The sequence below is a fragment of the Pusillimonas sp. MFBS29 genome (assembly GCF_020687695.1).
Lineage (GTDB): Bacteria > Pseudomonadota > Gammaproteobacteria > Burkholderiales > Burkholderiaceae_B > Pusillimonas_C.
In genome coordinates, this window is sequence record NZ_JAJEWL010000005.1 from 1 (window position 1) to 57671 (window position 57671).

Genomic DNA, 57671 nt, shown 5'->3' on the forward strand with positions numbered 1-57671 from the left:
ATTCAAATGTGCCCGCTCAAAGCAGTCCCGCTTGAATCGCCGTCACATTCGGGTAAACCCTGATGTGTTGGCTGCGAAAGAACAGAACTATAGCATAGCTTTTTTAACCCGTGCAACTGAAAAACCAGGCAAAACCCACTTTTAGCCAGGTTTTTTACGTCAACGAAAAGCAAGCTATTGAAATATAAATGAAATATATTTTTAGGGGCGAGAGAAATATTTTACGCAACGGCTGGATAAAGACGAAATACTGGTGAAAATGGTGATTGGCAAACTCAAATTTCAGGCGGTGGCGGCCTGAATCTTGGCTAGCGGCGTCCTTTTTCAGCATTTTGCTCACTGGATACCCGGCTATTGCGCCCCGCTTACACGCATCATCGCCTGACTCTATATATAGAAGACGTACAGCACAGGGCCAATTGACTCTACACTTGTAGTATTGCCAATCACAAGCCACTTGCCCTTCCATGACTGAAGACATACTAATTAACGTCACCCCTTTTGAAACACGCGTCGCACTGGTGGAGCAAGGTGCAGTCCAGGAAATACATATAGAGCGCAGCATTCAGCGCGGCCATGTTGGCAATCTTTATTTAGGCAAGGTGGTACGGGTATTGCCAGGCATGCAAAGCGCCTTCGTCGACATAGGCCTGGAACGTGCTGCATTCATACATGTAGGTGATCTCCGGCAAAACCGTAAGGAACGCAGCAACGGCTCGGCCATCACACCTATAGAGAAGCTTCTGTTCGAAGGCCAGTCCCTGATGGTCCAGGTCATCAAGGACCCCTTGGGCACGAAAGGCGCCCGCCTGTCCACCCAGGTCAGCATAGCCGGGCGCATGCTGGTTTACCTGCCTCACGAACCGCACGTGGGCATTTCACAAAAAATCGAATCAGAAGAAGACCGCATAGCGCTGCGCGAACGCGTTATCCGGCTTAGCGTCCCCGACGAAAAAGGCGGCTTTATCGTACGCACCCAGGCCGAAGGGGCAACTGACGAGGAATTGGTGGCCGACCAGTCTTACCTGCGCACCTTATGGAACAGCATACAAGAGAAGGCCAGAAGTCAGCCCACGCCCTCGCTTCTATATAACGACCTGACGCTGGCGCAACGCGTGCTGCGCGATATGGTGGGGCCTCATACCGGCACCATTACCGTCGACTCTCGCAGCACAACCCAGAGCTTGCTGGAATGGGCTGCAGCCTACACACCATCGGTGCTGGAAAGGATACGGCACTACAGCGGCGAACGCCCATTGTTTGACACCGCTAATGTCGACGAGGAAATCGCCCGCGCCCTGTCTCGCCGAGTAGACCTCAAGTCAGGTGGGTATCTGATTATCGATCAGACCGAGGCGCTGACCACCGTAGATGTAAATACCGGGGGTTTTGTTGGCGGCCGCAATTTCGACGACACAATATTCAAGACCAATCTGGAAGCGGCTGTAGCATTGGCCCGCCAGCTGCGGCTGCGCAACCTGGGCGGCATCATCGTTCTTGATTTCATCGACATGGATGACGCCGAGCATCGCAACTCAGTCCTGGACGAGTTGAACAAGGCACTGGGCAAGGACCGCACCCGCATGACGGTAAGCGGCTTCAGTCAGTTAGGTCTGGTCGAAATGACGCGCAAGCGCACTCGCGACTCTCTGGCGCATCAGTTGTGCGAACCCTGCCCTACCTGCCAGTCACGCGGTAATGTCCGTACACCCCGCACGCTGTGCTACGAAATTTTGCGTGAAATACTCCGGGAGTCCCGCCAGTTCAACCCCAAGGAATTCAGGATCCTGGCCTCGCAAGATGTGGTGGATCTGTTCCTGGAAGAAGAAAGCGCCCATCTTGCCATGCTCGGTGACTTCATCGGCAAACCCATTTCGCTTGAAGTCGAAGGCCAGTATTCGCAAGAACAATATGACATCGTCCTTATATAAGCAAACAGGCACGATATTGTGCCTGTTTGCTTTCTTTCCGTAGATTATTTCTCGGCCTTGCCCTCGTCATCTTGAGCCGCCGCTCCCTGGCCGGTGCAATCCTGCGGATGAGTAATGGCATTGAACATCTTTTCGATCCGCTCATCGACCGCACTGTCGGCATAGAAACTGTATGTTGTGGCACGAGTACGCCAGTCACGATCGGCGGCCCTGTCTATGACGGTTCCCAAGTCGCTGCCCCGGTAATGCACCAGCTCTGTGTAGATGATCTGTTTGTAATCACTGCCTTCCAGCGGCCTGTCGGTCAGCCTCGCAAAGGCAGTCTTACCGGGCTCCATGGCAAACACAGGTGCAGAGCCACAAGCCGCCTGGTGCTTGAACAAAGCCATCTGTATCTCGGGAAAGGTCATGTGAAGCACACGCTGGTCACGAAAATGAGCCTTGCTGCGCAAATCCATCACCCTGGACGTCCCGTTATTCGTCGCACAGCCTGCCAACACCAGCAGTACCAATAGCACCACGCCCTTTTTCATGATTTCGATCCTTTATTCAACTTAGTCCTGGAATTGCATACGATACAGTGAGGCATAGCGGCCATCCTTCTCGAGCAGTTCCTCATGCCCCCCTTGCTCGACAATCTGACCAGCCTCGAGCACGACGATAAGGTCGGCTTTCTGGACAGTAGACAAACGGTGCGCAATAACAAGGGTGGTACGCCCGACCATCAGACGCTCAAGGGATGCCTGAACCTGCCGCTCTGATTCGTTATCGAGAGCAGATGTCGCCTCGTCGAGAATAAGAATGGGCGCATTCTTGATCAGTGCACGCGCAATGGCAAGCCGCTGCCGCTGCCCGCCCGAGAGCTGGCTGGCATTCTCGCCCACCGGCGTATCCATGCCTTGTGGCAGACTGTTGACGAAGTCAAGGAGGTTGGCCGCCTGCAGCGCCGCATTGATTTCCTCGCGGCTGGCATCGTGCAAAGAACCATATCCTACGTTATCGGCGATGGAGCCCTCGAACAGGACGACATCCTGGCTGACCAGCGACAGCTGCGAGCGCAGACCTCGCAGGCTGATGTCCTTGATATTTTGCCCATCGATAAGAATCTCACCGCTGTCGGGCTGCACAAAACGCGGCAGCATATTGACCAGCGTGGTTTTCCCGCTGCCCGAATGTCCCACCAGCGCAATGGTTGACCCAGGCACCGCCACGAAGGAGACATCAGACAAGGTATCGCGATGAGCGCCAGGGAAACGATGATGGATGTTCCTGAACTCGACGCGGCCCTGCACCGGCATCGCGAGGGCTTTTGTACCGGTGTCGTGCTCCGGCGCCTGGTCGATCAGCGTAAATACACTTTCGGCGGAGATCAGCATGCGCTGCATGGCGCTGGCGATCTTGGTCAGACGCTTCATGGGATCGAAGATTTGACCCAATGCAGCCATGAACGCTGCAAAGCTGCCTACCGTGAGCCCCTGATTATTGGCCTGATACAGGGCGACGGCAATCACGGCAGCGATCGAAATGGCAATGGAAAACTGTGAAAGCGGCGACATGGCGGCATCGGCACTGGCGGCGCGCATGGCGTAACGACGCAAACGGGTGTTTACATATTCAAAGCGGGTTGCTTCACGCTTCTGGCCATCGAACAGCTTGATGACCCGTTGCCCGTCGATACCCTCGCGCACCACACGCGTAAGTTCGGCGTTCATGCCTATGGTCTCGCGATTGATGCGACGCAAGCGCTTCACGAAGATGCGGATAATAAGGCTGGAAACGGGCAGCATGACCAGCACAATCAGTGTCAGCTGCCATGACATATACAGAAGCACGCAAAGCAGTGCCACAACCACCAGCGTTTCGCGCACAAGAACCGTGACCACTTCCGTCGCCAGCTCCGTCACGGTGCCGGCATCGATGGTGAAGCGGTTCAGCAACCGACCGGTATCGCCACGCTTGAAATCTTCATCGGGCAGCCCGAGCAGGCGTTCGAACATATCCTTGCGCAAGCCCAGCAGCATGTTGTTGGCCACCCAGGCCAGCAAATAATTGCTGGTAAAACTGCAGATTCCGCGCAGCAGCATCAGCCCGATCACAGCCAGCGGAATGGACCAGATATACGAAGGCTTGGCACCTGAAAACCCCTCGTCGAGCAAGGGCTTCATGATCAGCGCGAGTGTGGGCTGTGTGGCTGCGGCCAAACTGACCAGCAAGACAGCCACGATCACAACCTTCCAGTACTTGCCTACGCGACTGTATATCCGGCCCCATAATTCTTTCCGGACGGGATCGGACTGTGACGGTGTGGCGGTGTCGGCTGACTTCAACAATAGACTCGCTTATATACTATCGGATGGAGTATTTTAACGTTCAACCCCAAAATCCTGATTAAGAACCAGGCTCATCATACCGCCCCGCGCCAAACACCCATACTCATGTCGACTATTTCAGCCATTTACCTGCGCCTTCCCAACTGGATCGGTGATGTTTGCATGAGTCTGCCCAGCCTGCACGCGCTGCTCGATACCGGGCTGACGGTCGTCGTTTGTGCACGGCCGTGGGCCAGGGATCTTCTGGCGGCCTACCAATTGGGCGGCTTCATAGAGATGAAGGGCCGGTGGCGCGAAGACCGGGCCGCTGTTCACGCCTTTCGCAAAAAGGCGCAGCACGCCCACCCCCGTGGCCTGCTGCTGCCAGATTCGCTGTCCAGTGCCATGGTGTTCAAGTTTGGCGGCGTACCCAGCGCGGGCTACCGCGATGACGGACGCAGCCTGATCTTGCGCTGGCCCGTCAACAAGCCTGGTAACACCCTGCATGCGGTTCAGTCATGGCATTACATTACTACGCAGGCATTGAAACGCTGGAACCTGCCTGTCAGTGCCTTGCCAACACCTCGCCAGCTGGGGCTGCAACTGGCCGGGCGGCACGAGGCCGAAGCACGGCAGGCACTGGCCGATGCAGGATTGCACGCCAACAACTACATACTGATCGCCCCCACCGCAACCGGCCTGCACAAAGGCAAGATCAAGGTCTGGCCGCACTACGACACCCTCACGCGCCATCTGCAGGAAAGTGGCCACACCGTTGTGATGTGCCCCCCTCCGGCTGAAGTGGACGAAGCGCGCAAAAACGCCCCTTCCGCACTTCTGATTCCTCCACTAAAGCTGGGTGCATTTGCTACACTAACCCGGCTTTCGAAACTGGTAATTTGCAATGACTCAGGGGTCTCCCACCTTGCCGCCGCAGTTGGCGCCCGTCAGTTGACCTTGTTCGGCGTCACCCAGCCCGAAAGGACCGGGCCTTGGTCTGACCAGGCTCGCTGTCTGGGCTCGGCGCAACAATGGCCCTCTGAGCACGACACCCAGGAATTTGTCGACGTCCTGCTGCAGTCAATCAACACAGCAGAACTGGATGACGGCTTCCGCAGTCGTGACAGCAAGCCCTAACCACGCAGCAGGTACACAGCAAACGGATGACACTATCAAGCTTTCTGACCAACCTGGTTATTCCCCTGAACTTATGCATAGCCCTATTGGTGGCTGCCGTCGTCCTGTTCATGGTTCGTCTGCGCAAATTGGCTTTTGTTGTTGCCGTTACGGGGCTGAGCTGGGTCCTGTTCTGGTCTTTGCCGGCATCGTCGCTATGGGCAGGCGGCCGTCTGGAGCAACTTTATCCCTACGTCGCGGCAAGTCAGGTACCAACGGCTGACGCCATAGTGGTTCTGGGTGGTCATACAGCAAACGGACGCCAGAACTGGTTTGAACCCTACGACAGCGACACAGCCACAACCCGGATCAACAGAGCGGCAGCGCTTTACAAGGCCGGTCGCGCACCAGTGGTCATCGTTTCGGGTGCGGCGCTGGAAGGTGATGTCAGCGAGGCCCAGGTAATGGCCAGGGCCCTGAAACAGCGCGATATTCCTGAAAATGCCATCATCATGGAAAGCCGCAGCCTCACAACCTACGAGAACGCGAGCTATACGACGCAGATTTTGAAGCAGCACAATATCAAGGACGTTCTGGTGGTTACATCGGCGTTGCACATGCCGCGTGCCATGGCTGTATTCGAAAAACTCGGCGTCTCGGCGCAAGCTGCGCCGCTTACACCGCAAATTGTCGTACCCGACGATCCCCGTTTTTCCTTCTGGCAGCCAGACAGCCGTGCCCTGACGGCCAGTCGCTCGATCGTCAAAGAATACGTCGGCCTGCTGGTGTACTGGCTTCGGGGCTGGGTTTGAATCATGCATTGCCGTTCGGGCTGCGCAGCCTGTTGCATTGCGCCTTCCATTTCCAGCCCTATCCCGGGCATGCCTGATGGCAAACCTGCCGGCGTTCGATGTGTACAACTGGACGAACACGACAAGTGTCTGATTTTTGGCCAACCGACCCGGCCGTCGGTATGCGTATCACTGCGCCCTGAGCCCGACATGTGTGGCCAGAACCGCGAACAGGCTTTGCTTTGGTTAAAAAATATGGAAGAGCAGACAGCACCGGCCCGCACCTGGCCGGCGGGGAACAATCTGTACTGAACACGGTCTTTATTCCGTTCGGTCTTCACAGCAAGGAAACTTCATATGTCCATCCAGCAATTACTGCAGCAAGTGCTTCAATCCGGTCAGAGTCTGATCCAGGATGCAGGCTCACAAGCGAACCAGTCAGCCCCCGGCCTGTCGTCGAAGCTCGGCGGCTTTGGTGGCGGTGCGCTGGCGGGTGGCGCACTGGGCTTGCTGCTGGGCAACAAGAAATTTCGCAAAATGGGCGGCAAGTTTGTAACTTATGGTGGTGCTGCGGCCCTCGGCGCACTGGCCCTGAAAACCTATCAGGACTGGCAGCAACAAAAACCCGTAGCCGCCACTGCCCCTACGCCGCTGGCCGCTCCGGCCCTGCCCGCCGGCACGCTGGAAGACCACAGCCGTATCATTCTGGCCGCCATGATCGCCGCTGCCAAGGCAGATGGCCATATTGGCAATGAAGAGCGTGCACTGCTGGACAGCGAGGTAGCCAGATTGTCCACCAACGCAAGTGACCGGGCCTGGTTCGAGGCAGAGCTGGCCAAACCCGCCGATCCGGGTGTGGCTGCCTCGTTGGCCAGCACACCCGAACAGGCTGCTGAAGTTTATCTGGCCAGCCTGCTGGTCATCGATGAACAAAGCTATATGGAGCGGGCTTATCTGGATGAGCTGGCCCGTCGGCTACCGCTGCCGGACGGTCTGAAAGAGCATCTCGAAGCCCAAGCGCACACCCTGGCCTGATATCAGTCGGATGCCGCCTGCAATGCCTGACGCCTGGAAAGCGCGGCGTGCAATCAAGGGCCGCCTCGCTCTTCCAACACCTTGGTGTACAGGTCGAGATAAGTGTTTGCCATTTCACGCCATGAGTGGCGATCGACCACCTGGTTCGCGCCCTGTATCAGTTGTTCACGCCATGCTGCGTCTTCGCTGATTTGCCTTATGTATTGCGCAAGCTGGCTGTCGTTCTCGGGGTGATCCAGCATCATGACGTCCCGCCCGTCCTGGACATACTGCGCAAAACCACACCAGGGCGCCGGGCTCAGTATCACGGGTATGCCGAATGACATGGCCTCGAGGGGTGCCATACCGAAGCTGTCGTTCAGGGTGGGATGCACATAAATGTCGGCCATCTGGTAATAAGGCGCGACATCCGAAGTCTCTTCTATCAGGCGTATGCGTTCGGCCAGGCCTGCATACTCGGGCGCGGAATGCACAAAACTGCGCGTTGCCGCATTGCTGCCCACCACCACCAGCTTGTAGCGTTCAGGCAAGCTGGCCATGGCCCGTACAACTGTCGGCAATCCCTTGCGCAAAGGGTTGCGCGCCACCAGCAAACAAACACAGTCCTGCGCATCGAAGCCCAGACTGGTACGCATGCGCAAGGCCTCGTCGGCAGCAAGCGGGGCCGGCCGGGTCACGCCAGGCGGAATAACTGGAAAATCGTGCGTGCCATAGGCCTGCGCCAGTTGCTCGGCAATCAGGCCGGACACCGCCACTGTACGGCGGGCAGGACGGGGGGCAACCCGACGCGCCTCGAGGGCCAGGTAGGTCTGTACGCGCAGGCTGACATAAGACAGCAGGCGTTTCATGACCGGCAATGGCCTGACCCGCCAGTTGTATCGAACCGGGGTGACGTGCACGACTTCAATGTCGCCACACCATCCGTTGGTATGCGAGTGCACAATGTCATAGCCCTTGCGCGTAAGACGGCGCACACGCAAGGCAAATATCAGCACACGCAGCCAGCTGGGCAGGAATGACCAGGAACGCAAGGCCACAAACGGCAGTTTTACGTTGCAGGCCGGATCGTAATCCCGGGCAAAAACGGTAATGTCGTGAGCGCCGGCCAGCTCGCGCATGAGCTCGACACCATAGGCTTCCGCACCACCATAGCGGTTTCCGAACCGGTCTACGACAAATGCGATCTTCAGTCGGGTGTCGGGCATGGGCTCACACTTATGCTTTGCGACGGCGGTCTTCAAGACGTGTCATGCATTTCTGCAGGAAACGGAGAATATTCGTAGAACGCGCAACGGTAGCGCGTGGCAGTCCGAACAGATCATCGTCGATACGCGCCAGACCACGCTCGGTCGTCGTGGCATTGGTATAGCCGGCGGCACGCACCATGTCACGTATCTGGGGAGACTCACCACCATAGGGATAACAAAAGGCCGTTACTTCAACTTGAGCAAGTTCCTCGAGTTCAAGCCTGGACTGCTTGATCTGGAACGCGGCAATATCGGGCGATAGTTTTGGCAGGAAAGGATGATCGAGCGTATGAGAGCCCACTTCCATTCCCGCAGCCGCCCACTCACGCATTTCCTCGAGAGACATCAGGTCTGACGAGGCTATGCCTTTCTCGCGGTCCCATATATTGGTGCCGTCGAGCTGGTGCGCAACAAAATAATTAGTGGCCGTGAAGCCCAGTCCTGCCAGCACCGGCAAGGCGTTGTCATGCACATTGCGATAGCCGTCGTCGAAAGTGATGCCCACTACCTTGCCCTGCCGCTCACCCCGCACATACGGCAGCAGGTCGCGCATGGAGAGTCCGGTATAGCCAAGACGGCGCAGCCAGGTCATCTGGCGCCGGAAGTCGCGCGGATGCACCGTGAGCCCGCGATAGGGAGCTCCTTTGGGTGCCGGCTGGCCGATCTGGTGGTACATGAGTATGGGTATCATGTAGCTGATTATATCGGTGCAGCCGAATTACGTACCAGCCGATGCGCCTGCTGGTACACCGCCTGGGTATCCTCAAAGAATGCAGCCTCGGAAAATACTTGCTGTATGCGGTTGCGTGCGGTGTGTCCCACATCCTGCAACCGCTGCGGATGCGCCAGCATCTGGTGCAGGACACCCACAATTGCATCGATATTGCCGGGCGGCACCACCCAGCCATCCTGACCATCCCGTACGTTTTCAGGCAGCCCTCCAACATTGCTTACCAGCACCGGCAAGCCCATGGACATGGCCTCACAGCACGCGTAAGACGCCGCCTCCTGGTAGGACAACACGAAACCTGCATCACTGGCGCCCAGCACCGTGCGCACGTCGGAAATCAGGCCGGGAAAAACCACCTGATCCAGCATGCCAAACGACGCAACCTTGGCAAGCATGGTGTCGGACGGTGGAGCACCGGCCACCACAATTCTTACCCGGGCACGCAAGCGGGCATCAAGGTGGGATGCAGCCTTGACGAGATCCAGCCACCCCTTGGCGTAGTCTGTGCCTCCGGTGCTGCCCAGCACCAGCACATCGTCGGCAAGCGGGCCGAAAAGCTGCTGCCTGAATGCGTTTCTCTGGTCGGGCCCGACAGGCTGGAAGTAATGATCATCTATGCCCAGTCTGACTACACGGACAGACTGATGCCGATAATCCGAGCGATCCAGCAGCGCGGCGACATAGTCACATACCGCAATGCACGCGTGCGTACCGAATCGGGCGCGCAGCCTGTGCCCGAAACTGGAGACGGGATTGGTATTGTGTTTGGTCCAGACAATAGCAGGGCGCGATTGCATGCCCAGGGTAGCCAGCATGACATGCCGGTGGTCGGCACCGCCGTTTACATGGATGATGTCGAAACGCTCCTGGCGCAGGAATTTACGCAGTTTGCGAACTTCGGCCAGCAAGGGAAAAGGGCGAGAGGTATACAAACCCGGCAAAGTGCGTACACCGGTTTGTGCTGCCGCTGCATGCAAACGCCCGGTGGGAGGCACAAGCACGGTGACATCGTGCCGGGACCTAAGGCCTTTCAACAGGCTGAGCACATAAGTAACGTGCCCACCACCGTTGCCGTGATGAATATCGGTAATCAGTATTTTCATTGTCGCGAGCCGGCGAAACCCGCCTGCGACTTGCGCCTGGATCAGTCGCCTTGTTGGTTATGCTTATTAAGCAAGTGTAATTTACTGTATCGGAAAAAGCTACCTATAGAAGCCATTACCGCAAGCAAAAACCCCGCCTTGCCGTCCAGAAAGCCACGCCGTATGCCATAGATGCGGATGAAGGTCCAGACCGCGTGTCCGATCACGCCCGGCAAGCTTGTTTTCTTGCCACGGGCATGCAGCATGGCAGCGGCAACCGATGAGTAATGATTCAGCTTGACGATATGCGATTCCAGATCGGCGTAGGGATAATGCAGGAAGTGGGCTCTCAAGGTGTGAACCGGAGCAGAAGTTTGCACACTTTCATGCACAGCAACGTCTTTGAATCGGGCTGTGCCGCGTTTGAACAGACGCAGAACGTGATCAGGCCACCAGCCACTATGTCTGATCCAGCGACCAGCATAGTTCGAAAGACGCGGAATCTTGTAGGCTTCGGCGCACGGGTTCTCGAGTTCGGCCTGGATCTCGGCGGCCAGTTCGGGGGTAACTCGCTCATCGGCGTCGATGGACAGCACCCATTCGGCGCCGGCCAGATCCAGGGCTCTGTTTTTTTGCGGCCCGAAACCCGGCCAGTCGGCCAGCGTAACCTTGGCTCCCAGGCTTTCGGCAATTTCGCGCGTCTGGTCGGTACTGCCCGAATCCACCACAATGACTTCGTCTGCAAAGCTTACGGAAGCAATGCATTCACCAATATGCCGGGCTTCATTCTTGGTGATAATGATGACGGAAAGCTTCATCTGGATTTCCTGAATCCGCGCTTCCAGCGTTTCCACTTATTGAACAGCGGCCCCACCACCGGGTGAGCAGCAACCTGTATGCGTCGCCCCACCGAATTGCCCGATGTATTGCGCACGGCGAAGCGATAGATATGCGCCGGATCGGTGCCCGCCCGGTTCTGGCCGAAGGCCTGTGTGGTGTACAGGTAGCGAAAACCCGTTTCCTGTGCCAGGCGGATATAGTCGGTATCGAAGTAGCCCTGCGGCCAGCAGAAATGATCCGACACACCGCCCAGCCGGGCCTGCAGGGTCTGCCGGGACGCCGCCAACTCTTCGGCGATATGGTTGTTCTTGCTTGAAGGGTCGATCAGGTCCCAACGAGTATGGGTATGCGTGTGGCTGTGAAACTCCATGACACCGTCATCCAGCATGGCCTGGATCTCGCTCCAGCGCAAGACGACCTCGTCGCTGCGCCCCTGCTCGATGAGGTCTTCACACTCTTTATGAGACGGTGTGGCCGGCAACTCGCCCTGCCCCAGTATGTTGCGCACCGGCCCGTCATGTATCCAGGATGTCACCAGAAACACCAGCGCGGTGAAACCATATTTCTTGAGCAGAGGATAGGCATAGACCCAGTTGTCGAGATAGCCGTCGTCGAAGGTAATCAGTATGGATTTTTCGGGTACCGGCATGCCCTGCAGGTGGCCGGCGAACTCAGCGCTGCTGAGGGAACGATAGCCGCGTCGCTTCAGCCACAGCAACTGATCCTCGAAGTTGGCCGGTGACGCCGTGATCGCGCCTTCCGAGGGCGACACGTGGTGGTACATCAGTACGGGTACTGTTCGGGTGGTTGTCATTGTTTTCGCTCCGCTAGCCAACGGGTATAGCATGACTCTATGCGTTGCACCATCGCTTCCGGACCAAACCGGCCTTGCGTACGGCAAAAGTCCAGCCCTGCCTGCCCCATGCTGCGGCGCAAGTCGGGGTCATCAATCAAGCGTCTGATTGCTTCGGTTAATGCAGCCTGGTCGTCCAGGGGCACCAGCAAGCCGCTGACACCTGCCTGCATCATTTCAGGCACGCCGTCGACGTTGGTTCCCACTACTGGCAATCCGGCAGCCCCGGCCTCTACAAAAACCGTTCCGGATGCCTCCTGTCGCGTGGCCAGCGCAAACAGGTCAAAGCCCGCCAGCAGATTCGGCACATCACGACGCACACCCATCAGATGCACACGCTTTTCCAGATTCTTCCCGGCAATATAGTCCTGCAGCTGCTCGAATATCGGCGAACCTCCACCGACCAGCACCAGATGAATATTGGGCCGCTCCCTGATCAATGGCTCGACCGCATCAATCAAATCCTTATGCCCTTTCTGAGGCCGCATGACTGCCACGCAACCGATGACGACATCGTTCCGGGCAAGGCGCAACTCCTGGCGCAAGGTCGAGGTAGCGGGAGGCTCACCCAGTTCCACCGCCGGATAAACGGTGGCGACATGCCCAGGCTTGACGCCGCGCTCTATCAGATGGCTGCGCACGAAGTCACTGGCAGTAGTTACCCGGTGGGGGATGATGGTGTAGGAAAGCAACGACCCGACGCGCTTGGCCAGATGGCGGGTGCGCACAATAAGCGGGGTACCTGCCAACCGGCCGGCACACCCCGCCACGATCGTGTCGCGCCGGCTGTGCGTATTGAGCACGTCAAAGCGGCCGTTGCGCAGTACGCGACGTATGGTGGCCACGCCTTTCACGAAATTGACAGGACCATCCATCAGCGTGGTGTGGACGGTAAAACCTTGTTCGCGCAGGCGTTCGGTCAGGACGGCATGTGGCTGACAGACCGCTTCGAGGTGATGTCCGCGTTCACGCATGGCCAGCATCATGCGGTAGATGTACTGCTCCTGGCCACCGAAGCTGGTTGCGGCCTCTGAGTGCAATATGCGCAAGCGGGTCATGAGTAGTTGATCTCCACACTTTCGGGTTCGACCCATGCCTCCAGCTGCTCAAGCAAGGCGTCTGCCATACGCACACGCCAGTCTTCTCCGAGGCGCACGGTACACAGGAACTGATCCCGCATCAGCCTGACCTCGACAGGGACTCCCGGAACACCATTCTCAGGCTCTGCGCGAAAGGGATTAAGCAACTGACGCAACCTCTGTGCATCTGCATTGCCGTTAAGCGTAATGCGCAGACTACGCGCACGTGCTTCGCGTGCCAGCTGCAGGTCGAATATTTCGTCGGCTGAAACCCGCAGACCGCCCGAGTAATCATCGTTGCTTACCTTGCCATGAATGATGACCAGCCTGTCTTCCTTCAGGCGGTTTTTATGCTGTTCGTAAAGCTCGTTGAAAATAGCCACCTCGACCTGTGCAGACCCGTCGTCGAGCAATGCGTAAAGCATTTTGCCACGCCGCGTCATTTTGGGGCGCACGGACGACAGCACGCCGGCAAACCATTGCGGGCTGCGTGAAGGCTCCAGGCGTGCCAGCGGCTTGGGGGCAAAACGCCTGACCTCGTCACGCCAGGCATCAAACAAGTGACCGCTGAAATAGAAGCCCAGCGCGGTCTTTTCCTGCATGAGGCGAGTCTGCAGATCCCAGGGAGCCACCTTGGCAAGCTCACCTTCAACAATATCGTTTGCATCATCGGCAAACAAAGAAACCTGGTTGGCGCTGCGTTCGGCCTGCTCGGCCGCTTCGATGGCGTTGCCGACAGTGGCAAGCAAGGCTGCACGATTTTCTTCTATGCTGTCGAATGCCCCCGCGCGAATCAATGCCTCGATGCTGCGACGATTGACGGTATGCCGGTCTATGCGTCGACAAAAATCGAACAAGCTTGAGAAGGGCCCATCCTGATTCCGGGCGCGAATAATTTCTTCGACGGCAGACTGGCCCGTTCCCTTTACGGCGCCCAGACCATAACGCATGGTGCGTGGCGGCTGCCCTTTGGCCATATACTCGTCGGCCACCGGCTCGAAACGATAGGCTGAAGCATTCACATCGGGCGGCAATACCTGTATGCCATTGGCCAGACAGTCCTTCCAGAAAATCTGAACCTTGTCCGTGTCATCCATATCGGAAGACAATGTGGCGGCCAGAAACTCGGCGGGATGGTAGACCTTGAGCCAGGCGGTCTGATAAGCAATCAGTGCGTAGGCAGCTGAGTGACTCTTGTTGAAACCGTAGCCTGCAAATTTTTCCATCAGGTCGAAAAGCTTGACGGCCAGATCGGCGTCATAGCCCTTTTCGACCGCACCCTTTTCGAAAATGGCCCGGTGCTTGGCCATTTCCTCGGCCTTTTTCTTGCCCATGGCACGCCGCAGCAGGTCGGCACCACCCAGCGTGTATCCACCGATGATCTGTGAAATCAGCATCACCTGTTCCTGATACACGATCACGCCATATGTACTTTGCAGTACCGGCTCGAGGTCGGGGTGGAAATAATCGACCTCGGCCCGCCCGTGTTTGCGATTGACGAAGTCGACCACCATCCCAGACTCCAGCGGCCCCGGGCGGTACAGTGCCAGCATGGCGATGACATCTTCAAAGGTGTTGGGTCGCAGATTCTTCAGCAGCTCTTTCATGCCGCGCGACTCAAGCTGGAAGACAGCAGTGGTGTTGCCTTCGCTAAGCAGCTTGTAAGCCTGGGCGTCATCCAGCTCCAGCGCCATCACGTCAAAGTCACGCTTGTCTTCGTTGAACTGCCGCACATAACGTACCGCCCAGTCCAGAATGGTCAGGTTACGCAGGCCCAGAAAGTCGAACTTGACCAGGCCTGCCGCCTCGACGTCGTCCTTGTCGAATTGCGACACCGCGCTGGTGTCGCTGCCTGGTTGGCAATACAAGGGGCAGAAATCGGTCAGCTTGCCGGGTGCAATCAATACACCCCCGGCGTGCATGCCTATGTTGCGTGTCAGGCCTTCCAGTGGCCGGGCCAGATCGATCAGGGCGCGCACCTCTTCGTCCTGGTCGTAACGTTCCTTGAACGCAGGTTCTTCCTCGAGGGCACGCTTGAGGGTCCAGGGGTCGGCCGGATTGAAGGGTATCAGCTTGGACAGCCCGTCGCAGAGCATATAAGGCATCTCAAGCACCCGGCCTACATCACGCACCACAGCCTTGGCACCCAAGGTACCAAAGGTTGCGATCTGACTGACCGCTTCCTTGCCATAACGCTGCTTCACATAGTCGATGACCCGCTCGCGGTTGTCCTGGCAGAAATCGATATCGAAGTCGGGCATGGACACCCGCTCCGGATTGAGGAAGCGTTCGAACAGCAAGTCGTACCGGATCGGATCCAGGTCGGTAATGCCCAGCGAGTATGCCACCAGCGAGCCGGCACCCGATCCTCGCCCGGGCCCGACTGGAACACCATTGTTCTTGCCCCAGTTGATGAAGTCGGCCACGATCAGGAAGTAGCCGGGGAATCCCATGCCGATGATGGTCTTGCATTCCCATTGCAGGCGTTCCATGTACTGCGGGTATCGCTCCTGGCGCTGTACCGGATCCGGAAACAACTGCTCCATACGGGTTGCCAGACCTTGCTCGGCCAGCTGTATCAGGTAATCATCCAGCGTCACGCCGTCAGGCGTAGGAAAATTCGGCAGACGGGGCTGACCGAGCACCAGGGTCAGGTTGCAGCGCTTGGCAATTTCCAGCGTATTGGCCAGCGCCGATGGTACGTCGGCAAAGCGACGCTCCATCTCGGCCGAATCAAGCAAATATTGGTCGGTGGTATAGCGACGCACCCGCTTGGCATTACCCAGTTGCTCGCCCTCGGCAATACAGACACGCGCCTCGTGCGCACGAAAATCATCGGCCTGCAGGAATTGAACAGGATGCGTGGCCACCACAGGCAGACCCGTGCGCCCCGCCAGACGCATGGCGGCCTGGACATAGGCCTCATCACCTTCGTGCCCGCTGCGCTGCAGCTCGATGAAATAGCTGTCGGGAAAGGCACGTGCCCACGAGGCTGCCACGACGGCCGCTTCTTCCAGATTGCCTGCTTCGATCAGCTGGCCGACATCGCCGGCACGGCCTCCCGAAAGAATGATCAGTCCTGTGCGACCCGTCAGCCATTCACGGCGGATCTCGGCGCGGCCCCGGTACTGGTTGTCAAGCCAGGCGCGGCTGAGCAGCTCGCACAGCGCCAGATATCCCTGCTGGTCACTGGCCAGCAGCAACAGGCGATAAGGCTTGTCGCGATCCTGTTCGTTCTCGAGCCAGATATCGCAGCCGGCTATGGGCTTGACGCCCGCATTGCGGGCTGCCCTGTAAAACTTAATGAAACCGAAGAGGTTGGACAGGTCGGTCAGCGCCATGGCTGGCTGCCCGAATTCGGCCGCTTTCTTAATCAGATCGGGGATGCGCGCAATGCCGTCCACCACCGAAAATTCAGAGTGGACGCGCAGGTGTACGAAGGAAGGTGAGGATATTGCTGCTGTCATTGCGAGATTGTACCTATGGACCGGAAGCTTGCGCGGCGTTGACGCAGGGCGATAAGAATTGGGCCGACAAACCTAACGCTGCATGGCCGACCATGCCTTTTGCAACCGTTTGACCGACACCGGCATGGGGGTCCGCAACTCTTGTGCAAACAGGGCAACGCGCAACTCCTCGAGCAGCCAGCGGAAGTCATCGAGCTGGGCATCCCTGGCCCCCTTCAGGGCGGAAACAGCACGCTGATACTGCACCAGCAATGGTGCCATTTCGGCCATCAGACGCGCATCGCGAACCGAATCAGCGCGCAATTTATCGATGCGAACCTGGGCAGCTTTCAGATAACGAGGATAATGCTTGAGCTGGCCATAGGGTGTGTGGCGCAAGAACCATTTTTCCATCAGGCCGCCCTGCTGCTTCTGCAGATCGGCATAGGCATTGGCATAGGGCTTGGCTTGCGGCAACTTCTTTTGCAAGGCCGACCATTCTGCAAGCACCTGCCCCGCCAGCCTGGCGATTTCCTGCACCAGCAAGCCCAGGCGAGCCTTGCCTTCGCCGCGTCGCTGCTCGAACTCCTGCTGGTTGGCCGGCCAGGGCTCCGACAGGCAGGCCTGATCCAGCGCGCAATCAATAATCTGTTCACGTAGTTCTTCCTGGGTACCCAGGCTCATGTACAGCATGCTCATGCGGGTCAGATCCGTAATATTCTTTTCCTGGAACTTGACCTGCTCGCGCAGCGCCAGCCTGAACAGACGCAGCAGGCCCGCATGGTGCTGCTGGCGTGCGGCGGCCGGATCATCAAAAACATCCAGATCACAGTGCGTCTGCCTGTCCACCAGGGCCGGGTACCCTACAAAGGATTGACCTTTGCGCTGTATCTCCATGATTTCCGGCAGCGGACCAAAAGACCAGTCGGTCAGTTTTTCATGAGCGAGCGCCTGAGTGATCTGGTCGTCGAGCGCGGCGACCTTCTGAAAGGATGCCTGGGCCTGGCGACCGTGTTCCGCCTTGAGCTGGTCCAGATTGCGCCCGCCTGACAGCATGCGACCGTGTTCATCCACGACCTTGAAGTTCATGAACAAATGGGCCGGCAGGGTTTCAGGCTTGAAGTCGCTGCGTAGCGGCCTGACCTTGACCTGCTCCCACATGTCGGCGCTGATGGCCTCGAGCAAGCCTCTGTCCGGGTTCGAGGCATGCTCAAACCAGCGATCGACAAAACCTGCAGCATAGTCCGGCAAGGGCACACAGTGGCGGCGCATCTTCTGCGGCAGCGACTTCAGCAGCAAATGTGTTTTTTCCTTGAGCATGCCAGGCACCAGCCATTCGCAACGCATGGGGTCGATCTGGTTCAGGGCAAACAAGGGCACAGTCAGGGTTACGCCATCACGTACGGATCCCGGTTCGAAATGGTAGTCCAGCGCCATCGACACACCTTGCCAGTCGACAGATTTCGGGAACACATCTGTTGTAATGCCCGCCGCATCGTGGCGCATCAACGCGTCACGCGTCAGCAACAACGCCCTGGCCTGCTCTTTGTTTAAACCTTTATGCCATTTTTCCAGCGTTGCGGTCTGGTATATGTGCGCCGGAATATGCTGATCATAGAAAGCGTATATCAAGGCATCGTCGACCAGAATGTCGGGCCGACGGGTCTGATGCTCCAGCTTTTCAATGGATGCGATCAGTTGCCGGTTGTGCTTCAGGAAAGGCAGCGAAGCATCAATTTCGCCCGTCACCAACGCCTGTCTGATGAATAGCTCGCGGGCCCGGGTCGGATCGATCTTGCCGAAATTCACCCGCCGACCCGTGTATACCGGCAGGCCGTAAAGCGTTGCCCGCTCATTGGCAACGACCTGCCCGGCTTTTTTCTCCCAGCGTGGATCCGACCAGCTGCGCCGCAACAAGTGTGCGCCGGCCCGCTCCAGCCAGACCGGATCAATACGGGCTACGCAGCGTGCATACAAGCGCGTGGTCTCGACCAGTTCGGCCGCCACCAGCCACCGGCCCGCCTTCTTGACCAATCGGGATCCGGGGTGGATATGGAAGCGAATATCGCGTGCGCCCTGATAAACCGCCGACTCTTCGCTTTTCAGCCCTATATTGCCCAGCAGGCCGGCCAGCAAGGCCATATGCGTCTGCTCGTAGGTCGCATCCAGCGTATTCAACCGCCAGCCCTGCTCTCCCACCAACGCCGCCAACTGGCTATGGACATCCCGCCACTCGCGCAGGCGCAAGGGCGACAGAAAGTTCTGACGCAACAAAGCCACCAGTTTGCGCTGCGAGCCTTTGTGCTCGACCTGCTCGCCATACCAGCGCCATAGTTTCAGATAGGAAATGAACTCTGACTTGTCATCGCCGAACTTGGCATGAGCTGCTTCGGAGGCCTCGCGCTCCTGCATGGGGCGATCGCGGGGATCCTGCACTGACAAGGCCGACGCAATGATCAGGATTTCGCTCAGGCACTGGTGCTCTTTGGCCGCCAGGACCATACGGGCCAGACGTGGATCGACAGGCAGGCGCGACAGCGTGCGCCCGACATCGGTGAGCTGGTTCTGTTCGTCTATCGCGCCCAGTTCCTGCAGCAAATGGTAGCCGTCGGCCACGGCCCGCCCGGGAGGACGGTCAACAAAGGGAAAGGTTTCAATGTCGTCGAGCTTGAGCGCCTTCATGCGCAGGATCACAGACGCCAATGAAGACCGCAACACTTCAGGATCGGTAAACGACGCGCGCTGCTTGAAATCGGCTTCGTCGTACAGCCGTATGCACACACCCGGCCCGATCCGGCCGCAGCGGCCGGCCCGCTGATTGGCCGATGCCTGGCTAACGGGTTCGATACGCAATTGCTCGACCTTGTTGCGCCAGGAATAACGCTTGACGCGCGCAAGCCCGCTATCGACCACAAAGCGTATGCCTGGCACCGTCAGGGATGTTTCGGCAACGTTAGTGGCCAGCACCACACGCCGCGCGTTGCCTTGCGGGCGAAAAATGCGCTCCTGCTCGGCCTGCGACAAACGCGCATATAGCGGCAATACTTCGGTACCCGGCGGATGGTGCTTGCGCAGCGCCTCGACCGTCTCGCGAATTTCCCGTTCACCGGGCAAAAAGACCAGCACATCGCCAGGTCCATGGCGTGCGCACTCGCCCACTGCGTCGACCACGGCATCGATCAGGTCCCGTTCTTCATCGGCCGCCTGGCGGCGGCTGCCCGGATCGTTGTCCTGACCCACGCCATCCGGCTGTACGGGGCGGTACAGGATATCGACAGGATACAGGCGGCCAGAGACTTCAATGACCGGCGCAGGCTTGCCACGCAGGGCGAAATGCTGCGCAAAACGGTCGGCGTCTATCGTGGCCGATGTAATGATGAGCTTCAGATCCTTGCGCCGTGGCAGCAACTGCAACAGAAAGCCCAACAGAAAATCAATATTAAGGCTGCGCTCATGTGCCTCGTCGATAATGATCGTATCGTAGCGACGAAGCAGCGGATCACGCTGTGATTCGGCCAGCAGTATGCCGTCGGTCATCAGCTTGATGGCCGCGTTCGGACCGGTACGGTCATTGAAACGGATCTGGTAGCCCACCCAGTCACCCAGTTCGGTATCAAGCTCCTGGGCAATACGCTTGGCAACCGAAGTCGCGGCCAGCCTGCGCGGTTGGGTATGGCCTATCATTTTGCGACGCCCGCGCCCAAGCTCCAGACAAATCTTGGGCAACTGAGTGGTTTTTCCTGAGCCGGTTTCACCACAGACGATGACGACCTGATTTTCCTGGATAGCCTTGGCAATGTCGGCACGACGCGCACTGACCGGCAGGTCCTCGGGATAATGCAAGGGCGGCAAGGGTCGCTCCGGCCCGCCCTGATCTGCCTGGGCCGGCCTCTCGGGACGGCCTGCGGCACTGACTGTGTGTGTGTTTTCCGACAAATTGACTGGCGCTTGCATGAAACTTCTTTAGTATGGGCTGTGCATCATTATAATTTTGGCTGGACGCAACCACTTTGCAGAGACTAGAAACAACGACATGAGCACACCTGATACCGAAACGACACTATCCGCACAAGACGCCCCAGAATTTGCCCCGGCCCAGTTTGTGCGATGGTTTCGAGATGTTGCGCCTTATGTGCACGATTTTCGGGGCAAGACATTTGTCGTGGCGTTTGGTGGCGAGCTGGTCAGCGATGGCGCACTGAACACGCTGATACAAGATTTGTCGTTATTGTCGGCCCTGGGCGTAAAACTGGTGCTGGTGCACGGTTCTCGCCCCCAGGTAAACGAACAGCTCAAGCTCAAAGGTTACCAGATTCAGTTCGGGCGCGGCACCGAACCCACCGGCGCCGAGGCGCTTGAGTGCGCCAAGGAAGCCGCCGGTGAAATACGTCTCGATATCGAAGCTGCTTTCAGCCAGGGGCTGCCCAACACACCCATGTCGCACGCCCATGTACGCGTCATTTCAGGCAATTTCGTCACTGCACGCCCCGTGGGCGTTGTCGATGGCGTCGACTACAAGCACGCAGGATCGGTACGCAAGCTCGATACCGAGGCCATGAAAAGCGTCATTAACCAGGGCGCTATCGTGCTCCTGTCACCCCTGGGTTTCTCCCCCACCGGTGAAGCCTTCAATCTGGCCATGGAAGATCTCGCCACCAGCGCAGCCATCGCCCTGCGCGCCGAAAAGCTTATTTTCCTGACACAGAATCGTACGGTGCTTGATGAAGACGGTTCGGTCGATACCGAGCTCGCCCGCGAGGACGCCGACAGACTGCTGGCTGAAGGCCATCTTGACGAAGACACGGCGTTTTTCCTGACCCACGCGTCACGGGCAGTCAAACGTGGCGTGGCACGCGCCCATCTGGTGCCTTATACGCTCGATGGCAGCGTGCTACTGGAAATATTCACCCACGACGGCGTGGGAACCATGGTGGTGGAAGACACCCTTGATGATCTGCGTCCCGCCTTGGTAGACGACGTGGGGGCCATCGTCCGCCTTATCGAGCCGCTGGAAGCCGACGGCACCCTGGTTCCCCGTGGCCGTGCAGTCATCGAACGCGACGTCGAAACGTTCTCGGTACTGGAGCACGACGGCGTGATCTACGGTTGCGTAGCCGTCATTCCTTACCTGTCGGAACACATGGCTGAAATGGCGTGCCTGATCGTGCACCAGGAATGGCAAGGCACGGGTGAAGGTGAAATGCTGTTGCGCCATGCCGAACATCGCGCACGCTCTATGGGTGCCCGGCGTCTGTTCGTACTCACGACCCGCACCTCGCACTGGTTCATGAAGCGCGGTTTTGTTCAGGGCGGAATATCCGACCTGCCCAAGGAACGCCAGGTACATTACAACCGCTCGCGCAACAGCCTGGTGTTCATCAAGAAACTATAGGGCAACCGCCTGCTGCGCGTGCCGGTACAATGACCCGGTTAGCCAACTCGTTCTAAAGGTAATACTGTTATGGCACGCATGGTGCAATGTGTAAAACTCAAACGGGAAGCCGAAGGCCTGGATTTCCCGCCCTACCCTGGTGATCTGGGTGTGCGCATCTGGCAAAGTATCTCGAAGGAAGCCTGGGCGCAATGGATGGACACCCAGACCCGGCTCGTCAATGAAAATCGCCTGAACCTGGCCGATGCCCGGGCCCGCAAGTACCTGGCCGAACAAATGCAACGCTTTCTGTTTGAAGACCAGAACGTTGAAGCCCAGGGCTACGTGCCGCCTTCAGCCTGATGCAAGGCCACAGGCTGGCTTGAAACAAAAAACGGCAGCCATGAATGGCTGCCGTTTTTTGTAGTACCTGCCGGTTTGTGTTTATGCCTGCTGGTCTTCTGAGCCGGCCGGCTTGTCGCCGTCGGTTTGATTTTCGGGCGAGCCCTCGCCCCGCGCCAGACGTTCCGTTTGCTTCAGACCCAGGTGACGGACGTCGTCGCCGTGAACCATATAAATGACCCGCTCGGCCATGTTCTTGGCATGATCACCGATGCGTTCTAGCGCCCGTGCAATGAAGATCAGGTCGATCGAATGCGAAATGGTGCGTGGGTCTTCGATCATGTAGGTAATGACGTGACGCAAGGAACCCTTCCATTCTTTGTCGACTTCCTTGTCGTTGCGCACGACCTGGGCCGCATGAACGGGATCCATACGTGCAAAGGCGTCAAGTGCGTCGCGGATCATGGAAGTAACAGCGGTAGCCATGTGGCGCAGCTCAACGACAGGCTCGTAGTTGCTGTTGCTGTCGTGCAGACGGCGCGCCATCTTGGCGATTTTCTCGGCTTCGTCGCCGCAGCGCTCCATGTCGGTCAGCATTTTGGACACCGACAGCAATAGCCGCAGGTCGATCGCCGTAGGCTGATTACGCGCAATCAGCAGGCTGATGCGCTCATCGATATCGACCTCAAGCGCATTGACATCCTTTTCGCGGTCGCGCACCTGGTCGATCAGGCTCATGTCGCCGGTGGCCAGTGCGTTCATGCTGTCTTTGACCATGGCCTCGACCAGGCCACCCATCTGCAGGAACAGGGATCGAGTGGTTTCTAGGTCAGTATGGAATTGCTTATTCGTATGCTCGGACATGTCAACCTTCTGATCAGCGCAAGTTTAAGTAGTCAATTAGCGTATCACTATAGTCGGCCATTGTGTAGCCTGTGTACACCTTGCAAGGGTACAGGGCGATTATGTCGTGATTATGACAATATGATTATGGGTTTCTTTCAAAACGCCTGACGCCGGCCTGGGTAGACATCAGAACCAGGTCGGCACCGGCCAGTGCAAACAGTCCGCAGCTGACCACCCCCGGAATATTATTGATCAACGCCTCTGTTTCAGCAGGCGCCGTGATGCTCAGGCCCGATACATCAAGAATCTGGCAACCGTTATCAGTGACGAAGTCGCCTCGAAGCACCGGTGTACCACCCAGAGCCGCCAGACGACGGGCCACCGCTTCGCGGGCCATGGGTATGACCTCGACCGGCAAGGGAAAGCGGCCCAGCGTTTCCACCCGCTTGGATTCATCCACAATACATATAAAGCGCTGCGCCACCGAGGCGACGATTTTTTCCCGCGTCAGGGCGCCGCCCCCGCCCTTGATCATGCTCAGGGCGTGATCCACCTCGTCGGCTCCGTCGATATACCAGGGCATGGTCGGCACCTGGTTCAGGTCCAGCACTTCGATGCCCAGTGCACGCATGCGCTCCGAACTGCGTTCGGAACTGGACGTCGCGCCGCGAAAGCGGTCTTTGTGGGGTGCCAGGGCGTCTATGAAAAGATCGACCGTGGATCCGGTTCCCACGCCCAGAATGACGTCTGGCCCCAGAAAAGGCAGCAGGAATTGCACGGCCGCGTCGGCCACATTCTGTTTGAGTTCCGTTTGGGTAAGCATGCTTGAACCTTGTATCTCAGGCGAATAATTCGCCGTACTTCTTCTCTGAAAATCCGACATGAACACTGCCATCGGCAGTCACGGTAACCGGCCGTCGGACCAGGGCCGGATACTCGGCTATCAATGCCAGCCATTGCTCGTCGGTATCTGGATTCTTGCGCTCGTCGGGCAAGTTGCGCCATGTCATGGATGCGCGGTTGACCAGCTTTACCCAGCCACCCAGCTCGCGCGACCATTCGGCAAGACGCCCGGGCGCCACAGGATGATCGCGGTAATCAATAAACTCGAAGCCTATGCCCGCTTGCTCCAGCCATTTGACGGCTTTTATGCAGGTACTGCACTTTTTCAACCCGTATAGTTGCACGGTACTCATGGGGAATTCCTTCTTTAAGCCTGTTTGCGCCATTGCACGCGATTGGCAATTACAACAAACAGCCCGACAACCAGTATAAACAAGGTAGCCAGCGCGTTGATTTCGGGCTTGAGCCCGAGCCTGACCCGGGAAAACACCTCGAGCGGCAAAGTTGTATAGCCGGGGCCTGACAAAAACGACGCAATCACGACGTCGTCGAGTGAAAGCGTGAATGCCAGCAGCCAGGCGGCCAGCAGGGCCGGAACGATCAGGGGCAGCGTGATCACAAAAAACACCTTCAGCGGTGTAGCACCAAGGTCAAGCGCAGCCTCTTCAAGGGAGCGATCCAGATCGCGTATGCGGGCCTGGATGACAACCGCCACATAAGCCATGCAAAGGGTAACGTGCCCCACCCAGATAGTGAATACGCCGTTGCCATCCGGCCAGCCGAACAGGTCGCCAATTTCAACAAACATCAGCAACAGCGAAATACCCAACACGACCTCCGGCACGACCAAAGGTGCACTGACCATGCCTATGTACAAGGAGATGCCCCGAAAGCGACCCATGCGGGCGAGAACATAGGCAGCCCAGGTACCTATGACCACTGCCGCGGTTGCCGTCAGGCCGGCAATCAGCAGCGACAGGCGCGCTGCCTCGAGCAAGGCCCGGTCATTGAACAGTTCAATGTACCATCTGAACGAAAAGCCCGACCACGAAGTCATCATGGCTGAATCGTTGAACGAGAACACCATGAGGCACAGTATGGGCAAGTACAGAAAGCCATAGCCCAGAGTGAGCACCAACGCGCGCAATACAGGATGAGGCCTGATCATGCCAGCCTCGAACTTTGGTCGGCAAGCTGCCGGGCCTGATTACGCTGAAAGATGACCAGCGGCACCAGCAGCAACATGACCATTACGCAAGTGACAGCCGCCGCCATGGGCCAGTCTGCATTATTGAAAAATTCGTTCCACATCACCCGACCCATCATGAGCGTATTGGCTCCGCCAAGCATCTCTGGAATGACGTACTCGCCAACCGTGGGAATGAATACCAGCATGGCACCGGCCACCACACCCGGCATGGAAAGAGGCAGGGTTACCTGAACAAAGGCACGCCATGGCCGTGCGCCCAGATCGTACGCCGCCTCGAGCAGACGCAGATCGAGTTTGACCAGGCTGGCATAGAGCGGCAGGATAAAGAAAGGCAGATAGGCATAGACCAGCCCTATATATACGGCCAGGTCGGTGCGGTAGATTTCCAGGGGCGTATCAATCAGGCCCAGCCACAGCAGCAAATTATTCAGCAGGCCATCATTGCGCAAGATGCCCACCCAGGCATACACGCGCAACAACAAAGAGGTCCAGAAAGGCAGTATCACCCCGAGCAACAGTAAATTGCGTATTGCCGGCTGAGAGCGTGCAATGTAATAAGCCATGGGATAGCCTATGACCATGCAACACAGCGTGGTGATCGCAGCCATTTTCACCGAGTTCAGATAGGTCGAGATATACAGACTGTCGGTAAACAGCAAGGCGTAGCCACGCAGGCTGAGCGCCAATGTCAGCGTTTGCTCTTTGAGCTCGGCCAGCGGCGTATAGGGCGGAATGCCGAATCTCAAGTCCGAGAAACTGATCTTGAGCACCAGCAAAAAAGGCAACAGCAGGAACAGTACCAGCCAGAGGAACGGCGGCACGATGGTCAGCGGCCGGCGCCAGCGCCCGGATTGCCAGTTCCAGACCTTCATGATGGCAGAACCGTCACGTTGTCGCTGGACCAGATCACGTAGACCTCTTCGTCGAGTCCTGGCGCATCAGCCTGCTCAAGCGCCAACCCGGGCACGGTGACTTCGAGCGCCATACCGCTGTCCAGACGAATCTGATAGCGGGCATAGCTGCCCAGCCAGGCAACATGGCTGACCATGCCGTGGCCCCAGTTGGTGTCGGCCTCTGGCTGCTCACGCAGGATACGGATGTTTTCAGGGCGTATGGATACGTGCACCTCCATACCCAGCGGCTCGCTTACACCGTGACTGACGTACAGAGGACGAATCAGGTCAGTGCTTTCTATCTGCACATGATCAGCGGCATCCACCACGATGGTGCCTGTGAACAGATTGGTCGAGCCGATGAAACCGGCCACAAAGCGCGAATTGGGAAAGGCGTACACCTCTTGTGGTGTGCCGCACTGCACAATCTGGCCTTCGCTCATGACGGCCAGGCGATCTGCCATAGTCATGGCTTCTTCCTGGTCGTGGGTAACCATGATGCACGTGACCCCGACCTGCTCAAGGATTCTGGCCAGCTCGACCTGCGTTTTCTGGCGTATTTTTTTATCGAGCGCAGACATGGGCTCGTCAAGCAGCAAAAGCTTGGGCCGCTTCACCAGACTGCGTGCCAGGGCCACACGCTGCTGCTGCCCGCCCGAAAGCTGATGCGGTTTGCGGCGGGCATAGCCGGCCATCTGCACCAGATCGAGCGCCTCGAATACGCGGTCGTGGATTTCATTCTTTGCCACCCCCTCCTGCTTCAGACCGAAGGCGACGTTGGCTTCGATGCTCATGTGAGGAAACAGGGCATAAGACTGGAACATCATGTTGACCGGCCGCCGATACGGCGGCAGGCTGGTGATGTCTTCGTTGTCCAGGTAAATGCGCCCGGAAGTGACCTCTTCGAAGCCGGCCAGCATGCGCAGCAGGGTAGACTTGCCGGAACCCGAGCTGCCCAGCAAAGCGAAGGTTTCGTGCCGCTGCACCGACAGGCTTACCGACTGCACGGCCACGGTATCGTCGTATATCTTGACGACATCTTCAATCCGCACAAACTCGTCGGCATCACCCGACCAGGGCGACGCCGCTGAACGACTGTCCGACATGATCTAGCGCCCTGACTTGAGCTCTGCCCACAGGCTGGTTTGCAAGCGCAAAATCGGCAGAGGCTGAGGCATGATGACAAACAAGGTTTTGGATACTTCGGGCGAAGGGTAGATCATAGGATTGTCGGCCACATCCTTGATGACATACTGACGCGCTTCCTTGTTGGCATTCGGATAGAACATGGTGTTGGTGATGGCCGCGTGCACCTGAGGGGTTTCTATGTAATTGATGAATGCCAGCGCTTCGTCAACATTGGCTGCCCCCTTGGGAATAGCCATGGTGTCGAACCACACCGGCGCACCGCCATCGGGAATGTAGTAGTCGATCTTGTACGGTTTGCCGGCCTCGCGGGCGCGATGCGCCGCGATCATGACGTCGCCGGAATAACCGTAAACCATGCACAGATCGCCTGCGGCCAGTTCATCGATATAGCCCGAGGAACTGAACTGCCGGATATAAGGCCGGATACTTTTCAACAACGCCAGCGCCTGCTTGTAGTCTTCCGGCTCGCTGCTGTTGGGATCTTTGCCCATATAGTGCAGTACCGCCGGGAAAACAGCAGAAGCCTCGTCCAGCAGCGAAATGCCACAGGCCTTCAGCTTCTCGGCGTTCTCGGGCTTGAAGAGCATGTCCCAGCTGTTCAGCGGTGCATCCTCGCCCAGGATTTCACGCACCTTGGTGACGTTGTAACCCAGGCCGTTGGTACCGTAGCCCCAGGGCACCAGATACTCGTTGCCGGGATCAACCTGGGCGACGATATCCATGATGTCCTGATCAAGATACTTCCAGTTGGGTATCCTGGACTTGTCGAGCTTCTGGAACAAACCACCCTTAATCTGGCGGGCGGCATAATGCGTGGACGGTACCACGATGTCGTAGCCCGATTTCCCGGTAAGCAGCTTGGCCTGCAACACATCGTTGCTGTCATAGACATCGTAGCGTGCCTTGATACCGGTTGTGCTTTCAAAGCCCGAGATAGTGTCGGGAGCCGTATATTCGGCCCAGTTATAGACATTGACGACCCGTTCCTGACTCAAGGCGGGTGCCATCGTTGCGGCAAGGGCTGCGCCCAGTAACCATGTTTTTGCGGTGGTGAGTGTCATTGCCAATGTCCCCAGACAATACAAAAAGGCCAAAAAAACGTGATGATAAAGCTTTTCTGCCCAAACGTAAGCTTTTCCGGCTAAATGTGGCCGCCGGCCGTTGCAAGCTGGCCGTAAGCCCGATCCATCTCTGTCCACCAGTGCATGGCCCGGTCACCCGCCACCTTGAGCAACGAGCGCCGCAAGCGCAGCAAATTGTCTTGCCGCTGACGCCCTTCCAGCACCTGCCTGCGCCCCTTGTCGAAGTCGATCAGCCACGCCTTGCCTTGTGTGTCCAGCAATATATTGTATGCATTCAGGTCTGCATGCCAGACACCCGCTTCATGCATGGCGTAAATGGCGCGTGCCACGACCCCGGGACTGGCGCTCGCCCAAATGACGGCAAGTGGCTCAACGCCCTGTATGCGCTGCACGAGGATGGCGGCACGATAAGTCGGACCCTGGCGCCAATAGGCTGCGGCAAGCGGCCTGGGCACGGGCAGACCCGATTCGTACATATAGCGCAACAGGTTGAACTCGGCGAAAGAACGCGTAGCTGCACTTCCCGTCCAGACGTAGCGGTTGGCGCTAAGCCTGGCAATCAGGCCACCACGCCGGTAATGGCGCAGCACGCCCAAGCCGAAATTACCTTGAACAAACCATGCTGCCTGGCGCCCGCCCTTCCCGACCGGAACGGCCTTCAGCCCCGCAGAGGTCGGATCAAACAGAAATGCGCCAGGTTGCAGCACCCGGCTGGCATCAACCAGCATGGCGCCGTCACGGCCCAGCGGCAGCTCTTGCTGCTCAATAGCCTGTGCTGTCATGCCAGCTCCCTTAGTGAAACCAATGGCGGCGTATTGAGCACGCCCTTAAGCGCGAATCTTCCCCCTATCAGCGCCGCAACCGTGCCGGCCAGTACCCCTGCCAGCCACGGCCACGGGGACAGATCCAGAGTAAATTCAAATACGTAATGTGCCAGCAACCAGGCCATTGCCACCGCGGCAAACGCCGAAAGCAAGCCCGCCATGGTTCCAAGCAACACGAGCTCAAGACGCAGGGCGTGGGCCAGCAGACGCCCGCTGGCGCCCAAGGCCCGCAGGACCGCCACCTCGTGCATGCGCTCGTCGCGCGTTGAAAACATGGCTGCCCCCAGAACCAGCACACCTGCTGCCACCGTGAACAGGAACAATAGCTGTACTGCCTCAACCACCTGATCCAGCACATGCTGTATCTGGCCCAATATCGAACCCACATCGAACACGGTCAGATTGGGAAACGTACCGACCAGCTCCTGCACCACGGTCTGTGTGGACGGACTTACGTACAGGGAAGTAATAAAGGTGGCCGGCGCACCGGCAAGGGCTGCCGGACTCATGACGGCGAAAAAATTGGCCTGAAAGGAATCCCAGTCGACCTTGCGCAAGCTGCTGACGCGCACTTGTATCTGGCGCCCCGCCACATCAAAGGTCAGGCTGTCGTTCAAACGAATGCCCAAGGTTTCGGCCAGCCCGGTTTCCAGAGACACTTCAGACTGGTCGGGCTGCAGCCAGCGCCCCTCGACGATGTCATTGCTATCGGGCATGACCTCGGAGTAAGACAGGTTGAACTCCCTGTCTGCCATGCGCTTGGCGCGCGGATCTTCGTAGTTGTCGCTAGTCACTGCCTGCTGGTTGATGGCCACCAGTCGCCCCCGTATCATGGGCGACATCACCACGTTATCGACGCCGGCAGCCCGCAACTGCTGCGTGACAGCCTCTCGCTGATCGGGCTGGATATTGATCAAAAAGGTATTCGGCGCATTGGCCGGCAAAGTGCCTTGCCAGCCCTCCAGCAAATCGGTGCGGGTGATGGCCAGAAGCAACAGTATGGTCAGCCCCATCGACAAGGCACACAACTGGGCTACGGTCAGGCTTTTGCGACGTGCCATGCCGGCCAGAGCAAAGCGCAGCGCCGGGCGTCCCAGGCTGCGATGACGAAAAAGCCCCAGTGTGCGGACCATCAAATACGCCAGACCGATGAATACCAGCAAGATCAGGGCAAAGCCACCGGCCACGACCACGCTCAGGCGCAAATCACCGGACATCCAGACTATCAGTGCGAAGAAGGCCGTCAGCCCGAGCAGGTAGGCGGGCCAGGATCGTGCGACCACACCCGCTTGCCGACGCAGGACACGAGCGGGCGCCACGTTGCGCAAGGCTGCCAAAGGCGGCAAGGCAAACCCCAGCAGCATCAGGAAGCCGGTTGCCATACCCTGCCAGGCCGGTCGCAAACTAATGGCCGGCAAGCTGGTTTGCAGCCAGTTGTCTACCACCGAAACCAGCCCCAGATGCACGACATAGCCACCGACGGACCCCAGCAGCGAAGCAAAGACAGCCAGCAGCAGAAACTCTACCCACAGCATCCAGGCCAGCTGGGCCTTGCCTGCGCCCAGGCAACGCATCACGGCTATACCGTCCTGGTGCCGCAAGCCGAAACGACGCGCCGCCAGGGCAATGGCTACGGCCGCGATCATGACTGTCAACAAGGCCACAAGCACCAAAAACTGGTGTGCGCGCGACAGTGCGCGCTGAACCTCGGGCCGGTTGGTTTCCAGCGTACTCAGCCGCTGCCCGCGCTGCATGTTTTCTTCCAGCCAATGCTGGTAGTCGCCGACCGAAGCTTCCGCACCCGCCACCAGCAGGTGATAGGCAATGCGACTGCCCGGCGCCACCAGGCCAGTTGCCGGCAGATCATCCAGATTCATCATGACGCGGGGCGCAACATTGACGAACTGCATGCCACGATCTGGCTCATAACTGATGACTTGCGTAATCTTCAGGGTGCTGTCACCCACCTGCAAACCGTCGCCTACGGCCAGGCCGAGCAGGCCAAGCACTTGGGGATCAACCCATAGCGTGCCCGGTTCAGGCGCATGCGACACATCGACAGCCTGACCCGCCGGCGTCGCGGTCAGCCGCATGGTACCGCGCAGGGGATAAGCCGCGGAGACCGCCTTCAGGGAGACCAACTGAGCCTGATCGCCACTACTGGCCATGGAGGGAAACTGCATGGTCAGGGCAGTCTCGAGCTGCGCAGACCTGGCCCGGTCGATAAATTCTGCGGGAATGGGTTCATCACCGCGCAAGGCAAGGTCGCCGCCCAGCATCTGGCCCGAGTCGCGCTCGAGTGCCCGCCCCACCCTGTCGGCCAGAAAGCCGACACTGGTCACGGCCGCGACAGCGATCAGCAAGGCGAGCAACAGCAGGCGCAGCTCGCCCGAGTGCCAGTCACGCCGCAGTGCCTTTACTCCCAGCCGGATATTTGTAGTGATTCCAGGACGCATCAGAATCAGGCCTTGATAAGCAACAAAATCATGATAACAAGAAGCATGCAGCCAAAAATCAGCTTCAATCTTGGTTCGGGCAATGCATAAGCCAGCTTCACGCCATAGGGCACCATCAGCATGCTGCCCAGCGCCATGGGGATGCCTGTAAGCCAGTCGGCCTGGCCATGCACCGTATAGGTCAGCAATGCCACGGTAGTACCCGGAATAATCATGGTCAGGGCCAGCGCTTGCGCGCCAGTCTGGCTAAGACGAAACACCGTGGTCAGCACAGGCACCGCCAGTACTGATCCTCCTACGCCGAAAATACCGCCTATCAGGCCGGCCAGCACGCCCAGCAGCGCAAACCAGCCTTTATGGAAGGATTCGGCGCTGCGTCGCGCCGGCATCTCGCCTGATTTTCGCGATCCACGCAGGCTCTGGTACAGATAGAACAACGCTACGGCCAGCACGAACACCGCGTAAATACGCCGCAACAAGAGCGGGTCTATGCCCAGCGCGAACCGCGCTCCCACCCAGGTAAAGACTATGGCACTGAAAGCGCCTGCCGCAGCCGCGCCCAGATCGATTCTGGCATTCTGGTTGTATTTTCTTACCGTGATCAGTACGGCGGGCAGCACCATGACCAGGGCCGTGCCCTGGGCTTCCTGCTGGCTCATGCCGGCAGCCAGGCCCAGCAGCGGTATGGCCAGCAAACCGCCACCTATTCCCAGGACACCGCCGACATAGCCTATGACTGCGCCGGCAAGCATCCACAGCGGCACGAAAACATACCAGTCCAGCGCCATCTCAGGACACTTCGCGCAAACGCGCTATGGCAGCATCAACACGGTCAACTGCCCAGACTTCCAGTCCTTCTATTGCTTGCCGTGGAGCATTGGCCTTGGGTATGAGCGCTACGTTGAACCCCAGTTTGGCCGCCTCGCGCAGTCGCTCCTGGCCACGGGGTGCCGGGCGGATTTCGCCGGCCAGACCCACTTCTCCGAAGACCACCAGGCCTTTGGGCAAAGGTTTGTTCCCCAGCGACGACATTATGGCCAGCAAGACGGCCAGGTCGGCAGCGGGCTCCGTGATTTTCACGCCGCCCACAGCATTGACGAAAACATCCTGATCATAAGTCGCCACACCGGCGTGCCGGTGCAGGACCGCGAGCAGCATGGCCAGCCGGGTGCCCTCGAGCCCCACCGAAAGGCGGCGGGGATTGGGCACATGCGCCGTATCGACAAGCGCCTGGATTTCAACCAGCAGCGGCCGTGTACCTTCCTGTGTAGCCATGACACAGGAACCCGGCACATTCTGTTCGTGCTGTGACAAAAACAGCGCCGAAGGATTGGCCACGCCGCGCAAGCCGCGGTCAGTCATGGCAAACACACCCAGCTCGTTGACCGCGCCGAAACGATTCTTGAACGCCCTGATCAGCCGGAACGACGAATGAGTATCGCCCTCGAAATAGAGTACGGTATCGACGATGTGCTCGAGTACACGGGGCCCCGCCAGCGTCCCGTCTTTGGTCACGTGCCCGATCAACACTATGGTGATGCCAGTCTGCTTGGCCAGCCTGGTAAGCTGTGCCGCACACTCGCGCACTTGCGACACCGAACCTGGCGCCGCGCTCAGTTCACCCGAATACAGGGTTTGAATGGAATCGATCACGGCCACGCTGGGCTGCTGTTCGGTCAATGCGCCAATAATGGCCTCGAGGCGGATCTCCGCCAGCAGATTCACATCGCCGGTAACAAGGTCCAGACGCCGGGCCCGCAATGCAACCTGCTCGGCCGACTCTTCGCCGGTGACATACAGAACCTTGACCGCCCGTGATAATGACACCAGTGCCTGCAGAAGCAGCGTGGATTTTCCTATGCCCGGATCACCCCCTATCAGCACCACTGCGCCCGCCACCAGGCCACCGCCCAGCACGCGGTCGAACTCGGCTATACCCGATGGTTGACGCGGGAGTTCGCGTGCTTCGATTTCAGCAAGGCTGCGCACCGGACTGGCGCCTGCCAGCGGTGCATATCGGTGTGCCGGAGCCCCGGCATCGCGGGATTCCTGAAGCGTGTTCCAGGAACCACAATGCGGGCATTTCCCTTCCCATTTCGGGCAGGTTCCACCGCACTCACTGCAGACAAACAGAGTTTTTGACTTGGCCATGCTGCGAGTTTAACCGGCCATGACCCTTACCGGCCCGCCAGACTGCCCCCGCCATCCACGCCCAGCACCTGGCCGGTTATATAGCCGGCATCATCGCTTAGCAAAAAGGTTACGGCCGCCGCCACTTCGGCGGGAGAACCGAAGCGACCCAGGGGAATGGATGCGAGTGCCTTTTTCTCGAGGTCACCGCCTTCGGGGTGTCCGGCACGAAACAGTTCTGTTTCAATCGGGCCGGGCGACACGGCATTGACCGTAATGCCATAAGGCGCAAGCTCAAGCGCCCAGGTGCGGGTACAACCAATAAGTGCGCTCTTGGCGGCAGAGTAGCTGGTACGGCTTTGCCCGCCGTGGGTAACACGGCTGCAAATATTGATGATGCGGCCCTGCTTGCGCGCCTTCATGGAAGAAACAAATGTTTGAGTTACCTGAACCGCCACCCGGACGTTAAGGTCCAGCACCTGATAGAGCGAAGCCAGGTCAATCTCGCCCAGCGGCTCGGGCTTGACCAGCCCCACATTGTTCACCACCGCATCGACAGGGTATTTTTCACGGATAACCCGCAGCATGTCTTCAGTCTCGCCCGCATTCGTCAGATCACATGAATACAGGTAGCCGGGAAAATCAATTTCCTGCGTGTTGCGTGCAAGGCCAACCACATGGCAGCCCTGGTCGGCCAATCGTTGGCTGATTGCCCAGCCTATTCCCTTTGTGGCTCCGGTTATCAATACACATTTATTCTTCACGCGATTTCCTTATGAACGAATGAATCAATGACTTTCCGGGGTACCCGCGGCGCAACAGCGCATAACAGCTCATAGCCTATGGTTCCGGCCGCCAGCGCAACGTCATCTACGGATGGCCCGCCCTCGCCCCACAACACCACGGGGCTGCCCGGCCTGGCCTGGGGTACCGGTGTCAGGTCGACGGCCAGCATGTCCATGGATACGCGGCCAACCAGCGTGGTGCGTACCCCATCGACAACAATGGGGGTTCCCGTACCGGCATGGCGCGGATAGCCGTCGGCATAGCCGCAGGCAACGATACCTATGCGCATGTTGTTCGGGGCCCTGAATGTATGCCCGTAACCAACACCATCGTCGTGGGCAATTTCCCGCACGCTGATCAACTGCGAAGCCAGTGTCATGGCTGGACGCAGACCCAGGCTGTCAGCGCTCTGGTCGGCAAAGGGAGAGCTTCCATACAGACAGATGCCTGGTCTGACCCATTGGTCGCCATCGTCTGGCACAGTGGTCCAGAAGCCGGGGGTAAGCGTTGCAGCGGAATTGCAGACGCTGAACGGACCTGGCAAGCCTGCAGCACAGCGCTCGAAGACGCCCAGTTGCGCCCTGGTGGTCGCGGCATCATCATCGGCGCGTGCGAAATGACTCATTTTTCCGGCCCAGGCCAGCTTGCCTTGCCGGCATAGCTGACGGGCCTGCTCGTAGGCCTGTGGATATGACTGCTCTGAAAAACCCAGCCTGTTCATGCCGACATTGAGTTTGACAAAGGCATGCAAAGGCTGTGCAAGCGTGGCTGCAGCGAGCATGTCGAGTTGTTCCTGGGAATGCAGCGCGGTAGTCAGCCGGTATTCATCAAGCACAGCAAGATCTGCCGGCTCGAAAAAACCTTCAAGGAGCATGATGGGTTTGGTCCAGCCCAGCTCGCGACATCGCACTGCCTCGTTCAGATCCAGCATGGCCAGGCCATCGGCCTGGCTGAAGCCGCGCACGGCCTCGTCGATACCATGACCATAGGCATTGGCCTTGATGACTGCCCAGATATTCGGCCTGCGCGGCCTGGCCGTGCTGCAGGACTGCTCCAGGCACGTCGCAACGCGTTGCAGATTATGGCTTAACGACGACACAGCAACGGTCGCTGAAATCGGACGCGGCATGACTCCTCCTAAAGAAGCAGAAAGTCTAAACTACTTGGCGCTCCTGCGCGAGGTTACCGGGCGCCTCTGTGGCTTATACTCACCGCCTATGGCTGTGGATCACTACGAAAACTTCCCCGTTGCGTCAATATTGCTGCCCCGGCGCCTGCGCGTGCCGGTGCAGAACATCTATCGTTTCGCCCGCAGCGCCGATGACATCGCCGACGAAGGCGATGCCCTGCCTGAGCAGCGGCTTGAGCAACTATCGCAATACCGCGACGCGTTGCGGCAAATTCAGCACGGCAGACTGGGCCTGGGCCAGACCCACCCGCTTTATCCCGTATTCCGCCCACTGTCCGAAACCATACGGCAACATGAGTTGCCCATTGATCCATTTTTTGATCTGCTTTCGGCTTTCGAGCAGGACGTGACCACCACCCGCTACGCCGATGACCAGGCACTGATGGACTATTGCCGCCGATCCGCCAATCCGGTCGGACGCCTGATGCTGCACCTGTATGGTCAGGCCGACAGCGAAAATCTGCAGCAGGCAGACGCCATTTGCACTGGCCTGCAACTGACCAATTTCTGGCAGGATGTCGCCATCGACTGGCAAAAAGACAGGGTCTATCTGCCGCAAGACCGGCGCATCCGCCATGGCGTCACCGAAGATTACATCGCCACCCAAACGCAGCTGGGGCTGCAAAGCGCCGGGCCCAACTCCGACGATACGGCAGCACGCCTGACCCCTGGCTGGCAGTCACTGATGGGCGAACAGGTTGAGCAGGCCCGCGAGCTGCTGCAGGCAGGTTTGCCACTGGCCCACAGGCTTGGCGGCCGGATAGGCCTGGAGTTAAGACTGGTCGTGCATGGGGGTTTGCGTATCCTTGAGCGTCTTGACCAATTACACTACGACATATTCTTTCAGCGACCCACACTTGCCAAGGGCGATTGGGCGCTGCTTCTGTGGCGCGCGCTAACCTGACACGCACGCCTTGATTTCCATACATAATGCACACGCATGAGTCCTGACGAATACTGCCAGAACAAAGCCGCGAAAAGCGGTTCCAGCTTCTACTATGCCTTTCTGTTCCTGCCGCCCGAGCGGCGCAAGGCCATCACGGCCCTGTATGCCTTCTGCCGGGAGGTCGATGATGTAGTCGACGAATGCACGGAACCTTCGGTGGCACGCATGAAGCTTGCCTGGTGGCGCAGCCAGATTGAAAGCATGTACGCCGGTAACCCCGAACATCCCGTTACCCAGGCACTGGAGCCACACGTTCATGCCTTTGGCCTGACAGCAGAGCGTCTGTATGCCATCGTGGAAGGCATGGAAATGGATCTGGATCAGGCACGCTACGATGATTGGGCAGGCTTGCGCAAATATTGCTGGCATGCGGCAGGCGTGGTCGGAGAGCTTTCAGCCAATATCTTTGGCTACACGCAGCCCGAAACCCTGGTGTATGCGGAAAAGCTGGGCCTGGCATTTCAACTGACCAACATCATTCGCGATGTCGGCGATGATGCCAGGCGCGGCCGCATCTACCTGCCGGTGGAAGACATGCAGAAATTCAACGTGACCGCCGCCGAAATCATTGACAGCGTCCATTCCGACCGGTTTGTCGCCCTGATGCGTTTCCAGACTGAAAGGGCCCGTCAGTGCTATCGCGATGCCGCACAATCCCTGCCCGAAACCGACCGGCGCGCACAACGCCCAGGGCTGATGATGGCGGCGATCTATTACACGCTGCTCAACGAAATCGAGCGTGACAACTGGCAAGTGCTCGATCAGCGCATTTCGCTTACACCGATACGCAAGTTCTGGCTGGCCTGGAAAATCTGGGTGGGTGGCGGACGGGGCCTGGTCAAGCAACTCAGCCAATGAAGATAGCGGTCATAGGTGGCGGCTGGGCCGGCCTGACGGCTGCCTGGTCGCTGCTGCAGCGAGGGCATGCCGTTGCCCTGTTCGAAGCTGGCCGCAGCCTGGGCGGACGCGCCCGCCGCATACATTCGCGTGCGCTGGATCTTGCCACCGACAACGGACAGCACATATTGCTGGGCGCGTATACCGAAACCCTGGACTTGATGCGCGAACTGGGTCTGGATACAGGGCGCCTGTTCTACCGTGAACGTCTGTCTCTGCAGGCTGCCGATGGCAGCTTCGGGCTGCGCACGCTGCCGTTACCCGCTCCGCTACACCTGCTCGCAGGCGTGCTCGGCGCGCAGGGCCTGACACTGAAAGAGCGCTTGAGGCTGATCAGCCTGACCACCTCACTTCGCCGCCACGGCTGGAAAACCGCAGCCGGCATGACCGTGGGGCAATGGCTGGAACAAGGCCGGCAGTCACCGCAAGTCATACGCAGTTTCTGGCAACCACTGTGTCTGGCTGCACTGAACACACCCGTTCCCGATGCCTGCGCCCAGTTATTCGCACACGTACTGCGAGATAGCCTGGGTGGCCCCAAAGACGCGACCGACGTCCTGATACCCCGCGTCGATTTGTCAAAACTCTGGCCCGATGAACTGCTGCGCAGATTGAACGGCCAGTCCAGCCCGGGGGCCGGTTTGCATCTTGGTCACGCTGTCAGAAAACTGCATGCATGCCCATCGGGCATCGCGGTCGACGGTCAGCATTTTGACGCGGCGATCGTAGCCGGCAACGTCCCGTCCACATCAAGATTGCTTGCACAACTGGAAGCTGTACCAGATAGTCTGCCCTACCTGGACATGCTGTCGGACTTTGACTTCCTTCCCATCGCCACGATTACCCTGAAGCTGGAACATCCCTGGCAACTGCCCCAGCCCATGCTGCTGTTGCACGATCATCCGGCCAGGCTGCAATTCGGCCAGTGGCTTTTCGACCGCAGCGCCCTGGCTGCCCGCGAAACCACGGAAGCACATTTGCCAGCCGGGCATATCGCTCAAACCGGCACGGCATCGTTGCTTCATATTGTGATCAGTGACGCTTCGGCCTTGCAGGAGCACAAGCAGGACGATGTCGTCGCGGCCGTCACGGCCCAGGTGCAGGCGCAAACGCAGCGCTTTGGCCCGATGCCGCGCGTAACAGGACATGATGTGATAGTGGAAAAGCGTGCGACGTTCGCCGCAAGACCTGGCCTGGCCAGGCCCACGGTCGCCACCCCCTGGCCGCGAGTGTGGGTCGCGGGAGACTGGACCGACACCGGTTACCCCGGCGTGCTGGAAGGCGCCGTGCGCAGCGGACGCCAGGCGGCGGCATCGCTGCTGCGCAGCCTGGCTTAACGCAGACTCAGCCGCCTACCCTGCCTGAACGGGTGCGTGCTGAATGATGTAGTCCCTGACCAGCTCGACCTTGCAGTCGAATACCTCGACACGCTGGTCCAGCGACGCCAGGCCCTGCAAATGCGCAGGAACCGGTGCAGGCTTGCCGGTGGCAGCCTCGATGGTTTCACTGAACTTGGCGGGCAGCGCGGTTTCCAGCACAAGCATGGGGATGCCCGGTTCTACATAGCCGGCGGCCACCTTGACGCCATCGGCGGTATGCGGATCGATCAGTACGCCGGCTTCGAGCTGGATGTCGCGGATGGTCTGCAACCGGTCTGCGTGCGTGCTGACACCGGCCACAAAACCATAACGCGATTCGAATTCAGGCTGCCTGTCGCTCAGGTCAAACTGCCCTGTGGCAGCCAGCTCTTCCCAGCACGCCCGGACCTTGGCCGCATCGGCACCCAAAAGTTCGTAGACAAAGCGTTCGAAGTTGGATGCCCGGGAAATGTCCATGGAAGGACTGCTGGTCTCGTGGGTTTCGGCGGCAGGACGCGGCCGGTAGATACCAGTACGGAAAAACTCTTCGAGCACATTGTTTTCATTGGTGGCAAGCACCAGCCGGCGCACCGGCAGACCCATCTGCCGCGCGATGTGGCCCGCAAGAATATTGCCGAAATTGCCAGACGGCACGGTGAAGGACACCTGCTGGCCCGGGCCGCTCGTGGCACGCAGCCAGCCCCAGAAATAATAAACAACCTGGGCGGCAATGCGCGCCCAGTTGATGGAGTTCACCGCCCCCAGGTTGTACTTGGCCTTGAAAGCCAGGTCGCCAGCCAGAGCCTTGACGATATCCTGGCATTCATCAAACACGCCCTTGAGGGCGATATTGTGGATGTTCGGATCATGGAGCGAATACATTTGGGCCCGCTGAAAATCACTCATGCGCCCATAGGGTGAAAGCATGAAGACGCTGACACCACGCTTGCCTTTCAGGGCGTATTCCGCTGCCGATCCCGTATCGCCGGAAGTGGCGCCCAGAATGTTCAGCGTAGCCTGACGCTTGTCGAGCACGTATTCGAATACCTGGCCCAGAAACTGCATGGCCATATCCTTGAATGCCAGCGTCGGGCCTTCTGAAAGGCCCAGCAGGGTCATGCCATTATTCAGGGGCTTGAGCGGCACGATCTGTTCGCTGCCGAAGTTCTGAGCGGTATAGGCGGCATGCGTCAGTCGCTCAAGGTCGCTCCTGGGGATATCGTCGATAAACAGGCTGAGAATCTCGGTGGCCAGTTCAGGGTAATTCAGTTTGCGCCAGGCCTCGAGCGTATCGGCACTGACTGCAGGCAGGCTTTCGGGCAAAGCCAGCCCGCCATCGGGCGCCAGCCCTTCCAGCAGAATATCGGAAAACGATTGCGGGTCCATACCGCCACGGGTAGACAAGTATTTCACAGGAGGTTCTCCACACGCAGACGCGTTACCTTGGTATGCACAAACGGCAGTTCATGAATGCGATCCAGCGCCGCATTGATCGCTCCTTCGCGGGCCTGATGCGAAAGGAAAATGATATCGGCTTCGGTCTCTCCGTGGGGCTCCTGGAACATCGAACCGATGGAAATGTTCATCTCGGAAAGAATGCTGGCAATGTCCGCCAGTACGCCGGGGCGATCCTGCACACGCATGCGCAAATAATACGAGGACACGACGTCGGACACCGGCAGGATCGGGGTATCGTCCATGGCTTCGGGCTGGAAGGCCAGATGCGGCACGCGATGGCCCGGGTCTGCTGATTCAAGCCGGGCCACATCAACCAGATCGGCCACTACCGCCGACGCGGTAGGCAGCTCGCCCGCCCCCTGACCGTAGTACATGGTCGGCCCTACCACATCGCCGCTGACCAGAATGGCATTCATGGCACCTTCAACATTGGCCAGCAAGCAAGTGACCGGCACCAGGGTCGGATGAACACGCAATTCGATACCGGTATCGCAGCGACGGGTAATGCCAAGCAGCTTGATGCGGTATCCCAGCCTTTCAGCATGAGCAATATCTTCTGCCGCCAGCATGGAGATACCCTCGATGTGGGCCTTGTCGAACTGAACGGGCACGCCAAATGCCAGCGATGCCAGCAGCGTCAGCTTGTGGGCGGCATCAACCCCCTCGATATCGAAAGTGGGATCGGCTTCAGCATAGCCCAGCCGTTGGGCTTCGGCAAGCACCTGCTCGAAAGGCAGGCCCTGTGAACGCATCTCGGAAAGGATGAAGTTGGTGGTGCCGTTGATGATGCCGGCCAGCCACTGTATGCGATTGGCGGTCAGCCCCTCGCGTATGGCCTTGATGATGGGAATGCCACCGGCCACAGCTGCCTCGAAGGTCACCATGACACCCTTGGCATGCGCTGCGGCAAAAATCTCGTTGCCATACTTGGCCAGCAAGGCCTTGTTGGCGGTAACCACGTGCTTGCCTTGGGCGATCGCTTCCATGATCAGCTCGCGCGCCAGCGTGTCGCCGCCCATCAGTTCGACCACGATCTCGATTTCCGGATTGCGCACGACCTCGAGGCCGTCCTGGGTGACGAGTATATCGTCGCCCACCAGGCGCCTGGCCTTTTCAATGTCGCGTACGGCCACAGCGGCCACTTCAATATGGCGCCCCGCCCTACGGGCGATTTCTTCTGCGTTGCGCGTCAGGACCTTCCAGGTACCGCCCCCTACAACACCCAAACCCAGCAAACCAACTTTTATCGGACTCATTTACCTAAACCGTCCTTACGGAACATTTCCTTGATGCCACGCACAGCCTGACGTGTACGTTGCTCGTTTTCAATCAGTGCAAAACGCACGTAGCCATCGCCGTACTCACCGAAACCTATGCCGGGCGACACCGCAACTTTGGCGTCGGCCAGCAGGCGCTTGGAGAACTCCAGCGACCCCAGCTTTTCGTAGAACTCGGGAATTTTTGCCCAGATATACATGGACGCTTTGGGAATATCGACCATCCAGCCTGCCTCATGCAGGCCTTTGACCAGCACATCGCGCCGGTTGCGGTACTGCTCGACCACCTTGTTCACTTCGTCTTGCGGCCCTTCAAGCGCTGCGATGGAGGCAACCTGTATCGGCGTGAACATACCGTAATCGTGATAGCTCTTGATGCGGGCCAGGGCGTTGACCAGTTCCTGGTTGCCGACCATAAAGCCTACGCGCCAGCCAGCCATGTTGTAGCTTTTGCTCATGGTAAAGAATTCGACCGCAACATCGCGCGCACCTTCGACCTGCATGATGGACGGAGCCTTGTAGCCGTCGAATGTGATGTCGGCGTAAGCCAGGTCATGCACCACCAGGATGTTGTGTTCTTTGGCCAGGGCCACGATGCGCTCGAAGAAAGCCAGGTCTACGCATTGCGCAGTTGGATTGCTGGGGAAACCCAATATCATCATCTTGGGCTTGGGAATGCTTTCACGCACAGCCCTTTCGATTTCATCGAAAAAATCCAGCCCGGGCGTCATGGGAACCGAGCGGATGTTGGCCCCGGCAATGACTGCGCCATATATGTGGATGGGGTAGCTGGGATTGGGCACCAGCACGGTATCGCCGCGGTCGAGCGTGGCAAGCATCAGGTGGGCCAGGCCCTCTTTGGAGCCTATGGTGACAATGGCTTCGGAGTCGGGATCGATCTGTACGCCATAACGACGCTCGTACCAACCGGAGATCGCCTTGCGCAGCCGTGGTATGCCCTTGGAGACCGAATAGCCGTGCGTATCGGGCCTGGTGGCAGCCTCGACCAGTTTGTCTACAATGTGCTTGGGGGTAGGCCCGTCAGGATTACCCATAGACATGTCGATAATATCTTCGCCTCGCCGGCGCGCCGCCATTTTCAGTTCTCCGGTGATATTGAATACGTAGGGCGGCAGACGTTCTATACGGGGGAAATTCGTCATGATGTTCCAGGGCGAGGTAAGCGTAGGCAAAGGTCGAAGGGTGCAATGCAGCAAAGTTATCGCCCAGCCTGCGCCGGACGATAACCCACAAGTGTAATCCATTCGAAAAAAACACGAAATCACCCTCTGCCGCGAAGGCTTTGGGCTATGATCAGAATGATTTTCGGAGTTTTCTGTGCAATTACAAAGCGAATCCAACCCAGCCCTGAATACCGTCACCGCCTACGGGCACAACTACGTTGAGATCAACGCAGTCCGCTATGCTCATCCGGTGCATTTCGCTCCCGAAGGCGAAATCCACTCCTGGCAGGTCGCCACGATCGCCGACATCACTGCGGCGACCCTGCGCGAGATCGCCGGCCTGACCGAGGCCAAGGCCGATCCCATGGCTTTTCTTGATGGGAATGCCGCAGTGCAAAAACCCGATGACGCACCGGAGGTCGTACTGATAGGAACAGGACTGCAGCAGCATCTGCTACCCCAACACGTAACGCAAGCCTTGCTGGGCCTGGGCATAGGTGTCGAGGTCATGAGCACCCAGGCTGCGGCACGCACATACAATATCCTGATGTCCGAAGGACGACGCGTGATCGTCGCCCTTTTACCCCACGAGGAGGCCGCATGAGCCAGATTGCCACAGGCAAAGCCATTCCCGACTTTACTGCAGTCAGCACCCAGGGCGAAATCAGCCTGAAAGGCTTGCGCGGCCATCGCGCCGTTCTGTATTTTTATCCAAAAGACAGCACGCCGGGCTGCACAACCCAGGCTCAGGGTTTTCGCGACAACTACCAGGCTTTTGTCGATGCCGGCTGCCAGATTGTCGGCATCTCGCGCGACTCCCTCAAGTCGCACAGCAATTTCACTGATAAACAAGAGCTGCCTTTCCCCCTGATCTCTGATCAGGACGAAGCCTTGTGCCAGCTGTTTGGCGTCATCAAAATGAAAAACATGTACGGTAAACAGGTGCGTGGAATTGAGCGCAGTACTTTCCTGATCGACACCGACGGCACCTTGTTGCAAGAATGGCGCGGCCTTCGCGTGCCAGGCCATGTCGAGGAAGTCCTGCAGGTCGTCCGCGAACAGGAATAAATACTCCGGCAACCCGGTTGCCAGTTACCAGAACCACAGGAGCACACCCTTTATGCCGCTACCAAAGTTGCCGACCCGAATGGGCACCATGGTTTCCGCCTCTACCTCTGACGCGGTAGCTGAAGCGCCCAAAGTCGAGTCCCCGGTAACCCGTTCCGGCTCAGCAGCTCGCAAGACTGCCGTCAAATCCGCAGCCAAGCCCGCTGCCAAACGCCAGGCACCGGCTCGCGCCACGGCTATCGCACCCGTCATACCTGAACCACCCACCCTGTCGGTGGTGGCGCTGAAAACCGAGAAAAAAACCCGCCTGCCGGTTTCCAAGCGCAAGCTGTTCGTGCTGGATACCAATGTATTGCTGCACGACTCGAATTCGCTGTTCAAATTTGAAGAGCACGACATATTCCTGCCGATGATGGTCCTTGAAGAGCTCGATCATCAGAAAAAGGGCATGTCGGAAGTCGCACGCAATGCCCGCCAGGTAAGCCGCTTCCTGGATGGTCTGGTAAGCGACACAACCAAGCTGGACAAAGGCGTGCAGCTCGATGCCCTGGGCAATCAGGAAGCCTTGGGCAATCTGCATTTCCAGACTTCCGCCCTGCACTCACAGCTGCCCATAGAGCTGCCCCTGGGCAAGGCCGACAATGCCATCCTGAATGTCGTGCACGCGTTGCAGCTGGCGCACCCCAAGCGGGAAGTGATCCTGGTGTCCAAAGACATCAATATGCGGCTCAAGGCACTTTCACTGAGCCTGCCCGCCGAAGACTACCTGAACGATCACGTTCTCGACGATTCCGACCTGCTGTACGACGGGGTCATGCCACTGCCCGAGAACTTCTGGGTCAAGCACGGCAAGGACGTCGAGTCCTGGCAACAAGGTGGAACGACCTTTTATCGGGTCACCGGCCCGCTGTGCTCGGAGTTCATCGTCAACGAGTTCGTCTATTTTGATGGCGATTTGCCGCTACAGGCCCAGGTCAAGGAAGTCAACGGTCGTAGTGCCGTGCTGGCCACCCTGCGTGACTACAGCCACGGCAAGAACAATGTCTGGGGTATCACGGCACGCAATCGCGAACAGAATTTCGCCCTGAACCTGCTCATGAATCCCGAGTGCGACTTTGTCTCGCTGCTGGGCCAGGCAGGTACGGGCAAAACGCTGCTGGCCCTGGCCAGCGCGCTGACGCAAACGCTGGAAACCAAGCGCTACAACGAGATCATCATCACCCGGGCAACCGTGCCAGTGGGCGACGATATCGGCTTTCTGCCTGGCACCGAAGAAGAGAAAATGCTGCCATGGATGGGTGCCCTCGAAGACAACCTGGAAGTCCTGCACCTGGGCGCCAGCAGTAACGACATGGGCGGCATCGGCGGCCAGGACTGGTCGAAGAATTCAACCATGGAACTGATACGCTCACGGATCAAGGTCAAGTCACTGAACTTCATGCGCGGGCGCACCTTCCTGAACAAGTTCCTGATCATCGACGAGGCGCAGAACCTGACACCCAAGCAGATGAAAACCCTGGTGACCCGGGCCGGCCCCGGTACGAAAATCGTCTGCCTGGGAAATATCGCCCAGATCGACACCCCTTATCTGACTGAAGGCAGCTCAGGCCTGACCTATGTCGTCGACAGGTTCAAGGGCTGGCCACACTCGGGCCACATCACGCTGCAGCGCGGTGAACGTTCACGGTTAGCCGACTACGCCAGCGAAGCACTTTAATGGGCGAACCTGCAACAGCAAAGAATGCCGGCAGCCGTTTGCCCATAGGATTCACTATGGGTGATGCCGCCGGCATCGGTCCGGAAATCATCGTCAAGCTCTTTGCCGACGGCCTGCCCGAGCCCTCCCTGGTCTATGGCGACGCCGGCATCATGGATGACACCATCAGACAGCTGGGCCTGGCCGAAACCTTGCGGATCGAACTCATCAGCGAACCTGAGCTGGCACAAGGGCAGCCCGGCCTCATACCCGTCCTTAATCGCTGGCGCGAGCTGCCCGCCGACTTGCCGGCAGGAAAGATCAGCCCGATCGCAGGTCGCGGCGCGTACGAATATTTGTGTCACGCCATCGACGACGCCATGGCCGGAAAATTGCGTGCCATCGTCACGGCGCCCCTGAACAAGGAAGCAATGCAGGCCGGAGGCGCTGACTACCCGGGCCATACCGAGGTCCTGGCGGAACGCAGCGCAACCGGGCACTACGCAATGATGCTGGCCAATCAGGAGCTGCGTGTGATTCTGGCTACCATTCATGTACCCATCAGTCAGGTCAGCACACTGCTGACCCAGGAGCTTGAACTCAACACCATACGGCTTGCGCATCACGCCTGCCTGCAGGCCGGCATCGCTCATCCACGCGTAGCCGTGGCAGGCCTGAATCCGCACGCCGGCGAGCACGGCCGCTTCGGACAGGAAGAAACCCTGCTGATAGAACCGGCCGTACGGCAGGCTCGCGAGCAAGGCATCGATGCCAGCGGCCCCTGGCCTGGCGATACCGTCTTCATGCGTGCCCGGCGGGGCGAATTCGACATTGTCGTCGCGCAGTACCACGATCAGGGTCTGATTCCCGTGAAATACCTGGGAATAGACCAGGGTGTGAACGTCACGGTGGGCTTGCCCTTCATACGTACCAGTGTCGACCACGGTACCGCCTTCGATATTGCCGGCCAGGGCATTGCCGATCCATCTTCCTTGCGTGCTGCCTACGACCTGGCATTGGCCATGAGCTGAATCATGGTCAGCCAGGCTGGCCAGCGCCCGTTCTTAGTGCCCCAGGCCGCCGGTATAGTTCAGGAAGCGCGTGCTTGAGCCCTGGAAAGTCAGCCTCACGCTGCCGATGGGGCCGTTACGCTGTTTACCGACGATAATCTCCGCCGTGCCCTTGTCTGGAGAATCAGGGTTGTACACTTCATCGCGGTAGATAAACAGAATCAGGTCGGCATCCTGCTCAATGGCGCCGGATTCGCGCAGGTCACTCATGACCGGCCTTTTGTTGGGGCGTTGCTCCAGGCTTCGATTCAGCTGCGACAAGGCAATCAGCGGACAATTAAGCTCTTTGGCCAACCCTTTCAGCGAACGGCTGATTTCAGAAATTTCGGTTGCACGGTTCTCGCCCGCGGAATTGGCCGACATCAGCTGCATATAGTCTATGATGATCAGACCAAGCTGACCACACTGGCGCGCCAGCCGGCGCGCGCGCGCACGAACTTCCATCGATGACAAGGCCGGCGTTTCATCGATGTAAATCTGGGCTTCCTGCACTTGCTGTACAGCATGGGTCAGGCGCGGCCAGTCATCGGTCGTGAGTTTGCCGGTACGCATTCGATGCTGGTCGAGCATGCCCACCGAACCGACCATGCGCATGGCCAGCTGTACGGCGCCCATTTCCATGGAAAACACCGCCACAGGCAAGCCCTGCTCGATCGCGACATGCTCGCCTATATTCATGGAAAAAGAGGTTTTGCCCATGGACGGGCGGCCGGCCACAATGACCAGGTCGCCGGCCTGCAGGCCGGACGTCATGCGATCCAGATCAGAGAACCCGGTCGGTACACCCGTAATATCAGAATCACCTTCCCGGTGATACAGCTCATCGATACGTTCGACAACCTGCGTCAACAGCGGCTGGATGTCCTGGAAGCCGGTGGCGCCACGCGCCCCTTCCTGCGAGATCTGGAACACGCGTGACTCGGCCTCGTCGAGCAACTGGCGCGCTTCCTTGCCTTGCGGATTAAAGGCCGCTGCAGCGATCTCGTCGGCAACAGACACCAGCTTGCGCAGCATGGAGCGTTCGCGAACGATCTCCGCGTAGCGGCGGATATTGGCGGCCGACGGTGTGTTGTGCGCCAGCGCATTAAGATAGGCCAGACCACCCGTGTCATCGGACTTGCCGGCACTGGCCAGGGATTCGTGCACGGTAACCACGTCGGCGGGCCGCGCCAGGCTTATCAGGCGCGTAATGTGCTGCCAGATGATCTTGTGATCGAAGCGATAGAAATCTTCTTCATTCAATACGTCGGTAACCCGATCGAATGCCGCATTGTCCAGCAACAAGCCACCCAGCACCGACTGTTCGGCTTCGACCGAATGCGGCGGCACGCGCAAATAATCCAGTTGCGGGTCAGTTTGTGTCTTCTTGCTGCTCAAATCCTTGCTCCGGACAAGATAAATGAAAATAAGAAAAGCCGGCATACACCGGCTTTTCTTATGCTGTGCGATGTACCTTCCGCTAGGGAATGTACCACGCAAGGCGGGTGATATCAGACCATTTCGCCCTGAACCACGACATTGATTTCGGCGACCACATCAGCGTGCAGTACAACCTGAACCGGAAACTCGCCAACAGCCTTGATGGCGCCTTCGGGCAGACGAACCTGAGATTTCTCGATGGTGTCGAAGCCGTCCCTGACCAGGGCAGCAGCGATGTCCATGCTGGTAACCGAACCGAACAGACGGCCGTCTACACCTGCTTTCTGGGGAATGGTAACGGTCGAACCCGACAGCTTCTCGCCAACAGCTTGTGCGGCAGCCAGCTTTTCAGCCTGGATCTTTTCCAGTTCGGCGCGACGTGCTTCGAACTCTTCCAGGGCGGCAGCCGTTGCACGGCGGGCAATTTTTTGCGGAATCAGGTAGTTGCGGGCGTAGCCGTTGCGCACGCGGACGACTTCACCAAGATTACCCAGATTGACAACTTTTTCGAGCAAAATGACTTGCATGACTATAGGCCCCGGATTAGTTGTGGTTATCGGTGTAAGGCAGCAAGGCCAGGAAGCGGGCGCGCTTGATGGCGCTGTCCAGCTGGCGTTGGTAAATTGCCTTGGTACCGGTCAGGCGGGCAGGAATGATCTTGCCGTTTTCCTGAATGAAATCACGCAGTGTGTCGAGATCTTTGTAATCGATCTCTTCAACGTTGGCGGCTGTGAAACGGCAGAATTTGCGACGTTTGAACAGCGGGTTTTGCTGCGTGAATTTGCGTTTTTCTTTGCTTTTTTTGAAGTAAGCCATAATGTGCCTCTTGTGTGCCCGGAGTGCTTCCGGACGGTAATTTCGATGCGCCTGTCAGAGCGCTCAAGCTTGCTGTAATTTCCTGCTAGACCGTGACGCTGGCGCCACCGGCATAAACACGATCGGCCTGCTGTATGTGCAATACCACCTTGTTCGAACCCTTGCGTGCCGGGGCCAAAAACCCCTGTATCGACAAGAATGCACCCAATGGTGTGTCGGACAACAACAGAGCGATATCTCCGAGGGCGACTGCGGAAAGCGTCAATTCGATCCGGCGCATGTGGCCAGCCTCTTGAACTTCCGACTCATGACTCAGTGTGATCTCGACTGCCGGTACGCCTGCCGGGGTATACCTTAAGGGTTGCACCTCGGTGGCAATGGCGGTCAGGACAAGCTGATTCACTTGGTAGCCTGGAGCGACGCGCGCCTTATTCTTCCGACTGAGCGGCTGCAGGGGTTTCAGCGCTGGCCTTGCGGGCCTCTTCGCGTTCAACCGATTTCATCATCAACGACGGAGCAGTAACAGCCTTCTTGGTCTTGATGACCAGGTGGCGCAAGATGGCGTCGTTGTAACGGAACGAATGCTCGAGCTCGTCGAGTACGGTCTGGCCACACTCGATGTTAAGGCAAACGTAATGGGCTTTGACCAGTTTTTGGATGGGGTAAGCCAATTGGCGACGGCCCCAGTCTTCCAGGCGGTGCACGGTACCACCATTGCTGGTGACAACTGCCTGATAGCGCTCGATCATGGCGGGCACTTGCTCGCTTTGATCGGGATGCACAATAAACACTACTTCGTAGTGACGCATAAACTACACTCCTTGAGGATATCTTTTGCAAAAAACCTTGTTAAAGCAACAAGATGAATAATGCAAAAGGGACAGCCCGCCTATAAAACGCCCCATACATGCAAATGCCTTGCAAATACCAAGATGCGCTTATAAATCGAGCAAGAAACCAGCTATGTTAACAGTTTTCTGACAGTCATTGCAAACAAAAGCCATGCATTGCACCCGCCTGGCCAGCTGCACGCAAGCCGGAAATCAGCCTTCAACCACGGCATAAGCCGAGTGATTGTGTATGGATTCAAAGTTTTCAGCCACAACACGAAAGCGTTGTATGCCAGAGACAGCCTGCAACTGAACCGCCACGTCGCGTACCAGGTCTTCAACAAACTTGGGATTTTCGTAGGCACGCTCGGTAACGAACTTTTCATCGGTACGCTTGAGCAGGCCCCAGAGTTCGCATGAAGCTTGCTGCTCGGTCAGGCGAATCAGGTGATCGAGATCGACCAGGTCGGGCTGGGAAAATATGGCCGTGACGGTGACATGCGAACGCTGATTATGTGCGCCGTATTCGGAAATGGCCTTGGAGCATGGGCAAAGGCTGGTGACCGGGATCTGAGCGGCAAGCTCAAACTCGGTTTGGCCCGTAGCCTGGGCACGTGCCGTCCAGGTTACCTGATAGTCCATCAGGCTGGCCACGCCGGACACAGGCGCCTGCTTGCTCATGAAGTAAGGAAATGATGCGCTGATATCACCCTTGGTGGCATTGAGCAGCGGCAACATGGCCTGGGCCATGGTGCAGAACAGGACAGGCGTCATGGGAGTGGTACGGTACTGTTCCAGCAATGCCACGAAGCGTGACATATGCGTGCCCTTTTCCTCGGCCGGCAAGGCCACGGTGAGTTCCCAGTTGCCCACTGTTGGCATGGAGGAGCCATCGGCAGTCTCAAGCAGCATGGGATGACGAACTCCGCGCACGCCGACGCGCTCGATGGCCAGATGGCGTGTATCGACGCTGCTCTGTACGTCGGGCATGGCAACAGCGGAATCAATCAGAATATTCATGAACTTACTATCCTAGTGACGCCCGCAAGCAAACGGACGACGATTTACTGACTGCGATGCATGGTTTCGCATCGCGCAGGGCTCAAAAACGAGCCCGGTTACTTTACCGCAAAATGGCTGCAATCAGGCAACCTTGGCCAACAAGGCCCCAAACCTTGCCCTTACCGAGCGTTCCAGCCCTTCTGCATTCAAGCCCAGTTCGGCCAGAATGGCAGACTGGTCACCGTGATCGATAAATGCATCGGGCAAGCCCAGCTGCAGAACCGGACAGCAAATGCCCTGATGGCTGAAATACTCAAGCACCGCACTGCCTGCCCCGCCCATGATGGCGGCATCTTCGATGGTGACGAAAGCCTGGTGCGTATTGGCCAGTTGCTCGAGCAGGTCGGTATCCAGCGGTTTGACAAAACGCATGTCGACCACTGTGGCATCGAGCGCCTGGGCAGCCTGCAGGGCAGCTCCGGCCAGCGTGCCGAAGACCAGCATGGCAACATGCCGCCCCTGACGCCTGACCACGCCCTTGCCTACGGGCACGACATCCAGCCCGTCTGCGACGGTGGCGCCGACACCCGCTCCACGCGGGTAGCGCACTGAAGCAGGTCCAGGGTGCTGGAAACAGGTACTGAGCAGCAGACGGGTTTCGTTTTCGTCAGACGGCGTGGCAACCACCATATTCGGCACACAACGCAAATAGGCGATATCGTAATTGCCGGCGTGCGTCGCACCATCGGCACCGACTATGCCGGCCCGATCGAGGGCGAATGTGACATCAAGATTTTGCAGTGCCACATCGTGTATGAGCTGATCATAGCCACGCTGCAGGAAAGTCGAGTAAATGGCAACTACCGGTTTCTGACCCTCGCAAGCCAGACCTGCCGCAAAGGTGACTGCGTGCTGCTCGGCAATACCTACATCGAAGTAGCGATCAGGGAAGCGCTGCTCAAATTCGACCATGCCGCTGCCTTCGCGCATGGCCGGTGTAATCCCGAACAGGCGCTCGTCGGCTTTGGCCATATCGCATAACCAGCGCCCGAACACCTGCGTGAATGTCTGCTTGGGCGGGTTCTTGGGCTTCTGTATGCCAACATCGGGATCAAACTTGCCCGGCCCGTGGTAAAGCACAGGATCAGCTTCGGCGAGCTTGTAGCCCTGCCCTTTCCTGGTGACCACATGCAGAAACTGCAAACCACCCAGCGCTTTCAGGTTCTCGAGTGTGGGCACCAGCGCATCAAGGTCATGACCATCGATGGGCCCGACATAATTGAAACCCAGTTCCTCGAAGAGGGTCGCGGGCGACACAATACCCTTTGCATGGCCTTCTATGCGACGGGCGAACTCAAGCATGGGCGGCATGTGCTGGAGCACGGCACGCCCGACGTTCTTGGCGGTCGCATAAAACCTGCCCGAGAGCAGTCGGGCCAGGTAGCGATTGAGTGCACCTACCGGCGGCGAAATCGACATGTCGTTGTCGTTCAGGATGACCAGCACATTGACGCCGCGCGTGACACCTGCGTTGTTCAGCGCTTCAAATGCCATGCCGGCGGTCATGGCGCCGTCGCCTATCACCGCAATATGCTGCCGGTCGAGCCCGGCATTACGGGAAGCCACAGCCATGCCCAATGCCGCAGAAATGGACGTGGACGAGTGCGCCGTGCCAAATGCGTCGTACTCGGACTCGCTGCGCTTGGGAAAGCCGGAGATGCCGTCCTTCTGACGCAATGATGCCATTTGCTCACGCCGGCCTGTCAGTATCTTGTGTGGATAAGACTGGTGTCCGACGTCCCAGATTATGCGATCGTGGGGCGTATTGAACACATGATGAAGCGCAATGGTGAGCTCGACGGTACCAAGGTTGGACGACAGATGGCCACCTGTTTTCGATACCGACTGCAGCACAAACTCTCGCAGCTGTCCGGCGATCTCGTTAAGGCCGGATCGGTCCAGCGATCGGAGGTCAGCCGGCGAGTGAATGTTTTCTAAAGAGACAATAGCCATACAGATTAATGAGTTCGGTCAAACCACATTGTAACCACCCAGAATACCAGCAAGTGGGCAGAAGGAAAACGAGCCTAACATCCTGTCTTATTTACGGGGCCGGACCAAAGCGTCGGGAAGCACCAGCAACAGGCGCGGCAGATCAGGCGTGAAGGGCTCGCTAGCGATCACGTCCCACGATGTAATCGGCAATTCCCGCCAGCCGGGCGCCTGCAGGACCCAGCGGCAGCAACGCCTCATGGGCCTGGGCATGCAGCGACTGCAGCAGTTCGCGCGAGGCGTCCAGACCCAGAATGGAAACATAGGTAGGTTTGTTGCCTGCAGCGTCCTTGCCCGCCGTTTTTCCCAGTGTCGCGGTATCGGCCGTGACATCCAGAATATCGTCTACAACCTGAAACGCCAGTCCGATGGCCGAAGCATATCGCTCCAGGCCCTCGCGCACCGATGAGCCGGCACCCGCGACAATACCGCCCAGAAGGACGCTGGCCTCGAGCATGGCCCCGGTTTTCATGCTGTGCATCTGCTGCAGCTGTTCAGCGGTAAGCGCCATCCCCACGCTCTCGCAATCAATGGCCTGACCACCCACCATACCCAGGCTGCCGGCCGAACGAGCCAGCAATTCTATGGCCTGCACGATCAGCGCAGGCGCGATTGGCATCAGCCCCAGCAACTCGAATGCCAGCGGCTGCAACGCATCGCCTGCCAGCATCGCAGTGGCTTCGTTGAAGCGCACATGCACAGTGGGACGTCCGCGCCGCAAGGTATCGTCGTCCATGCACGGCAGGTCGTCGTGTACCAGCGAATAAGCATGTATCAGTTCGACTGCCGCCGCGGCATGATCCAGGGCAATTGCCTGCGCCGATGCCGGCGCACTGGTTTGCAGGGCGGCCTCGCCTGCCGCATAGACCAGCGCAGCCCGCACCCGTTTTCCACCACCCAGCACAGCATAGCGCATGGCCTCGTGCAGACTTGCCGGCTCTTCGGCAACGGCGGGCAGGAGTTGATCAAGCACGGATTCGGTATGTTGCACCCGGTCTGTCAGCCAGGCCGGGAAGTCGAGGGTATTACGCGACATGCCTAGTCCTCTTGCGCATCAGACGCGTCAGCCAGCGGATTCAGGAGGTTATCTTGCAACACCCTGACCTGCTGTTCGGCCTGATCAAGGCGGCGCTGGCATATCCTGGCCAGCTCAACGCCCTGCTCGTAGGCAGCCAGCGACTTATCGAGAGCCAGTTCGCCGGTTTCCATTTGCGCCACCAGCGCCTCGAGTTGCGCCAGTGCCGTTTCAAAGTCCTGTGGCAGGCCTGCCTTCTTCAGTTCATTGCCGTCTGTTGCAGGCTGTGCACCCGCTTTTACTTCATTCATGAGCGATTCCAGTAAACAGGCGCGCCATCATGCCGCGCTTTTTGAAATTGCCTGAATTGTACGAGAAGCTGACCATGACCGCCCGAAGCACGCCCCTACCCTGTTCCGGGCAAGAAAAATTACAGTAGAATAATAGGTTGTCCAAATTCCATCGGCCAGGCCGTTTTTTTCTTCGCACCAGTGCCCGTTGCGGCTTGCTGGTTTCAATATTGCGGGGGGAACTCATGACCGACATCGGTCGGCAGGCGCAGTTCGCGCCCGCCCATACCCAACTTTCAGTCAACAGCTATTTCAGCGACGAAATTTTCGAGCAGGAACAGGCTCTGATCTTCAGCCAGTCCTCGCTGTACGTGGGACACGAAAAACTCGTTCCCGGGATTGGCGACTGGCGCACCCTGCCCCAGGAGCGGGCCGGCCGCGTGCTGATACGCAATCCCGATGGTGTCGAGCTGCTTTCGAATGTATGCCGCCACCGCCAGGCCATCATGCTCGGCGGCCAGGCCGGCAATGTGACCGGCGCACAGTCTTCCTTTGGAAATTTGCGTGATACCGGTGGCAATATCGTGTGTCCGGTGCATCGCTGGACCTACAGCAAACAGGGCCAGCTCCTGGGAGCGCCGCAATTTCCCGAGTCGCCCTGCCTGGACCTTCAGCGCTTTACGCTTAAAAATTGCCACGGTCTGTTATTCGAGGGACCTCGCAACCCCGCACAAGACATGGCGGCCTTGTTTGCCCGCCCGGAATTCGATTTTTCGGACTATGTGCTGGACCATATTGAAGTTCACCAGTGCAACTACAACTGGAAAACTTTCATAGAGGTCTATCTGGAAGACTACCATGTCGCCCCCTTCCATCCGGGGCTGGGCAAGTTCGTTACCTGCGATGATCTGAGCTGGGAATTTTCGTCGTGGTACAGCTCGCAACGCGTGGGCGTGCATCAGTCATTGACGCAACCAGGCACAGACGTGTACCGGCAATGGCATGAACGCCTGCTGGACTACGGCACTGGTGTGGCGCCCGACTTTGGCGCGGTATGGGTCACCTACTTCCCCACGCACATGATAGAGCTGTATCCAAACGTGGTCGTGCTGTCGACCCTGCACCCGGTCAGCCCGCAGGAAACCGTGAATATCGTCGAGTTCTATTACCCGGAAGACATCGCCGCATTCGAACGGGAGTTCGTACTGGCGCAGCGGGCCGCCTACATGGAAACGGCCATCGAAGACGACGAAATTGCCGAGCGTATGGATGCAGGACGCCGGGCCCTGATGATGCGCGGAACCAGCGAAACCGGCCCCTACCAGTCACCGCTGGAAGACGGCATGCAGCACTTTCACGAATGGTACCGGCGCATGATGCAGGGCTGAAGCCCGGCCCTGCCTAGTCGGCGTCGCGGGCTACCGGTCGCTCGGGATCACTGCACCACTCACTCCAGGAGCCGGGATATAAGGCCGAGCCCTCCAGGCCGGCCAGCTCCATCGCAAACAGGTTATGGCTGGCCGTAATGCCCGAGCCACACTGATGAACAATTTGTTCAGGCGTACGGCCATCGAGCAAAGCTTCGAACTCCTGGCGCAATGCCGGCGCAGGCTTGAAGCGGCCATTGTTCTGAAGATTCAATGAGTTGGGGCGATTCAAGGCCTGCGGAATATGGCCTGCCACCGGATCCATGGGTTCGGTCTGGCCCAGATAGCGTTCACGCGCCCGGGCATCCACCACAACAAAGCGGGGATCAGTCAAATTCTGCAGTACAGCCTGCGCATCAACCACCGGCATGGCCGCACGGCCAGGCAAGCTCAGGCCCTGGACGGCCTGGGCCTCGGTGATCCGGGCGGAATTGCGTCCGGTCTGGACGGCTCCGGAGGCATCCAGCCAGGCCTGCCAGCCACCGTCGAGTATGGCTACCCGCTCGTGCCCCAGCCAACGCAGCATCCACCACAAATGCGCGGCAAAGACGCTGTTTCCGCTGTCGTAGACAACCACTTGGGTTTGCTGCTTCAAACCCTGGCTGCTCATCAGGGCAGCAAGATCCTCGCGCGAAGGCAATGGATGGCGGCCATTGAAGCCGGTTCGCGGCGCCGACAGCTCCAGCTCATGGTCCAGATAGAGCGCACCGGGGATATGACCCTGTTCATAGGCTTTCCTGCCGGCCTCGTGATCGACCAGGTCATGCCTGACATCGAATATCAGCCAGTTGGCCGCAGGGATGTTGTCTTGCAGTTCTTCTGCGCTAATCAGCAGCTTAAACACGTCGTGTCTCCTTTTCAGCATCAACCGTTGCCGCCGGCGCCACCGTCAGACCACGCATGATGCGGTCTTCGGTGTAGGTACGCCAGACTGACAGCAATCCAGAGGCTATGATAAGCCCCATTCCGGCCCATGCAATGACGTCAGGCAAGTCATCCCAGAAAATAATACCCAGTACGGCTGCAAAAATGATGGTGGTGTACTGCAAGGCGGCAGTCAGCAAGGCCGAGCCCATGCCAAAAGCACGCGTCATGGCCAGTTGACCGACCAGGCCAAAGACACCAACACCTATCAATGCCAGCCACGCGTGCAGTTCGATCTCGCGCCAGCCATAAAGCAGCAGCCCGGCACCTCCGGTCAGGCACACGACACAGGAAAAAATAAATACTGTTCGCCATTCGGGCTCGCCTACACGGCCCAGCTGGCGTATCTGCATCATCGCAATGGCCGCCATGGAACCGCCCACCGTACCAATCACAGCGGCCAGGAAATGCTCGTGCTCAATGCTGGGGCGCAGTACGGCAAGCACACCCAGAAAACCCATCAGGACGGCCAGGAGACGGATGGGATCACGCTGATTTCCGCCCCTGAACAGCATCCAGGCGGCAATAAACAAGGGGGCCGTGTAATTCAGGCTGGTGGCTGTGGACAGAGGCAAATGGGACAGAGCGTAAAAACCAAACCACATTGCCGTAACACCGGACAGATTACGCCATAGGTGCAGCTTCCAGCTTTTGGGGATCAGGCTGCGATGGGTAAATTGGGTCCAGGCGAACAAAAGCAGCACCGAAGGGATGCCGCGAAACAGGACGACATGCGGCAAAGAAGCTCCGTAATCTGCAGCCACTTTCACACAGGCGCCCATGCTCGCAAACATCATGCTGGCCAGTAACATCCACAGAGACTGCATCCACTCTACCGCTATTGAGAATATAAAAAATCAGCCGATACTATACTCTTGTGCCGGAAAAAATATCGGCAGACGGCTTTAAATTACCGGAACCTGCCCCCATTTACACAGTCCAACCCCGCATAACAACTATTTCCAACGCTCGCCTTGACGGGAATCATCAGAATATGAAACGAATTTTTCTGTTCCTCATGACCAACGTAGCGGTCATGATCGTACTCAGCGCATCCATGAACATTCTGGGTGTGGGGCGCTACCTGACCGCCAACGGTCTGGATCTGACCCAATTGCTGATTTTTTCAGCCATCATAGGTTTCACCGGCTCCATCATTTCGCTGCTGATCAGCAAATGGATGGCCAAGCAATCGACCGGGGCACGGGTCATTGATCCTCAGGCGCCCGCCAACGCGCGCGAAGCCTGGTTGCTCGATACCGTTCATCAACTGGCCGACCGCGCCGGCATCGGCCGTCCTGAAGTCGCCATCTACGAAGGTGCGCCCAATGCATTTGCGACCGGCGCCTTCAAGAACGACGC

The 57671-nt window shown here is 58.3% G+C and carries 53 protein-coding genes (1 of these 53 running past the window's edge); 16 read left to right on the plus strand and 37 right to left on the minus strand.

The window, feature by feature from the left end; translation table 11 throughout:
* Positions 1-467: 467 nt before the first annotated feature.
* Positions 468-1931: a ribonuclease G gene (rng, locus tag LKR43_RS08500; RefSeq protein WP_227683626.1), complete on the plus strand. Its 1464-nt coding sequence runs from the start codon at positions 468-470 to the stop codon at positions 1929-1931.
* A 44-nt stretch (positions 1932-1975) separates the two neighbouring features.
* Here rng and LKR43_RS08505 read toward each other — a convergent pair whose 3' ends face one another.
* Positions 1976-2464 (minus strand): hypothetical protein, encoded by a 489-nt coding sequence (locus LKR43_RS08505; RefSeq protein ID WP_227683627.1) that lies wholly within the window; start codon positions 2462-2464, stop codon positions 1976-1978.
* 21 nt (positions 2465-2485) lie between these two features.
* Positions 2486-4261: a lipid A export permease/ATP-binding protein MsbA gene (msbA, locus tag LKR43_RS08510; protein ID WP_227683628.1), complete on the minus strand. Its 1776-nt coding sequence runs from the start codon at positions 4259-4261 to the stop codon at positions 2486-2488.
* Between the two features lie 105 nt (positions 4262-4366).
* Between msbA and LKR43_RS08515 the strand changes: the two genes are divergently transcribed.
* Genes LKR43_RS08515 through LKR43_RS08530 form a run of 4 tightly spaced genes read left to right on the plus strand, consistent with a single transcriptional unit; the run spans position 4367 to position 7182 of the window.
* Positions 4367-5377 carry a glycosyltransferase family 9 protein gene (locus tag LKR43_RS08515; protein ID WP_227683629.1) on the plus strand — a complete coding sequence of 337 codons (1011 nt, stop codon included), beginning with the start codon at positions 4367-4369 and terminating at the stop codon, positions 5375-5377.
* Between the two features lie 26 nt (positions 5378-5403).
* The gene (locus tag LKR43_RS08520; protein WP_227683630.1) at positions 5404-6168 is read left to right on the plus strand and encodes a YdcF family protein; all 765 of its coding nucleotides are present in this window, start codon (positions 5404-5406) and stop codon (positions 6166-6168) included.
* A 3-nt stretch (positions 6169-6171) separates the two neighbouring features.
* Positions 6172-6459, plus strand: coding sequence for a YkgJ family cysteine cluster protein (locus LKR43_RS08525; RefSeq protein WP_227683631.1), 288 nt, complete (start codon positions 6172-6174; stop codon positions 6457-6459).
* A gap of 45 nt (positions 6460-6504) precedes the next feature.
* Entirely contained in the window at positions 6505-7182 is a 678-nt protein-coding gene (locus LKR43_RS08530; RefSeq protein WP_227683632.1) for a tellurite resistance TerB family protein, read from the plus strand.
* Between the two features lie 53 nt (positions 7183-7235).
* Here LKR43_RS08530 and LKR43_RS08535 read toward each other — a convergent pair whose 3' ends face one another.
* From LKR43_RS08535 to hrpA, 8 genes are all read right to left on the minus strand, one after another.
* Entirely contained in the window at positions 7236-8387 is a 1152-nt protein-coding gene (locus tag LKR43_RS08535; RefSeq protein ID WP_227683633.1) for a glycosyltransferase family 4 protein, read from the minus strand.
* A 10-nt stretch (positions 8388-8397) separates the two neighbouring features.
* Complete coding sequence (locus LKR43_RS08540) at positions 8398-9105, minus strand: polysaccharide deacetylase family protein (RefSeq protein ID WP_227683634.1); 708 nt, start codon at positions 9103-9105, stop codon at positions 8398-8400.
* Positions 9106-9128: 23 nt separating this feature from the next.
* Entirely contained in the window at positions 9129-10262 is a 1134-nt protein-coding gene (locus LKR43_RS08545) for a glycosyltransferase family 4 protein (RefSeq protein WP_227683635.1), read from the minus strand.
* Positions 10263-10303: 41 nt separating this feature from the next.
* Positions 10304-11059: a glycosyltransferase family 2 protein gene (locus tag LKR43_RS08550; RefSeq protein ID WP_227683636.1), complete on the minus strand. Its 756-nt coding sequence runs from the start codon at positions 11057-11059 to the stop codon at positions 10304-10306.
* On the minus strand, positions 11056-11895 hold the full coding sequence (locus tag LKR43_RS08555) for a polysaccharide deacetylase family protein (protein ID WP_227683637.1): 840 nt from the start codon (positions 11893-11895) through the stop codon (positions 11056-11058). The genes LKR43_RS08550 and LKR43_RS08555 overlap by 4 nt, the downstream gene beginning before the upstream one ends.
* Positions 11892-12992: a glycosyltransferase family 4 protein gene (locus tag LKR43_RS08560; RefSeq protein ID WP_227683638.1), complete on the minus strand. Its 1101-nt coding sequence runs from the start codon at positions 12990-12992 to the stop codon at positions 11892-11894. The genes LKR43_RS08555 and LKR43_RS08560 overlap by 4 nt, the downstream gene beginning before the upstream one ends.
* Positions 12989-16480, minus strand: coding sequence for a DNA polymerase III subunit alpha (dnaE, locus tag LKR43_RS08565; protein WP_227683639.1), 3492 nt, complete (start codon positions 16478-16480; stop codon positions 12989-12991). The genes LKR43_RS08560 and dnaE overlap by 4 nt, the downstream gene beginning before the upstream one ends.
* Positions 16481-16552: 72 nt before the next feature.
* Positions 16553-20413, minus strand: a complete 3861-nt coding sequence (hrpA, locus tag LKR43_RS08570) for an ATP-dependent RNA helicase HrpA (protein WP_227683640.1) — start codon at positions 20411-20413, stop codon at positions 16553-16555.
* Positions 20414-20492: 79 nt separating this feature from the next.
* Between hrpA and argA the strand changes: the two genes are divergently transcribed.
* Together argA and LKR43_RS08580 are read left to right on the plus strand one after the other, a co-directional pair.
* Positions 20493-21851 carry an amino-acid N-acetyltransferase gene (gene argA, locus LKR43_RS08575; protein ID WP_227683641.1) on the plus strand — a complete coding sequence of 453 codons (1359 nt, stop codon included), beginning with the start codon at positions 20493-20495 and terminating at the stop codon, positions 21849-21851.
* Between the two features lie 69 nt (positions 21852-21920).
* Positions 21921-22193 (plus strand): oxidative damage protection protein, encoded by a 273-nt coding sequence (locus tag LKR43_RS08580; RefSeq protein WP_227683642.1) that lies wholly within the window; start codon positions 21921-21923, stop codon positions 22191-22193.
* A gap of 81 nt (positions 22194-22274) precedes the next feature.
* Here LKR43_RS08580 and phoU read toward each other — a convergent pair whose 3' ends face one another.
* The 13 genes from phoU to alr form a co-directional block, all read right to left on the minus strand.
* Positions 22275-23036: a phosphate signaling complex protein PhoU gene (phoU, locus tag LKR43_RS08585; protein WP_227683643.1), complete on the minus strand. Its 762-nt coding sequence runs from the start codon at positions 23034-23036 to the stop codon at positions 22275-22277.
* A 124-nt stretch (positions 23037-23160) separates the two neighbouring features.
* Positions 23161-23841 (minus strand): ribose-5-phosphate isomerase RpiA, encoded by a 681-nt coding sequence (gene rpiA, locus LKR43_RS08590; RefSeq protein ID WP_227683644.1) that lies wholly within the window; start codon positions 23839-23841, stop codon positions 23161-23163.
* Positions 23842-23857: 16 nt separating this feature from the next.
* Positions 23858-24214, minus strand: a complete 357-nt coding sequence (locus tag LKR43_RS08595; protein ID WP_227683645.1) for a Spx/MgsR family RNA polymerase-binding regulatory protein — start codon at positions 24212-24214, stop codon at positions 23858-23860.
* 14 nt (positions 24215-24228) lie between these two features.
* Complete coding sequence (locus LKR43_RS08600) at positions 24229-25029, minus strand: ABC transporter permease subunit (protein WP_227683646.1); 801 nt, start codon at positions 25027-25029, stop codon at positions 24229-24231.
* The gene (locus LKR43_RS08605) at positions 25026-25943 is read right to left on the minus strand and encodes an ABC transporter permease subunit (protein WP_227683647.1); all 918 of its coding nucleotides are present in this window, start codon (positions 25941-25943) and stop codon (positions 25026-25028) included. Before LKR43_RS08605 ends, LKR43_RS08600 begins: the two co-directional genes overlap by 4 nt.
* Complete coding sequence (locus LKR43_RS08610; RefSeq protein ID WP_227683648.1) at positions 25940-27070, minus strand: ABC transporter ATP-binding protein; 1131 nt, start codon at positions 27068-27070, stop codon at positions 25940-25942. The genes LKR43_RS08605 and LKR43_RS08610 overlap by 4 nt, the downstream gene beginning before the upstream one ends.
* Before the next feature lie 3 nt (positions 27071-27073).
* The gene (locus tag LKR43_RS08615; RefSeq protein WP_227683649.1) at positions 27074-28174 is read right to left on the minus strand and encodes a polyamine ABC transporter substrate-binding protein; all 1101 of its coding nucleotides are present in this window, start codon (positions 28172-28174) and stop codon (positions 27074-27076) included.
* 80 nt (positions 28175-28254) lie between these two features.
* Positions 28255-28977 (minus strand): 3-deoxy-D-manno-octulosonic acid kinase, encoded by a 723-nt coding sequence (locus tag LKR43_RS08620; RefSeq protein ID WP_227683650.1) that lies wholly within the window; start codon positions 28975-28977, stop codon positions 28255-28257.
* Positions 28974-31475 carry an ABC transporter permease gene (locus LKR43_RS08625; RefSeq protein WP_227683651.1) on the minus strand — a complete coding sequence of 834 codons (2502 nt, stop codon included), beginning with the start codon at positions 31473-31475 and terminating at the stop codon, positions 28974-28976. The genes LKR43_RS08620 and LKR43_RS08625 overlap by 4 nt, the downstream gene beginning before the upstream one ends.
* A gap of 5 nt (positions 31476-31480) precedes the next feature.
* Positions 31481-32263: a sulfite exporter TauE/SafE family protein gene (locus LKR43_RS08630; protein WP_227683652.1), complete on the minus strand. Its 783-nt coding sequence runs from the start codon at positions 32261-32263 to the stop codon at positions 31481-31483.
* A 1-nt stretch (position 32264) separates the two neighbouring features.
* On the minus strand, positions 32265-33626 hold the full coding sequence (radA, locus tag LKR43_RS08635) for a DNA repair protein RadA (protein ID WP_227683653.1): 1362 nt from the start codon (positions 33624-33626) through the stop codon (positions 32265-32267).
* Between the two features lie 26 nt (positions 33627-33652).
* Positions 33653-34369 (minus strand): SDR family oxidoreductase, encoded by a 717-nt coding sequence (locus LKR43_RS08640; protein WP_227683654.1) that lies wholly within the window; start codon positions 34367-34369, stop codon positions 33653-33655.
* Positions 34366-35520 carry an alanine racemase gene (gene alr / locus LKR43_RS08645; RefSeq protein ID WP_227683655.1) on the minus strand — a complete coding sequence of 385 codons (1155 nt, stop codon included), beginning with the start codon at positions 35518-35520 and terminating at the stop codon, positions 34366-34368. The genes LKR43_RS08640 and alr overlap by 4 nt, the downstream gene beginning before the upstream one ends.
* A gap of 88 nt (positions 35521-35608) precedes the next feature.
* Between alr and hpnC the strand changes: the two genes are divergently transcribed.
* From hpnC to hpnE, 3 genes are read left to right on the plus strand one after another with little or no spacing between them, the layout of a single operon-like run.
* A complete protein-coding gene (gene hpnC / locus LKR43_RS08650; protein WP_227683656.1) occupies positions 35609-36484 on the plus strand; it encodes a squalene synthase HpnC in 876 nt (291 codons plus the stop codon).
* 36 nt (positions 36485-36520) lie between these two features.
* Entirely contained in the window at positions 36521-37384 is an 864-nt protein-coding gene (gene hpnD / locus LKR43_RS08655) for a presqualene diphosphate synthase HpnD (protein ID WP_227683657.1), read from the plus strand.
* Entirely contained in the window at positions 37381-38760 is a 1380-nt protein-coding gene (gene hpnE, locus LKR43_RS08660) for a hydroxysqualene dehydroxylase HpnE (RefSeq protein ID WP_227683658.1), read from the plus strand. Before hpnD ends, hpnE begins: the two co-directional genes overlap by 4 nt.
* 15 nt (positions 38761-38775) lie before the next feature.
* Here the strand turns inward: hpnE and thrC are convergent, their stop codons facing one another.
* The 3 genes from thrC to alaC are packed head-to-tail and all read right to left on the minus strand — an operon-like array spanning position 38776 to position 42679.
* A complete protein-coding gene (gene thrC / locus LKR43_RS08665) occupies positions 38776-40194 on the minus strand; it encodes a threonine synthase (protein ID WP_227683659.1) in 1419 nt (472 codons plus the stop codon).
* Positions 40191-41495 (minus strand): homoserine dehydrogenase, encoded by a 1305-nt coding sequence (locus LKR43_RS08670; protein WP_227683660.1) that lies wholly within the window; start codon positions 41493-41495, stop codon positions 40191-40193. The genes thrC and LKR43_RS08670 overlap by 4 nt, the downstream gene beginning before the upstream one ends.
* Complete coding sequence (gene alaC / locus LKR43_RS08675; protein WP_227683661.1) at positions 41492-42679, minus strand: alanine transaminase; 1188 nt, start codon at positions 42677-42679, stop codon at positions 41492-41494. Before alaC ends, LKR43_RS08670 begins: the two co-directional genes overlap by 4 nt.
* Positions 42680-42854: 175 nt before the next feature.
* On the opposite strand from alaC, the gene LKR43_RS08680 reads away from it, so the two are divergent.
* The 4 genes from LKR43_RS08680 to pdxA are packed head-to-tail and all read left to right on the plus strand — an operon-like array spanning position 42855 to position 46495.
* Entirely contained in the window at positions 42855-43304 is a 450-nt protein-coding gene (locus tag LKR43_RS08680; RefSeq protein WP_227683662.1) for an MTH938/NDUFAF3 family protein, read from the plus strand.
* Positions 43301-43768: a peroxiredoxin gene (locus tag LKR43_RS08685; RefSeq protein ID WP_227683663.1), complete on the plus strand. Its 468-nt coding sequence runs from the start codon at positions 43301-43303 to the stop codon at positions 43766-43768. Before LKR43_RS08680 ends, LKR43_RS08685 begins: the two co-directional genes overlap by 4 nt.
* Before the next feature lie 52 nt (positions 43769-43820).
* Positions 43821-45485: a PhoH family protein gene (locus tag LKR43_RS08690; RefSeq protein ID WP_227683664.1), complete on the plus strand. Its 1665-nt coding sequence runs from the start codon at positions 43821-43823 to the stop codon at positions 45483-45485.
* Positions 45485-46495 carry a 4-hydroxythreonine-4-phosphate dehydrogenase PdxA gene (gene pdxA, locus LKR43_RS08695; RefSeq protein ID WP_227683665.1) on the plus strand — a complete coding sequence of 337 codons (1011 nt, stop codon included), beginning with the start codon at positions 45485-45487 and terminating at the stop codon, positions 46493-46495. Before LKR43_RS08690 ends, pdxA begins: the two co-directional genes overlap by 1 nt.
* A gap of 33 nt (positions 46496-46528) precedes the next feature.
* On the opposite strand, the gene LKR43_RS08700 is transcribed toward pdxA, so the two are convergent.
* The 9 genes from LKR43_RS08700 to LKR43_RS08740 form a co-directional block, all read right to left on the minus strand.
* A complete protein-coding gene (locus LKR43_RS08700) occupies positions 46529-47911 on the minus strand; it encodes a replicative DNA helicase (protein ID WP_227683666.1) in 1383 nt (460 codons plus the stop codon).
* Between the two features lie 113 nt (positions 47912-48024).
* Positions 48025-48480 (minus strand): 50S ribosomal protein L9, encoded by a 456-nt coding sequence (rplI, locus tag LKR43_RS08705; protein ID WP_227683667.1) that lies wholly within the window; start codon positions 48478-48480, stop codon positions 48025-48027.
* Positions 48481-48496: 16 nt separating this feature from the next.
* Positions 48497-48769, minus strand: a complete 273-nt coding sequence (gene rpsR, locus LKR43_RS08710) for a 30S ribosomal protein S18 (RefSeq protein ID WP_227683668.1) — start codon at positions 48767-48769, stop codon at positions 48497-48499.
* Positions 48770-48854: 85 nt separating this feature from the next.
* Positions 48855-49172, minus strand: coding sequence for a primosomal replication protein N (gene priB, locus LKR43_RS08715; protein ID WP_227683669.1), 318 nt, complete (start codon positions 49170-49172; stop codon positions 48855-48857).
* Between the two features lie 25 nt (positions 49173-49197).
* Complete coding sequence (gene rpsF, locus LKR43_RS08720) at positions 49198-49578, minus strand: 30S ribosomal protein S6 (protein ID WP_227683670.1); 381 nt, start codon at positions 49576-49578, stop codon at positions 49198-49200.
* A 234-nt stretch (positions 49579-49812) separates the two neighbouring features.
* Complete coding sequence (gene folE2 / locus LKR43_RS08725; RefSeq protein ID WP_227683671.1) at positions 49813-50619, minus strand: GTP cyclohydrolase FolE2; 807 nt, start codon at positions 50617-50619, stop codon at positions 49813-49815.
* Between the two features lie 123 nt (positions 50620-50742).
* Entirely contained in the window at positions 50743-52614 is a 1872-nt protein-coding gene (gene dxs, locus LKR43_RS08730) for a 1-deoxy-D-xylulose-5-phosphate synthase (protein WP_227683672.1), read from the minus strand.
* Between the two features lie 160 nt (positions 52615-52774).
* The gene (locus tag LKR43_RS08735; RefSeq protein ID WP_227683673.1) at positions 52775-53689 is read right to left on the minus strand and encodes a polyprenyl synthetase family protein; all 915 of its coding nucleotides are present in this window, start codon (positions 53687-53689) and stop codon (positions 52775-52777) included.
* 2 nt (positions 53690-53691) lie between these two features.
* Positions 53692-53979, minus strand: coding sequence for an exodeoxyribonuclease VII small subunit (locus LKR43_RS08740; RefSeq protein WP_227683674.1), 288 nt, complete (start codon positions 53977-53979; stop codon positions 53692-53694).
* A 224-nt stretch (positions 53980-54203) separates the two neighbouring features.
* Between LKR43_RS08740 and LKR43_RS08745 the strand changes: the two genes are divergently transcribed.
* Positions 54204-55346 (plus strand): SRPBCC family protein, encoded by a 1143-nt coding sequence (locus LKR43_RS08745; protein WP_227683675.1) that lies wholly within the window; start codon positions 54204-54206, stop codon positions 55344-55346.
* A gap of 13 nt (positions 55347-55359) precedes the next feature.
* Here LKR43_RS08745 and LKR43_RS08750 read toward each other — a convergent pair whose 3' ends face one another.
* Positions 55360-56229: a sulfurtransferase gene (locus LKR43_RS08750; RefSeq protein WP_370632085.1), complete on the minus strand. Its 870-nt coding sequence runs from the start codon at positions 56227-56229 to the stop codon at positions 55360-55362.
* Positions 56222-57136 (minus strand): DMT family transporter, encoded by a 915-nt coding sequence (locus tag LKR43_RS08755; RefSeq protein ID WP_227683676.1) that lies wholly within the window; start codon positions 57134-57136, stop codon positions 56222-56224. The genes LKR43_RS08750 and LKR43_RS08755 overlap by 8 nt, the downstream gene beginning before the upstream one ends.
* 167 nt (positions 57137-57303) lie before the next feature.
* On the opposite strand from LKR43_RS08755, the gene htpX reads away from it, so the two are divergent.
* Positions 57304-57671, plus strand: partial view of a protease HtpX gene (gene htpX / locus LKR43_RS08760; protein WP_227683677.1) — the start only. Its footprint extends 514 nt past the window's final position; the window shows 368 of its 882 coding nt (coding positions 1-368); the start codon lies at positions 57304-57306; the stop codon falls past the right edge of the window.

Excerpts from the sequence above, each read along its gene's own strand:
- pdxA (WP_227683665.1), top strand. The coding sequence starts at position 45,485 with ATGGGCGAACCTGCAACAGCAAAGAATGCCGGCAGCCGTTTGCCCATA.
- LKR43_RS08605 (WP_227683647.1), bottom strand. The coding sequence starts at position 25,943 with ATGAAGGTCTGGAACTGGCAATCCGGGCGCTGGCGCCGGCCGCTGACC.
- rpiA (WP_227683644.1), bottom strand. The coding sequence starts at position 23,841 with ATGCTTACCCAAACGGAACTCAAACAGAATGTGGCCGACGCGGCCGTG.
- radA (WP_227683653.1), bottom strand. The coding sequence starts at position 33,626 with ATGGCCAAGTCAAAAACTCTGTTTGTCTGCAGTGAGTGCGGTGGAACC.
- alaC (WP_227683661.1), bottom strand. The coding sequence starts at position 42,679 with ATGACGAATTTCCCCCGTATAGAACGTCTGCCGCCCTACGTATTCAAT.
- LKR43_RS08610 (WP_227683648.1), bottom strand. The coding sequence starts at position 27,070 with ATGTCGGACAGTCGTTCAGCGGCGTCGCCCTGGTCGGGTGATGCCGAC.
- LKR43_RS08545 (WP_227683635.1), bottom strand. The coding sequence starts at position 10,262 with ATGAAAATACTGATTACCGATATTCATCACGGCAACGGTGGTGGGCAC.
- LKR43_RS08630 (WP_227683652.1), bottom strand. The coding sequence starts at position 32,263 with ATGGCGCTGGACTGGTATGTTTTCGTGCCGCTGTGGATGCTTGCCGGC.
- LKR43_RS08520 (WP_227683630.1), top strand. The coding sequence starts at position 5,404 with ATGACACTATCAAGCTTTCTGACCAACCTGGTTATTCCCCTGAACTTA.
- LKR43_RS08600 (WP_227683646.1), bottom strand. The coding sequence starts at position 25,029 with ATGATCAGGCCTCATCCTGTATTGCGCGCGTTGGTGCTCACTCTGGGC.
- LKR43_RS08690 (WP_227683664.1), top strand. The coding sequence starts at position 43,821 with ATGCCGCTACCAAAGTTGCCGACCCGAATGGGCACCATGGTTTCCGCC.
- LKR43_RS08540 (WP_227683634.1), bottom strand. The coding sequence starts at position 9,105 with ATGTACCACCAGATCGGCCAGCCGGCACCCAAAGGAGCTCCCTATCGC.
- hpnC (WP_227683656.1), top strand. The coding sequence starts at position 35,609 with ATGGCTGTGGATCACTACGAAAACTTCCCCGTTGCGTCAATATTGCTG.
- LKR43_RS08620 (WP_227683650.1), bottom strand. The coding sequence starts at position 28,977 with ATGACAGCACAGGCTATTGAGCAGCAAGAGCTGCCGCTGGGCCGTGAC.
- LKR43_RS08505 (WP_227683627.1), bottom strand. The coding sequence starts at position 2,464 with ATGAAAAAGGGCGTGGTGCTATTGGTACTGCTGGTGTTGGCAGGCTGT.
- argA (WP_227683641.1), top strand. The coding sequence starts at position 20,493 with ATGAGCACACCTGATACCGAAACGACACTATCCGCACAAGACGCCCCA.
- alr (WP_227683655.1), bottom strand. The coding sequence starts at position 35,520 with ATGCCGCGTCCGATTTCAGCGACCGTTGCTGTGTCGTCGTTAAGCCAT.
- hrpA (WP_227683640.1), bottom strand. The coding sequence starts at position 20,413 with ATGCAAGCGCCAGTCAATTTGTCGGAAAACACACACACAGTCAGTGCC.
- LKR43_RS08745 (WP_227683675.1), top strand. The coding sequence starts at position 54,204 with ATGACCGACATCGGTCGGCAGGCGCAGTTCGCGCCCGCCCATACCCAA.
- folE2 (WP_227683671.1), bottom strand. The coding sequence starts at position 50,619 with ATGAATATTCTGATTGATTCCGCTGTTGCCATGCCCGACGTACAGAGC.
- phoU (WP_227683643.1), bottom strand. The coding sequence starts at position 23,036 with ATGTCCGAGCATACGAATAAGCAATTCCATACTGACCTAGAAACCACT.
- LKR43_RS08515 (WP_227683629.1), top strand. The coding sequence starts at position 4,367 with ATGTCGACTATTTCAGCCATTTACCTGCGCCTTCCCAACTGGATCGGT.
- LKR43_RS08550 (WP_227683636.1), bottom strand. The coding sequence starts at position 11,059 with ATGAAGCTTTCCGTCATCATTATCACCAAGAATGAAGCCCGGCATATT.
- LKR43_RS08535 (WP_227683633.1), bottom strand. The coding sequence starts at position 8,387 with ATGCCCGACACCCGACTGAAGATCGCATTTGTCGTAGACCGGTTCGGA.
- LKR43_RS08595 (WP_227683645.1), bottom strand. The coding sequence starts at position 24,214 with ATGAGTACCGTGCAACTATACGGGTTGAAAAAGTGCAGTACCTGCATA.
- LKR43_RS08530 (WP_227683632.1), top strand. The coding sequence starts at position 6,505 with ATGTCCATCCAGCAATTACTGCAGCAAGTGCTTCAATCCGGTCAGAGT.
- LKR43_RS08560 (WP_227683638.1), bottom strand. The coding sequence starts at position 12,992 with ATGACCCGCTTGCGCATATTGCACTCAGAGGCCGCAACCAGCTTCGGT.
- LKR43_RS08580 (WP_227683642.1), top strand. The coding sequence starts at position 21,921 with ATGGCACGCATGGTGCAATGTGTAAAACTCAAACGGGAAGCCGAAGGC.
- LKR43_RS08755 (WP_227683676.1), bottom strand. The coding sequence starts at position 57,136 with ATGCAGTCTCTGTGGATGTTACTGGCCAGCATGATGTTTGCGAGCATG.
- rng (WP_227683626.1), top strand. The coding sequence starts at position 468 with ATGACTGAAGACATACTAATTAACGTCACCCCTTTTGAAACACGCGTC.
- LKR43_RS08685 (WP_227683663.1), top strand. The coding sequence starts at position 43,301 with ATGAGCCAGATTGCCACAGGCAAAGCCATTCCCGACTTTACTGCAGTC.
- LKR43_RS08555 (WP_227683637.1), bottom strand. The coding sequence starts at position 11,895 with ATGACAACCACCCGAACAGTACCCGTACTGATGTACCACCACGTGTCG.
- hpnD (WP_227683657.1), top strand. The coding sequence starts at position 36,521 with ATGAGTCCTGACGAATACTGCCAGAACAAAGCCGCGAAAAGCGGTTCC.
- hpnE (WP_227683658.1), top strand. The coding sequence starts at position 37,381 with ATGAAGATAGCGGTCATAGGTGGCGGCTGGGCCGGCCTGACGGCTGCC.
- LKR43_RS08740 (WP_227683674.1), bottom strand. The coding sequence starts at position 53,979 with ATGAATGAAGTAAAAGCGGGTGCACAGCCTGCAACAGACGGCAATGAA.
- LKR43_RS08525 (WP_227683631.1), top strand. The coding sequence starts at position 6,172 with ATGCATTGCCGTTCGGGCTGCGCAGCCTGTTGCATTGCGCCTTCCATT.
- LKR43_RS08735 (WP_227683673.1), bottom strand. The coding sequence starts at position 53,689 with ATGTCGCGTAATACCCTCGACTTCCCGGCCTGGCTGACAGACCGGGTG.
- rpsR (WP_227683668.1), bottom strand. The coding sequence starts at position 48,769 with ATGGCTTACTTCAAAAAAAGCAAAGAAAAACGCAAATTCACGCAGCAA.
- rplI (WP_227683667.1), bottom strand. The coding sequence starts at position 48,480 with ATGCAAGTCATTTTGCTCGAAAAAGTTGTCAATCTGGGTAATCTTGGT.
- dxs (WP_227683672.1), bottom strand. The coding sequence starts at position 52,614 with ATGGCTATTGTCTCTTTAGAAAACATTCACTCGCCGGCTGACCTCCGA.
- rpsF (WP_227683670.1), bottom strand. The coding sequence starts at position 49,578 with ATGCGTCACTACGAAGTAGTGTTTATTGTGCATCCCGATCAAAGCGAG.
- LKR43_RS08625 (WP_227683651.1), bottom strand. The coding sequence starts at position 31,475 with ATGCGTCCTGGAATCACTACAAATATCCGGCTGGGAGTAAAGGCACTG.
- dnaE (WP_227683639.1), bottom strand. The coding sequence starts at position 16,480 with ATGACAGCAGCAATATCCTCACCTTCCTTCGTACACCTGCGCGTCCAC.
- LKR43_RS08670 (WP_227683660.1), bottom strand. The coding sequence starts at position 41,495 with ATGAGTCCGATAAAAGTTGGTTTGCTGGGTTTGGGTGTTGTAGGGGGC.
- LKR43_RS08615 (WP_227683649.1), bottom strand. The coding sequence starts at position 28,174 with ATGACACTCACCACCGCAAAAACATGGTTACTGGGCGCAGCCCTTGCC.